The 57671-nt window shown below is 31.4% G+C and carries 32 protein-coding genes (2 of these 32 only partly in view); 18 read left to right on the top strand and 14 right to left on the bottom strand.

What is annotated here, in order from left to right; genetic code table 11:
* Both GYM72_RS00895 and GYM72_RS00890 read right to left on the bottom strand, forming a co-directional pair.
* On the bottom strand, positions 1-4323 hold the 5' portion of the coding sequence (locus GYM72_RS00895) for a T9SS type B sorting domain-containing protein (RefSeq protein ID WP_220264382.1). The gene continues 3978 nt to the left of window position 1, outside the view; only the first 4323 of its 8301 coding nucleotides appear in the window; it begins with the start codon at positions 4321-4323; its stop codon lies beyond the left edge, outside the window.
* A 279-nt stretch (positions 4324-4602) separates the two neighbouring features.
* The gene (locus GYM72_RS00890) at positions 4603-6732 is read right to left on the bottom strand and encodes a Tex family protein (protein WP_220264921.1); all 2130 of its coding nucleotides are present in this window, start codon (positions 6730-6732) and stop codon (positions 4603-4605) included.
* A gap of 298 nt (positions 6733-7030) precedes the next feature.
* On the opposite strand from GYM72_RS00890, the gene rsmG reads away from it, so the two are divergent.
* The 4 genes from rsmG (at position 7031) to GYM72_RS00870 (ending at position 12694) form a co-directional block, all read left to right on the top strand.
* Entirely contained in the window at positions 7031-7657 is a 627-nt protein-coding gene (gene rsmG, locus GYM72_RS00885; protein WP_160557541.1) for a 16S rRNA (guanine(527)-N(7))-methyltransferase RsmG, read from the top strand.
* 4 nt (positions 7658-7661) lie between these two features.
* On the top strand, positions 7662-10631 hold the full coding sequence (locus GYM72_RS00880) for a tetratricopeptide repeat protein (RefSeq protein WP_220264381.1): 2970 nt from the start codon (positions 7662-7664) through the stop codon (positions 10629-10631).
* 21 nt (positions 10632-10652) lie between these two features.
* Positions 10653-12401 carry a hypothetical protein gene (locus tag GYM72_RS00875; RefSeq protein WP_220264380.1) on the top strand — a complete coding sequence of 583 codons (1749 nt, stop codon included), beginning with the start codon at positions 10653-10655 and terminating at the stop codon, positions 12399-12401.
* A gap of 71 nt (positions 12402-12472) precedes the next feature.
* A complete protein-coding gene (locus tag GYM72_RS00870) occupies positions 12473-12694 on the top strand; it encodes a PspC family transcriptional regulator (RefSeq protein WP_105296274.1) in 222 nt (73 codons plus the stop codon).
* Here the strand turns inward: GYM72_RS00870 and GYM72_RS00865 are convergent.
* The 3 genes from GYM72_RS00865 to GYM72_RS00855 form a co-directional block, all read right to left on the bottom strand.
* Positions 12689-13489, bottom strand: coding sequence for a rhomboid family intramembrane serine protease (locus GYM72_RS00865; protein WP_220264379.1), 801 nt, complete (start codon positions 13487-13489; stop codon positions 12689-12691). The two genes, GYM72_RS00870 and GYM72_RS00865, sit on opposite strands and share 6 nt — an antisense overlap.
* A gap of 129 nt (positions 13490-13618) precedes the next feature.
* Complete coding sequence (locus GYM72_RS00860; protein WP_220264378.1) at positions 13619-14479, bottom strand: DUF2911 domain-containing protein; 861 nt, start codon at positions 14477-14479, stop codon at positions 13619-13621.
* A gap of 11 nt (positions 14480-14490) precedes the next feature.
* Positions 14491-16173, bottom strand: coding sequence for a glutamine--tRNA ligase/YqeY domain fusion protein (locus GYM72_RS00855; RefSeq protein ID WP_220264377.1), 1683 nt, complete (start codon positions 16171-16173; stop codon positions 14491-14493).
* Positions 16174-16352: 179 nt separating this feature from the next.
* Between GYM72_RS00855 and GYM72_RS00850 the strand changes: the two genes are divergently transcribed.
* From GYM72_RS00850 to GYM72_RS00810, 10 genes are all read left to right on the top strand, one after another.
* Entirely contained in the window at positions 16353-17909 is a 1557-nt protein-coding gene (locus tag GYM72_RS00850) for a sensor histidine kinase KdpD (RefSeq protein WP_160565859.1), read from the top strand.
* A gap of 7 nt (positions 17910-17916) precedes the next feature.
* Entirely contained in the window at positions 17917-18621 is a 705-nt protein-coding gene (locus GYM72_RS00845; RefSeq protein WP_105296279.1) for a response regulator transcription factor, read from the top strand.
* A 119-nt stretch (positions 18622-18740) separates the two neighbouring features.
* Positions 18741-20105 (top strand): MATE family efflux transporter, encoded by a 1365-nt coding sequence (locus tag GYM72_RS00840; protein WP_220264376.1) that lies wholly within the window; start codon positions 18741-18743, stop codon positions 20103-20105.
* A 174-nt stretch (positions 20106-20279) separates the two neighbouring features.
* Positions 20280-27422 carry a type I polyketide synthase gene (locus GYM72_RS00835; protein WP_220264375.1) on the top strand — a complete coding sequence of 2381 codons (7143 nt, stop codon included), beginning with the start codon at positions 20280-20282 and terminating at the stop codon, positions 27420-27422.
* 8 nt (positions 27423-27430) lie between these two features.
* The gene (locus tag GYM72_RS00830; RefSeq protein WP_220264374.1) at positions 27431-31756 is read left to right on the top strand and encodes a type I polyketide synthase; all 4326 of its coding nucleotides are present in this window, start codon (positions 27431-27433) and stop codon (positions 31754-31756) included.
* Positions 31744-32043, top strand: coding sequence for an acyl carrier protein (locus GYM72_RS00825; RefSeq protein ID WP_105296282.1), 300 nt, complete (start codon positions 31744-31746; stop codon positions 32041-32043). The genes GYM72_RS00830 and GYM72_RS00825 overlap by 13 nt, the downstream gene beginning before the upstream one ends.
* Positions 32021-32782, top strand: a complete 762-nt coding sequence (locus GYM72_RS00820; RefSeq protein WP_220264373.1) for an alpha/beta fold hydrolase — start codon at positions 32021-32023, stop codon at positions 32780-32782. Before GYM72_RS00825 ends, GYM72_RS00820 begins: the two co-directional genes overlap by 23 nt.
* Positions 32783-32797: 15 nt before the next feature.
* On the top strand, positions 32798-33985 hold the full coding sequence (locus GYM72_RS09855) for a glycosyltransferase (protein WP_255571520.1): 1188 nt from the start codon (positions 32798-32800) through the stop codon (positions 33983-33985).
* 5 nt (positions 33986-33990) lie between these two features.
* Positions 33991-35184: a glycosyltransferase gene (locus GYM72_RS09850; RefSeq protein ID WP_255571519.1), complete on the top strand. Its 1194-nt coding sequence runs from the start codon at positions 33991-33993 to the stop codon at positions 35182-35184.
* A gap of 23 nt (positions 35185-35207) precedes the next feature.
* Positions 35208-36776, top strand: coding sequence for a hypothetical protein (locus tag GYM72_RS00810; RefSeq protein WP_160557554.1), 1569 nt, complete (start codon positions 35208-35210; stop codon positions 36774-36776).
* 77 nt (positions 36777-36853) lie between these two features.
* On the opposite strand, the gene pyk is transcribed toward GYM72_RS00810, so the two are convergent.
* The 6 genes from pyk to GYM72_RS00780 all read right to left on the bottom strand — a co-directional run bounded on the left by pyk (position 36854) and on the right by GYM72_RS00780 (position 42057).
* Positions 36854-38281 carry a pyruvate kinase gene (pyk, locus tag GYM72_RS00805; protein WP_220264372.1) on the bottom strand — a complete coding sequence of 476 codons (1428 nt, stop codon included), beginning with the start codon at positions 38279-38281 and terminating at the stop codon, positions 36854-36856.
* Positions 38281-38763 carry an IPExxxVDY family protein gene (locus GYM72_RS00800; RefSeq protein WP_220264371.1) on the bottom strand — a complete coding sequence of 161 codons (483 nt, stop codon included), beginning with the start codon at positions 38761-38763 and terminating at the stop codon, positions 38281-38283. Before GYM72_RS00800 ends, pyk begins: the two co-directional genes overlap by 1 nt.
* The gene (rnc, locus tag GYM72_RS00795; RefSeq protein WP_160542465.1) at positions 38760-39512 is read right to left on the bottom strand and encodes a ribonuclease III; all 753 of its coding nucleotides are present in this window, start codon (positions 39510-39512) and stop codon (positions 38760-38762) included. The genes GYM72_RS00800 and rnc overlap by 4 nt, the downstream gene beginning before the upstream one ends.
* Positions 39513-39531: 19 nt before the next feature.
* Positions 39532-40782, bottom strand: coding sequence for a beta-ketoacyl-ACP synthase II (fabF, locus tag GYM72_RS00790; protein ID WP_160542466.1), 1251 nt, complete (start codon positions 40780-40782; stop codon positions 39532-39534).
* A 23-nt stretch (positions 40783-40805) separates the two neighbouring features.
* The gene (locus GYM72_RS00785) at positions 40806-41045 is read right to left on the bottom strand and encodes an acyl carrier protein (RefSeq protein WP_055424989.1); all 240 of its coding nucleotides are present in this window, start codon (positions 41043-41045) and stop codon (positions 40806-40808) included.
* Positions 41046-41280: 235 nt separating this feature from the next.
* Entirely contained in the window at positions 41281-42057 is a 777-nt protein-coding gene (locus GYM72_RS00780) for an HAD-IIB family hydrolase (RefSeq protein ID WP_220264370.1), read from the bottom strand.
* A gap of 81 nt (positions 42058-42138) precedes the next feature.
* Between GYM72_RS00780 and GYM72_RS00775 the strand changes: the two genes are divergently transcribed.
* Complete coding sequence (locus GYM72_RS00775; RefSeq protein ID WP_220264369.1) at positions 42139-42834, top strand: 3'-5' exonuclease; 696 nt, start codon at positions 42139-42141, stop codon at positions 42832-42834.
* A gap of 6 nt (positions 42835-42840) precedes the next feature.
* Here the strand turns inward: GYM72_RS00775 and GYM72_RS00770 are convergent, their stop codons facing one another.
* The 3 genes from GYM72_RS00770 to GYM72_RS00760 form a co-directional block, all read right to left on the bottom strand.
* A complete protein-coding gene (locus tag GYM72_RS00770) occupies positions 42841-44625 on the bottom strand; it encodes an LTA synthase family protein (RefSeq protein WP_255571518.1) in 1785 nt (594 codons plus the stop codon).
* 820 nt (positions 44626-45445) lie between these two features.
* Complete coding sequence (locus GYM72_RS00765; protein ID WP_220264367.1) at positions 45446-45946, bottom strand: hypothetical protein; 501 nt, start codon at positions 45944-45946, stop codon at positions 45446-45448.
* Between the two features lie 47 nt (positions 45947-45993).
* A complete protein-coding gene (locus GYM72_RS00760) occupies positions 45994-51777 on the bottom strand; it encodes a hypothetical protein (protein ID WP_220264366.1) in 5784 nt (1927 codons plus the stop codon).
* Positions 51778-52530: 753 nt separating this feature from the next.
* Between GYM72_RS00760 and GYM72_RS00755 the strand changes: the two genes are divergently transcribed.
* From GYM72_RS00755 to carB, 3 genes are all read left to right on the top strand, one after another.
* Positions 52531-53406, top strand: a complete 876-nt coding sequence (locus GYM72_RS00755; RefSeq protein WP_220264365.1) for an aspartate carbamoyltransferase catalytic subunit — start codon at positions 52531-52533, stop codon at positions 53404-53406.
* Positions 53407-53440: 34 nt separating this feature from the next.
* Positions 53441-54514: a carbamoyl phosphate synthase small subunit gene (locus tag GYM72_RS00750; RefSeq protein ID WP_160557562.1), complete on the top strand. Its 1074-nt coding sequence runs from the start codon at positions 53441-53443 to the stop codon at positions 54512-54514.
* A 131-nt stretch (positions 54515-54645) separates the two neighbouring features.
* Positions 54646-57671 carry the 5' portion of a carbamoyl-phosphate synthase large subunit gene (gene carB, locus GYM72_RS00745; protein WP_220264364.1) on the top strand. 151 nt of this gene lie beyond the right edge of the window, so the window shows 3026 of its 3177 coding nt (coding positions 1-3026); it begins with the start codon at positions 54646-54648; its stop codon lies beyond the right edge, outside the window.

Here is a 57671-nt window from a genome sequence, read left to right as displayed (position 1 = left end):
ATCTTTTTTATCTATTCTGACATAGATTGTATAAAACGGATTGTCCGGAGGAATATTGGTAAATTCATTATGTTTGATGGTAAAGTTTACAGGCGATACCTCATTCTTATGTTCTTCTGCATCTTGTTTTGTTCTATAGTAAGTAAAATCATATTCCGAATTGATAAAGGATAGAGATTCTCCGGTAATAATATTAGTTTTGTAATCATCTAAATTGCTGATTACATACTTGCCGTCTATGGTTCCATCGGTTTCATCACAAATATCTATAAAGTGGACATTGGCTTTAGGAACTAAAGAAATTAAAAATTCTACTTTACGGATAATTAAACACCCTGTTTTATGGTAAATAAACTTAACCCAAACTTCATCTCCTCCTGAAACTTCATATTCTTCTAAATTTGCCTCAGGTAAATCTATCCCATAAATTGCGTTGTACTTACTTGCATGATAGGAAACAGTAAAATCACTCAGTGTATATGAACTTCCAATCATTTGAGATGGATATTCCTTTAAGTTAACTTTTACCTTTTTTTCTTCATTACATAATAAGGTAGCAAAATGATTTACCTCTAATTCAGGATATGCTTTAACTTCTATAGGGGCAATTGAAAAACAGTTACTTTTTATATTTCTTACTCTAACCCAAAAAGTGGTTGGAAATCGGGTAACCGAAGCACTCCCCCAAATACGATTTTGATTTTTTAGTGCATCATCCTCTCTAGTAAAATAAATAAATTCAAAATCCTTATTATCTATATTGGAATCAAGAAAAAGGCTATTATAATATCCCAAATTAATAGTTTCATAAATGCTGTCTTGATCATTTTTCGTGTTATTATTGCATATGGTAACAGTTACATTTTGCTTTAAAATGGGAGATTCAATTAATGAAAAATTTAACATAAAATAATCCGAACAATCTTTGGTTTTAATCTTAACCCAAATTTTTGTGGAGTTGGTTACATCAAATTCACTTACCGGATTAGTTCCATTTTTTGCATCATTTTCTGTTACATAATATTCATAACCCATTTGATTCGTCAACTTTGAATTATTTGATATAAGTGGGGTCGTTACCAGTTGATATAAATTTGATGAATTGATTTTTTCTGTTCCGTTATTTCCAAAATCACATATATAGATGTTTGGATTACTGACTGTCGGTACAGGAATTAAGTTTATTGTAACTCGAATAATCTTAAAACACTTAGTTACCGGATCCTCCACTCTCATGCATATCTCATTATTGGTAATATTTGTTGTCGTATTTACCAGATACTTAATTGGAGTATTGCTATCCGTATATGTTCCTAACAATTCACCGGGAGCATCTATTTCATATTCTGCATCGTATATCAACCGATAAAATTGAATGGTTGTCCCTTTTGAATCAAGTATGATTTTAGACAAATCTACTTCTTCTTTATAGTCATCCCCTATGTCACAAACCTCTAAGTCTGTATATTCCGGTAATTGTACGGATGGCACTAAATTAAATTTAATCTCTACAATAATGGGACATTGGTTTTTAAATTCTAATTTGACAAATGCCGATAAAGTACCTAGACCAATTTGAAATTTAGTAGGATCTGTAATCGTTGCTTTACCCCCTTCGTGTGCTTCATTTTTGGTTTTATAATACCTTAAATTTTTTATATCTTTTATAGGATTTTTTAAACTTGATAACTGATCTTGAGTTAGAAGTTCTTCCAGCTTGTTTGGATCAGTCTTTTTAGAACCTTTTATAAATTCTAATATATTAACAACCTCAATTCCATCATCATTAAAATCACAAATAGTATGGGGACCCAATACTTTTTCTTCAATTGTTATCAAATTGAATTTCAAATCATAAGCATAGCTGCATCGGTTATATCGGACCGCAGGATATATTATTTTTGGATTTTCATCCGAAGTTAGATCAAAACTCTTTTTAATCATTCCTTTTTCATGTTTAGGATCTGCCAAATACATATCCCGATCACGTTGATTGTCAAAAAATACAATTTTATCACCTGAATCATTTCCAAAGGATGGATGAGAATATGAATAAGTATAAAGATCTTTAAGTAAATCTTCGTAATCTTTTAAGAATATTTTCTCGATGCCATCATTGTATGTGTCGCATATATCAAATTCCCTCTTATATAATGTTTGATTTTTAGATACGAAGATAGTTATTGAGCTTACTGCTATAATTCCGCTTTTTTTAATCTTATATTTTAAATAAACAGTAGATTTAGCCGGTGCCTCTACACTGTAGATATAGCCGGGTGATGATTCCTTTAATTTAAGTTTTTCCGTACATGCCAAATCTTTATAAAAACCTTCAATCTCAATATCTTGAGGAGTTAATGAAGTACCGGACAAAAAGTTAGGAAGATACGATTCTAAATCCACTTCTTCTGTATCATTGGCATCACATATTGTTGGAAATAGCAATCCATCTCCGATGCCGCCACCACCGCCTCCGCCACCATCGCTACAATCTCCGATGGCTTTTAAAATTAATTTTGTTTTTACTTCTCCACAAAAATTCGGATGAGTCGCTTTGATGTAAATAGTGTTATTTAATCTCAACATACAATTATCCGGATTTAAAATTTCGTTGCTGTAATAGGAATCTTTATAGTATTTCCATTTTACTGTAGTATGGGAAGGATTGATCGGAGAATTTGTTAGTAAGTTAGAGTTATATTTGGTTAAATCCATCATTACGGATTGACCTTCTCTAACATCGCAGATTTCAGCTAAATACTCTTCTAACTCTAATTTTTTCACCAATTTTACAGTAAATGCGATTAAGGTATAACACGACTTATCCCTTATGGATTTATTCCATGCTTTAAGGTAAAACTTTACGTTATCATCGCTAGTTCCTGATAAATCAATCGGATAATTACGTATAACCACATCGGGCAATTCTCTCATCTGATCATCCAGTATTATATACTCTGTAGTCCGTTTATTTATTCCATAATTAAAATTATTCAGGTTTACATTCTCCTTATCGTCATTGCCTTCATCGCAAACAATGAATTGCTGGTTATCTTTTAAATCAGGCCTCTTATTTAATTTAAGATTTATCTCTGTAGAAACAAAGCAAACTCCGCTTTTCAATACTTTTACATAGACCGTCATATCATTAGAAAAAGTAAAGGATTTTGCTTCTTCATCTGAAATCTGATTGGTTAAATTTTTATACCGGTAATAGGTAAATTTTAAAGTTGTATCCGGGTTTATCAGTTGTTGATATGAGGTTAAATCAACTGTATAACTTTCTCCATTATTGATACAAAAAGGTGCAGGTGATTGTTTTACTGCCGTAGGAAATTCTTTGCTAAACTTCACCTGTAGGGTATCAGTAAGTGAAAAACTATTACATCCATTATAAGTAACCTTTGCTCTAAAGTAAGTGTTAGAAGTGGGAGTGACTACCCAAGTATTCCCCCAATTACTTGGACTTGAAGAATTTCCTTCATACCAAGTAACAGAAATATCCGTATTTCCATTCGGAGTAAATCTCCATGCTTCTTTTTTTGCTTCCCAATCTCCCCTATTTCTTCCCGGGGGAGAAATTCCTATGTATCCATTGGAATTGATGATCCCTATTAAAGCGTTTTTATCTTTAGTGGTGTTGGGGTTTTTACTTTTATTTCCAACATATATATCTATGATATTAAAAGTTTCATACAAAACAATTTGAGAAGATGAATAAATTCGATCTGGTCCGTATTGTTTTAAATTATCAAAATTAATTATGAATTTTCTATAGGGAGCTTTCCCTTCATAAGCAACTTTTACCTTGCTCGGCGTGGTATTATTCATGTCATGATAAACACCAAATATTGAATTTTTAGGTAATCCGGAATTTGGATTATTACCTGAAATAATATACGGGCATTCTTTATTTTTTTGTGACAGGTCAAAGCTGACTACTCCATTATCACTGACAATAATTTGATTATAACTTTTTCCATAAAAGCAAAAATTAAAACCTATATCGATGATATCGTTACCAAAAACATCATCGTTTTTACCATTGGAGTTACTGGTTGATACCGGATTACCTTTGGTAAAATCTATATTTGAAGGATATTGAATGGAAGAAACTTCATATTTATCTGTTTGTTTGATTATAGGATAATCTACACTTAGTTTAATATTTTTATTTCTAAAAAACTTATAATCACAGTCAACATACACAGTATCAGAATTTCCATTATGATCTTTGATCAAGATCTTGGGTTCTTTAAAATTCTGTGAAAAAATTTTACCAATAAAAAATATTAAAATAACGAACGAATAAAAGTTTTTCATTTTTTAATTTTATTTATATTATTTAACTAAATAATACCCTATTAAATCAGATTTTATGATAAATACGGATAATGAATGGATAAAGATATTAATTCTTATTTTTTTTTACTACTATTAGAGGAATAATTATATAATTTAAAAGTTTTTAGGTCTTTTATATTTTTATATATTTTTTATTTTATGAAATAAAAAATAAAGTATTTGTATTCTAAATATTTAAAATAATTATACATTCTGTAATAGAACACTTATTTTTTTAAATATTATTTTATTAATTTTTTAATCAATCATAGATAATTGAATTCTCTTTCGTTCCTTATCTATATCGATTATTTTTACTTCAACATGCTGATGAAGATGCACGACTGTGCTAATGTCTGTTATGAATTCATTACATACTTTAGAAAGATGTACTAATCCATTCTCTTTAATTCCTATATCAACAAAACAACCGAAATTGGTGATGTTATTGATTATTCCGGGAACTTTCATTCCTGGTTTTAAATCATCTATGGTTTTTAAAGAAGGATCGAAAGTAAACATTTTTACCTGTGTTCTTGGATCTAAACCGGGTTTTTCCAATTCTTTACAAATATCTTCCAAAGTTAAAATCCCTACATCCTCGTTTACGTAATTGTTTAAATTTATTTTTTGAATTAATTCTTTATTTCGGATTAAATCTCCCAATTTTACTCCTAAATCTTTCGCCATTTTCATAACTAGAGAATAGCTTTCGGGATGAACAGCGGAATTGTCCAAAGGATTTTCAGACGTTGGAATTCTTAAGAATCCGGATGCTTGTTGAAATACTTTTTCACCAAGTCTGGGAACTTTTTTCAGGTCTTGCCTGGTTGAAAATGCTCCCATTTCCGAACGGTACTGAACAATATTTTCAGCCATCTTTTCTCCTATACCCGAAACATAAGACAATAAGGATTTACTGGCTGTATTAAGGTTAACCCCTACACTGTTTACGCAAGAAATAACAACTGCATCCAGTTCTTTTTTCAATAATGTTTGATCTACATCGTGTTGATATTGTCCCACTCCTATGGCTTTAGGTTCTATTTTCACCAATTCTGCAAGTGGATCAGACAACCGTCTTCCTATGGAAACTGCTCCTCTTACCGTAACATCATAGGATGGAAATTCTTCCCGAGCCAATTTAGATGCAGAATATACGGACGCCCCGGCTTCATTTACAACAAAAACTTTTAGAGGACAATCAAAAGCTATGGATTGTATTAATCGTTCTGTTTCTCGGGAGGCTGTACCATTACCTATGGATATGGCTTCAATTTTATAGGCATTAATTAAAGATTTAATTTTTTTAATTGATTCTTTAGTTTCTTTTTGGGGAGGATGAGGATATAGGGTATCATTATGTAATAAATTACCATTTTCATCTAAACAAACCAACTTACAACCTGATTTATATCCGGGATCAATTGCCAGAATTCTTTTTTCCCCCAAAGGAGATTGCAGTAACAATTGTTTTAAATTGGATGAAAACACTTGAATGGCTATTTGGTCGGCAGACTCTTTGGCTTTCTGGAAAATTTCATTACTTAGCGCCGGTTCTAATAAGCGTGAAAAAGAATCTTTTATAGCTAAAAGTAGTTGATCTTTAATTAATTTTTCATGGGTTTTAATTATATGTTTGCTTATTATATGTAAGGCTTCCTCTGAGTCGACTTTAACTTTAACGCGTAGAATTCCTTCCTTTTCCCCTCGTAAAATTGCTAAAAACCGATGAGATGGCGAATGTTTTAAATTTTCAGAAAATTCGAAATAATTTGAAAATTTTTGTGCTTCTTTTTCCTCCTCTTTTCCTTTAATCAGCTTAGATTCCAATACGGCAGTTTGTTGAAAAAAACGTCTTAAATTTGAACGTACATAATTATTTTCGTTAATCCATTCCGCAATAATATATCTGGCACCTTGAAGAGCATCATCTACTGACAATACCCCATCTGTGGTGTATTTTGAGGCTAATAGAGTTAAATCTGAAATCGGTTTTTGAGCCATTAAGATTTTTGCTAAAGGTTCTAAACCGTTTTCAATTGCAACAGACGCCTTTGTTTTTCTTCTCTTTTTATAGGGTAAGTAATAATCTTCTAAAAGAGTTAGTTCGAAACAATTTTCTATTTTTTGCTTAAATTCTTCGGTTAATGCTCCTTGTTCGTCAATACTTTTTATAATAAACTCCTTACGTTTTTGAATTTCTTCAAAATCTGTTTTTAACTTAGATATATTGAATAATTGAACTTCATCCAGATTTCCGGTCATTTCCTTTCTATAACGGGCAATAAAGGGTATGGTATGATCTTCGTTTAATAATTTCACCGTATTTTCTATGCTTTTTTGAGAGATATCAATTCGTTTCTGAATGAAGGAAATCATATTTATAGTAATTATTTTATATCTAAGTAGTGTAGGTTTGTTTTTAATTTTATAAAAATAGGTAATATTAATTAATTGTCGAATCAAAAATAATTTGTTTTAAAAGTAAATTATAATTTATATTAATACTATTCCAATTAAATTTAATCTTTAGTGTCTGATCTTTATAAATTTTGTTAAATGACTTTAAAAGTCTTCTTCTTTTCCTTAAACCCTTATTTTTGTTGTAATAAAAGCAAATGTCTATTATAAAATAGAGTCTTATATTATTAAAACTTATATTTTTGTATATCTATTAATACCCATGACAAACTTAATACAAAAGTATTTTCCGGAGATAACTGAAAAACAATTGCATAGTTTCGAAAAACTCCCTGATTTGTATTCAAATTGGAATGAAAAAATCAATGTTATATCAAGGAAAGATATAGATTCTTTACTTGAAAAACATGTGCTTCATTCTTTGGGAATAGCAAAAGTAATGCAGTTCGCTCCTTCGACCAAAGTTTTGGATATTGGTACAGGTGGCGGATTTCCGGGTATACCATTAGCTATACTTTTTCCGGAATCTCAATTTACTTTGGCCGACTCCATTGGAAAAAAAATTAGGGTTGTTAATGAAATTGCACAAGAATTACAGTTAGATAATGTCATTGGTATTCATACTCGCGCCGAAAAAATTAAAGAGAAGTTTGACTTCGTAGTAAGCCGGGCGGTAACCCAAATGCCTGTTTTTATGTCTTGGGTTAAAGAAAAATTTACATCTAAGAATATCAATAGTTTACAAAATGGCGTTTTATATTTAAAAGGAGGAGATCTAACTGAAGAATTGAAAAATTTTCCCGAGGCTACTCTCTATGAATTAAAAGATTATTTTGACGAGGAATTTTTTAAAACTAAAAAAGTCGTTTATATTAAAAATATGCACTAAAGTTATGCGAAAAAAAATCCAATGGCTTATCCCATTATTAGGAGCAAATTTATTTGTGAATGCTCAATTATCTGAAATTTATTATAACAATTACCAGATAAGCAACGCAAAGGAATTATATGAAAATGAAGCCTATAGAGGAACTCAATATATAATTAATGATTTAATTAACTTTTCTAATCTAAGATCTTATCAATTGGAAATTGCCAATTTTTACGATGCTCTGATAAGCCTTATCTTACAAGATGAAGAAGCTGAAAAGAAATTTGATGCTTTTACCAATAAATATCCGCAAAGCGTATTAACTGAAAGAGCTCACCTCCAATTGGGAAATTACTATTTAATACATCAGGATTATTTTCGTGCAGCAGAAGAACTCTCTAAAGTAGCTATAGACAAACTTCCTCCTAATAAAAGAGCCAATCAATACATCAAACTCGGGTATGCTCAATTTATGAATCAGGATTTTGAAAATGCTGAAAAAAACTTGGAAAAAGGATCCTATAGCAACCAATACAAAAATCAAATAGACTTTTTGTTAGGTCATATAGCTTATGCTAACGGTGAGCATATTGAAGCTAAGAAAAAATTCACATCCTTATTAAATCAACCGGAATTTACCGAAAAAATCAAGCCTTATATGGTTCAGATTTATTTTAATGATGGTGAATATGATTCTGCCATATCTACCGGTAAAACTTTATTAGCCTCTAATCAATATCCTGAGTTAAAAAATGAGATAATAAAAATTATAGGGGAAAGTTATTTCAAATTAAAAAAGTATGCCGAAGCCGAACCCTATCTTTCATCTTATATAAAAAACAGTGCTTCTCCAACTTTGAGCGATTATTATCAAATGGGATATGTTTTGTATCAAGCCAAGAAATATGAAGAAGCAGTTACTTATTTCAATAAAATAACTGTTGGAGATATTTCTCCCATTTCACAAAATGCATATTACCAATTAGGGAATTCCTATCTGAAAACAAATAAAAAGAAAGAAGCTTTAACTGCTTTCAAAGCTGCTTCTGAAATGGATTTTGACAAAAAAATTCAAGAAAACGCCTATTTAAATTATGCGAAATTGAGCTATGAAGTAGGTAATCCTTATGAGCCTGCTTCCAAAGTTTTAAATACCTATTTAAAAAGATATCCTGCTTCCAAGCATCAATCGGAAATCAATGAATTGCTGGTTAAATCATATATTAATTCCGGAAATTTCTCAGAAGCCTCTCAACTTCTATCTTCCATACCCAATAAATCTTCGGAGTTGAAACTTAAAGAGCAAGAAGTTGCTTATGCCTACGGTGTACAATTATACAATCAGGGAAAAATAGAATCGGCTTCTCAAGAATTTGAAAAAGCCATACTTTTTAAAAATAATTCCCAATTTTATGCTCGTTCACTCTATTGGTATAGCGACTGTCAATACCAATTAGGAAATTATCAAAATGCTATTGATAAATTACAACTTCTGCAAAATTCCGGAATTACCATACCGGAAAGTTCGCAAGTGATGTATCAAAAAGGATATTCTTATTTAAAATTGAAAAATTTCGATTTGGCAGCAATTTCATTTCAAGAATATCTTAAAAATCCAAAGCAAGAATTTAAAGCAGATGCAGAGTTACGTCTTGCCGATGCATTATTAGGCAGTAATCAGCTTAACCAAGCAATTCAAATGTATGATCAAGCGTATACCTCTTCTATCGAAGACAGAGAATATTCTCAATATCAAAAAGCTATTGTATATGGTCTGCAAAAAGATTATAAAAATAAAATTGTTGAACTTGAAAAGTTTATAAAAGCATATCCAAAATCGGAAAAAATTAGCGATGCTTATTTTGAATTAGGTACAGCGTACGCTGAAACTGAAAATTATCAGAATTCAAATAACTATTATCAGAAAGTTATCAGCTCTTCCAAAAATAATGACTTAGTGGTTATGTCATATCTTGGTATTGCTGATAATTTGACCAGTTTAAAAGAATATCAAAAAGCTATTGTAAATTATGGAACTATTGCCGATAATTATCCTAAAACCGATTATGCTCTACAAGCTATAACCGGAGCTAAAACTGCATTTATTGAAAGCGGTAAAGAAAATGAATATATTGACTGGGCAAATAGAAAAGGCTATAATATGGACCGTGCGGAAGCTGAGGAATTGTCTTTTATGTCTGCTCAAAAGAAATTTTTATCTAAAGATTACTCTGCGGCCTCTCAAGAATTTGCGACTTTTTTAACTAAGTTTCCAACTACAAATCGTAAAATAACCTCTCTCTATTATTTAGGAGAAAGTTATTTTCAACTAACTAATTATAATCAAGCGTTAGAGGCATTAAAAGAAGTTTCAGAATCATCCAATGAATTTCAGGAAGATGCTTTGGTTAGACTTTCTCAAATTTATATAAAACAAGAAAAAGACGAAGCTGCTCAAAATTCGCTAGAATCTTTGTATAAAATTACTTCCAATCAGAATTATAAATCTTTCGCCGAATTAGAATTGATGTATATCTATTCCGATCATAAAGAATATACTAAGGCTAATGAAATGGCTGTTAAAGTACTTAATAATTCAAAAAATCCTTCTACTGTAAAAGAACAAGCCACTTTGATAAAAGCGCGCAGTTTATACAATTCGGGAAAAACCAATGAAGCAAAATCAGTATTTACAACTCTTGAACAATCTAAAAACAATGCAGTAAAAGCTGAGGCTTTATACTATAATGCATTATTAAAAAATAAAGATAAAAAATACGATGCCAGTAATTCCGTAATATTTAATTTAACATCTAAATATTCTGATCAGCAGTATTGGGGAGCTAAAGCTCTTCTTATAATGAGCAACAATTATCTAAACCTTAAAGATAATTATCAGGCTACTTATATATTGGAGCAAATTATAGAAAATTATAAAGAGTTTCCGGATGTTGTTCAAGATGCCCAAACTCAACTTAACCATATTAAATAATTATATCTCGTTTTGAAGTTTATGAATACTCAATATAAAATACTGATTTTAATTTTAATAGCAACTATTTCAACCACATCAGGATATTCTCAAATTAAAGAAGAAATATTAACCATTGGAAAAAAGAAAAATCCGAATGTTAATGTAAAAAATATTGAGAAAAAGAAAACAGATCCGGATAAATATCCGCCGTCTAACGAAAGCAACTCAGTAAAAAAAGATTCACTGAATTATACTATTATTGATGTTCCTGCTGTTTCTGAATTTCAAACGTCTCAACTGCCTCCTCAATCCTTAAACACTGATTTTACTAATTCATATTATGACAATCATGCTAAGTTAGGTTATGGAACCAGAAATACGGTACTGGGGGATTTGTATTTTAATTATCCGATAAATAATAATTTGACCGGTATTAAATTGTCTGCACTTTCTACCGATGGTCCTAAAAACAAATACGATTGGAAAACTTCTTCTTCAACAATTGATGCAGAAGCTTTTTACATTTTTAAATTAAAAACTGGAAAATTACATTTTGCGGGAAATTATACCTATAACGGTACTAATTATTACGGTCTTAACACACCGGAAGTACATGCAACTCCCCACATGAACTTAAGGCAAAATACCAATCAACTTACCTTTAAATCCGATTATGACATGTATAGTAATAATTATTTGGATAAAGCTTCTTTAAAAGCCGGATATATGTGGGACAAATTTGATTCAAAAGAAACTTTTATAGACTTAAAAGCAAAGCTGGCTAAGAGTTCTGAAAATGCAAATCTTATGCTACCCGGTTTAAATTTTGGCGTGGAAGCAGATGTTTTGTTTAATTATACTTATACGCATTTCGGATTGGACACAAAAGATAAATATTCATTTTTAACTGCCGGATTTTCTCCTGTGTTACGAATTTCCAGTCAAGGTTCTTATTTAAAAGTGGGTGCTAATATTGCCTATAATGGCGAATTGGAAGGTAATAATACAAAAATTTTCTTCCATCCTAAGGCTGAATTTTTATTCAATGCTGCCAGAGAAATTAATGTATATGCCGGTATTGATGGCGGTTTAAAACTTAATAATATGTCCGATTTATTTTCTGAAAATCCGTATTTATATTCCAATCAATTGTTAAGACCTACCAATATATTATATAAAGTTTATGGAGGGGTTAAAGGGGATATAGATGAAAGCATTAAGTACGAAGCGGAAGGGTCATTCAGTAAAGCCGAAAACCTTTATTTTTTCATGAGAAATCCTTATGACCTTACCTTGCCTTCTGTATTAAAGGCCTATAACCGATTAAATACCTTTAATGCTGTGTACGATGATGGTAATATTATTACTGTTAAAGGTGCTTTACAATATTTTTGGACCGGAGACTTGTCTATTGGATTGGAAGGAGAATATCATAATTACAATCTGGATGAGCTTAAACATGCTTATAATTTACCAAATTTTAAAGTAGGTTTAGATAGTAATTATAAAACTTTAGAAGATAAATTAAAATTAGAAGCAAAATTATTTTTTACCGGTGAGCGTAAGAGTAATTATTTTTATTACGATCCTGCTTCTTCATCTGTTAGGGAGGGAATAACTACTTTAGATAGTTATGTAGATCTTAATCTTTCGGCTTCATATAAATTATATAAGAATTTTTCACTATTTGTTAACGGAACTAATTTATTCAGTAAAAATTACGAACGCTTTCAAGGTTATAAAGTCTTAGGAGCTCAAGTATTGGGAGGTATTTTGGTTCAATTTTAGCGAATTGATAATTGTAAATAAAAAATTGTAATTTTTTACCTTATATGTATTAACTTAACATATACTTTTTTATGATAGAAAAATTACGCACCCTATTTGAAGCAAACGGATTTGAAGTAATTTCACGTGTATCGGAAAAATTCGGAGTACGGGCGTCTAAATTAAGACTTTTATTTATCTATTTGTCATTTATTACTTTAGGTGGAATTTTTGCTTTATATCTTACCGGAGCATTTTTTCTTTGGATTAAAGACAGCATTATCACTAAACGACCTTCGGTTTTTGACCTATAGTTTCTCTTGATTTTTCAAAGAATCTTTTTCATCTTCGTAATGGACGTTGTCTGTTTTATTAATCTCTGAAGTCGAATCAGATTTCGAAGGATCTTCTTCATGAAAATATTCAGGATATTCCAATTGGTATTTTTCCCAAAGTTTTTCATCATCAGAATGATCATATTCATCCTTATCCCATTGAGGTTTTTCTCTTTTTTTCCCTATTCTTCTCAACATATAAGCTAATATAAACCCGGTTACTGCTCCCGACAGATGACTTTCCCAGGAAACAGGCCGATCATCGTATATGCCAAAAAGTTCTCTGGGAAATATTCCCCAAACTAAGCTCCCATATAAAAAAACTACAATTAATGATACTGCCAGTAAGGTTTTTTCATGCCTGAAAATTCCACTAAAAAAAAGAAATGAAGCCAAAACATAGATAATACCGCTTGCTCCTATATGACAAGATAAAACGGAAGAATTTAGTAAAGAAAAATTGGGTAGTAACCAAACCACAAAACCGGATATAATCCATCCATTTAGTAAAACGAAATATGCCAATTTTTCATAAAACTGAAAAGTAAAAAATGTTAATACAAATAAAGGAATTGTATTACTGAGTATATGGGTAAGATTTCCATGAAATAGCGGTGATAGTAGTACTCCTCTCAACCCTTTTAGGTTAAGAGGTATGATTCCATAACATTCTTTGAAAACCAATAAATTTTGCAATAGAAATACCAACCATATGGCACCGACTAATACGATCGGAATAATAATAGCTTCTTTATGGATCGGAAATTTATGCATTTACCTTATTTATAAATACAAATTTGAACAGATTGTAAAATCCAAAAATTTATCTTCTATAAACTACATACTACTAAAAACGGTAAGAAATCTCTTACCGTTCTGTTTTTTTATTTAAACATTAATATTTTATAATATTTTTTTCCACTCTTTAATAGATTCGGTGTTTAATCTAATGTAATCTTTATTACCTTCTTTTTGAGCTCCATCTAAAGATTTCTCAGCTGAATCTATTGCCCCTTTTATATCTCCTAACTTAGCTTGAATTTGCGATTTAACTCTGTAATACCAATAAGGGGATTCTCCTTGCTTTAAATCAATAGCTCTATTGATCCAATTTAAAGCTTTCTTCATATCTCCATTAGATTGTAAATAATAATTGGCGGAAGCATAATAGGCATTAGCATCTGCTCTTGGGTTAGATAATATACCGTCAATACTTGCATTTGCTATTTTTTGTGTCGGTACATGGAAAGTTACATCTACCAAAACCTGATCCCACATAAATTGTAAATGTGCGGAATTATCTGAAAGATTATTTATTCCTATAGTAAATGATTCCACTGATTCTGCCAATTTTTTAACCGGTGCCGTTGTTTTTAAAACCACTTTTTTATCGTCCCATTTTTCAGGTGTTCCCCAATTTTCTGAATCGGAATAAAAAATTACATCCCACGTATCTTCATGGGGGATTGTATATATAGCATATTTACCTTTAGGAATAGTTTTTCCATCAATTTCAACATCATCCCCAAACTTAATGGTTGTATTTTCATTAGCCCCTGTCCTCCAAACTTGGCCGTAAGGTACCAGTCCGCCAAAAATTACCCTTCCTTTTTTATTAGGTCGAGAATATTCATATTCAACATCTGTTAAACCTACCATTTGTTCAACCTCCGCTTTTAAACTTGCTGCCGGAGTTTTTACTTGTTGAGCTCCACTGAAAAGTGAAAAAGAAGAAAGAGCAATTAAAAAAATTATTTTTTTCATAATTTAAAACTTTATTTATTAGCGATTTTCGCCCAGGTATCTTTTAATGTTACAGTTCTGTTAAAAATTAGATGATTTTCTGTTGAATCGTCATCGACTGCAAAATACCCAAGTCTTTGGAATTGATATTTTGTTCCAATTTTTGTACCATTTAAGCTGGGTTCTGCAAAACCATGAATAGTTTTTAAAGAATCCGGATTTAAAAAATTTAAAAAGTCACCTTCTTGCGTATCCGGAGATTCTTCTTTAAATAATCGATCATAGATTCTCACTTCTATAGGTAATGCGTGTTTAACGGATACCCAATGCAAAGTACCTTTCACTTTTCGCATGCTTTCTTCTGTCCCGCTTCCGCTTTTACTTTTATCGTCATACGTGCAATAAATGGTTTGAATTACACCGTTTTCGTCTTTTTCTACAGATTCTGCTTTAATTATATAAGCTCCTTTTAATCGGACTTCTCCTCCTAAGGTCAATCGGAAAAATTTCTTAGGAGCTTCTTCCATAAAATCTTCTCTTTCTATATATATTTCTCTTGAGAAAGGAACTTCTCTTTCTCCTGCATCCTTATTTTCCGGATTGTTTTCAATAGTAACATTTTCTTCAAAATTTTCCGGGTAATTAGTAATTACAACTTTCACCGGATTGACCACAGCCATGACTCTTGGCGCAATCTTATTAAGGTGATCTCGTACCGTGAATTCTAATAAAGCAAAATCAATAATGTTGTCTCTTTTAGCCACTCCTACTCGTTCCATAAAATCTTTAATAGCTTCAGGAGTATATCCTCTTCTTCTCATACCCGATACGGTAGGCATTCGCGGGTCATCCCAACCGGATACATAATTTCCTTCTACTAAACGCAATAATTTTCGTTTGCTGGTAATCGTATAACTTAAATTTAATCTGGCAAATTCACGTTGCTTACTTTTAACTTTTGCCGGATCGTATACTTGATCCAAAAACCATTCATATAAAGGTCGGTGATTTTCAAATTCCAGAGAACATAAAGAATGAGAAACCTGCTCTATGTAATCTGATTCTCCATGTGTCCAATCGTATAAAGGATATATACACCAATCGTTACCGGTTCTTTGATGATGTTTTTTTAAAATACGATACATTACCGGGTCCCTCATATTCATATTAGGAGATTTCATGTCTATTTTTGCGCGAAGTACACAACTTCCTTCCTCAAATTCTCCTTCTTTCATTCTTTGGAAAAGATCAAGGTTTTCCTCTATGCTCCTGTTTCTATAAGGACTTTCGATACCTTCTTCAAAAGGATTTTTTTTCTGCTCATTCATCTCTTCTGAAGTCTGATTATCAACATATGCTTTTCCTTCTTTAATTAATTGTATAGCCCACTCATATAACTGTTGAAAATAATCAGAAGCATAACATTCCTTATCCCAAGTATATCCCAGCCATTCTACATCCTTTCTAATCGCGTCAACATATTCTTGATCTTCTTTAACCGGATTAGTATCATCAAATCGTAAATTAACGGGTACATTATATTTCTGCCCCAATCCGAAATTTATCCAAATGGCCTTAATATGGCCTACATGAAGATAGCCGTTAGGCTCAGGTGGAAATCTAAACCTTAATTTCTCTTTAGGAAAACCATTTTCTAAATCTTCTTCAATTATCTGCTCTAAAAAATTTAAAGATTTTTTTTCTTCTTGGTGCATAATATAATATAGTTATAAGACGTACAAATTTAAATCATTTTTAAAATTATTCTCCATATAATATTTTAAACGTAATAAATACTTCTTTAGCTTTATTTTTAATCAGATAAGATTTTAAAAATATTGAAAATTTTCGATATGTCGTAAATTTCATCGGTTAAAATGATTAATTTTGTACTATGAAGGAACGTTTCATCCCTATTTTATCGGGATTAATGACCATTTCCCTTATAGTTTTTGTGGGATTGCAGATTTTTTGGCTGAAACAAGCTATAGATGCAGGTGAACAGGATTTTTCATCTCGTGTATACAAAGCACTAAATAATTCTTCCAAAAAAATTAATACTATAGAGATTAATAAATTTTACAAACCATTTACTAATTTCTATCAAGACATCAATAATCAAAAAGATTCCAGCACCATCCAAACAGCCATGAGTGTTATTGACTCTCAGTCTGTTAAATACATCATTTATAAAAAAACAATCGTTAATAAAAAGCCTCTCATCATTCCTTTTTCAAAAAAAGATACTTTAAAAATCACCAATTTACTAACGGATGAAGGCGTATTAAAAATTAAAAAAGATTCACTTCAAACCAATATTAAACCGATTGAAAAAAATATTGAAAATAGTTTTGTAAGCCCTAAATTTACCTTAGACGAATTTGCAAGATTGAGTGTAAACCAGATGAGTTTGGAATCCAGGATTAACATGCAGCTAATAGATTCAGTGGTTAGCTTAGAACTTAAAAAGCACAATATTAATACTGAATTTAAATGCGGAGTGCTCAACAATAAACTTAAATTAACTAAAATCCATAGTGATGATTTTATCTTAAGTAATAAGTTTACTCAAAATTACAATGTAGTTTTATTTTCTGACGGAAAAGATAATACCCAATATTATTTATCCGTTTATTTTCCTTCTAAACAATATTCCGTACTAAATCCTATTTTGGGAGCTATTGGAGTAACCATAGCTTCTACTTTGGTTATTATTGCTATATATATTGCTTCCATATATTATATGTCCCAGCAAAAAAAGATTTCTGAAATAAAAACTGATTTCATAAATAATATGTCTCATGAATTTAAAACTCCTATAGCGACCATTAATATTGCTACGGATGCGCTAAATTCGGAGAAAGTTCAATCAGAACCGGAAAAGATGAAATTCTATACCTCTTTAATCAAGCAGGAAAATGATAGAATGAAAAAACAGGTGGAAATGGTTTTGAGAATGTCGAAACTTGAACGAAATGCACTTCAATTGATCCGAAAAGAAACAGATATTCGACAAATCCTGAAAAATAGCATTAAAACTGTTCGGGTACAAGTGGAACAACGAGGGGGAACAATCAAAGAAGAGTATTTAGCAGATAAATATATTGGAAATGTAGATGGATTTCATCTCACCAATGCTTTTGTTAACATATTAGACAACGCGAACAAATATTCATTAGAAAAACCTGAAATCTCGGTAAAAACTTACAACGATAAAAATGATTACGTAGTTGAAATTTCAGATAAAGGAAAAGGTATGTCTGAAAACGTTATAAAAAAAATATTTGAAAAATTTTATCGGGAAGAAACCGGAAACATACATAATGTAAAAGGTCACGGATTAGGCTTGACCTACGTAAAAAATATTATTAAGTTACATAATGGTGGTATTAAAGTTGTTAGTAAATTACATAAAGGAACCACTTTTATTGTACGTATTCCTCTAAATTAAAAATATCATGGATAAAAAAGTAAAGCTATTATTAGTAGAAGATGATCCAAGTTTTGGTGCTGTTTTAAAAGATTACCTCTCTATTCACGATTACGATGTAACCCTATCTGTTGATGGTGAGGATGGGTTAGAAAAATTTAAAGCAGACAATTTTGATATTTGTCTCTCCGATGTAATGATGCCGAAAAAAGACGGCTTTACATTAGCTAAAGAAATTATTGACATTAATCCGGATGTTCCGATTATCTTTTTAACAGCTAAAAATATGCGTGAGGATATTCTTACCGGATATAAACTTGGCGCTAATGATTATATAACTAAACCATTTGATTCTGAAGTTTTATTGTATAAAATTAATGCCGTTCTTCAAAGGAATTCCAATTCTTCCGTTAATTCTGAAAATGAAGACAAAGAAATTTATGAAATTTCCAATTTTAAATTTAACACCAAATTACGTCAATTAGAGGTTAACGGTAAAATGCATAAATTATCTCCTAAAGAGAATGAGCTGTTAAAACTTCTTTGCAAGTATAAAAATGATCTTATGCCAAGAGAAGAAGCCTTAACTAAAATTTGGCATAATGATAATTATTTCACTTCTCGCAGCATGGATGTTTACATTGCTAAAATCAGAAAATTACTTAAAGATGACGACAATGTAGAAATCGTAAATATTCATGGAGAAGGTTTTCGCTTATTAGTGAAAGATTAATCTTTCTCAAAAACTATATGGAATAGATTATTAATCTTCATAAAAAGGATTAATAACCTATTCTTTTCCTTTACTTAACTAACTATTTATTAAAAAACAGACGATCTTAATTATTACGAATGGAGGCTATAGATAAATCTCAAAACATCTCAGAGCTGGAGAATGAAAAACCCGGCAAACTTATTTGGAAATATGCCGTTCCGGCTATTATAGGAACTATAGTAATTGCTTTATACAATATCATTGACAGTATTTATATAGGTCATGGAGAAAATTTGGGAGATCATGCTATAGGAGGACTGGGAGTTCTTCTTCCCATAATGAACCTTATCTCAGGAATAGGTATGCTGGTTGGAGCCGGAGCGTCTACACGTACCTCAATTTTTCTAGGCCAAAAAGATATGAAATCTGCCAATATCGTATTGGGAAATTCCATCTTATTAGCTACCGCATTAACTTTCTTGTTAATCGTAGGTATGTATGCCTACATGGATCCGATACTTATTGGTATTGGAGCTACTCCTCAAACATTCCCATTTGCAAAAGAATTTTTACACTATTATCTTCCGGGAAATATATTTTTAACCGTTAATTATGCTCTCAACAGTATCATGCGAGCATCAGGATATCCTAAAAAAGCCATGTATATGATGCTTATAGGTGTTGTAGCCAATATTATTTTAGCTCCCATCTTTATATTTGTATTGAAATGGGGAATGAAAGGTGCTGCCATAGCAACCAATATTTCCATGGCGATAGGTTTGTGCGTTGTATTAAAACATTTTTTTAATTCTAATTCCATTGTATATTTTCACTGGAAAAGTTTAAAACCCAATTATAAGATCATATGGTCCATAATTAATGTGGGGTTTGCTCCTTTTTTCATGTTACTTGCTGCATCTGTTGTCGTTTTTTTCATAAATAACAGGCTGAATATTTACGGAGGCAGCACGGCCATAGAAGCTTATACCATAGCCAATCGCCTGATCATGGTATTTATAATGGTATTAGTAGGTTTAACTCAAGGGATGCAACCTATTATAGGTTATAATTTCGGAGCTAAAAATATGAATAGGGTTAAGGACACGTTAACTTACAGCCTTAAAACCGGATTTTTTATTGGATTTCTAGGTTTTTTATTCGGTTTTTTATTCCCTGAACTTGTTGTTAAACCTTTTAATCCTTCCCCAAAATTAGCTAAAGAAGCATCTTTAGCTTTACAAATAATGACCATTACTTTACCATTAAGCGGTATACAAATGGTTATTTCCAATTTTTTTCAATGTATTGGAAAAGCTGTTATTGCTTTTATATTAAGTATGAGCAGACAATTCTTACTACTTGTTCCCTCATTATTTATTCTACCTAACTACTTAAATTTAAACGGAGTGTGGTACTCTATCCCTTTATCCGATACAATCTCTACTATTTTAGCTATAATTATCTTTATTTGGCAGGTTCGCAAGATCAAAAACTTAATATAAATTAATATTAACAAAATGTTAAAATTATTTTTTTTTTGATTATATTTGCGATTCGATTTCTCCTTTTAATAATACGGGGAATATGTTTAGTTAATACTATATGATCCTAGATTATCTTAAGTAGTAAAAAACATTGATAAGTTAAATATTTACTAAATACAATTTTTTTAAGCCATGCAAGAAAAAAAAGAGTTATTTGTTCTTTCTCCTTTTGAATTACCTGACGTTGATCTAGCCTTAAAAACTATTAAAACCGGGGCTTTTCCAATCCTACATTTAGGAAGAGATAAAAACAAAGCTATTCAAAGTTTAAATGAACTTTCTGAAAAAACAAGAGAATCATTTGGTGTATGTTTTGTGTCGGAATCAATGACTGACCTTACACTTCCTGAAAATGTAACAAAAATATTTATTCCTTTTAATTTCAAAATTTCTGTTAAAAAAAATATAGAAATTTTTCATCAAGTTCACTCCCTGGATGAAGCAGAAGAAGCCATCAAAAAAGGGGTAGAATCTATTATATTAAAAGGAAATGAAGGAGCAGGGAAAGTGGCTTATGAATCCTCATACGTTCTTTTTCAAGGAATTAAAAACAAGCACAAAAAATTAAAAGCTAAAATTTACATACAAGGTGGAATGGGTATTCATACCTCTGCTGCTGCCTTAGCAATGGGGGCACAAGGTATCATATTGGATAGTCAAATCGCTCTTTTTCCAGAATGTAGTATATCTAAAGATTTAAAAAATATTTTTAACAAGCTGAGTGGAAGCGAAACTGTTATTATCGACAATTTCAGAATCTTACTTAGAAAAAATTCACCGGAATTACCAATACAAGCAAAATATGAAGATATTTTACCTTTTCTAGGCGGACTGGATCTTTCTCAAAATATAATTCCTATGGGGCAAGATATTTGCTTATCCGTGGATTTTGTAGAACGATACAAAAAGCTTGAAAATTTAATTATAGCTTTTCAAGAAGCCGCCTATGGGCATTTATTGCAAGCTAAAAATTTAAATATAATCGGAGAGAATAGCCCTCTTGCGAAAGAATTAGGAACCAGATTTCCAATAGCTCAAGGTCCTATGGCCCGAGTTAGTGACGTACCTGAATTTGCTGAAAAAATTGCCAATGAAGGTGGGGTTCCATTTATAGCAATGAGCTTGATGATTGGACAAGCAGCTAAAGATGCTGTTGAAAAAACACATGCTCTATTAAAAGATAAAGCTTGGGGAGTAGGTATCTTAGGTTTTGCTCCGGCACCATTGCGCGAAGAGCAAATGAAATACATCCTCGAAAATAAACCTCCTTTTATTATCATTGCAGGTGGAAGACCTTCATTAGCTAAACCCTATGAAAAAGAAGGTATCAAAGCATTTTTACATGTACCATCTGTATCATTACTGGACATGTTCTTAAAAGAAGGTGCCAGAAATTTCATTTTTGAAGGAAGAGAAAGCGGTGGACATGTTGGTCCTTTACCAAGTATGGTTCTTTGGGAAAAACAAATCTATCGTTTATTAAAAGACGACCAACCAAGTACATTAAATATATTCTTTGCAGGAGGAATTCACGATGCATTTTCTTCCGCATTTATCTCTATTATGTCTGCATCCCTAGCAGCTAAAGGAGCTAAAATTGGTATATTAATGGGAACTTCTTACTTATTTACAAAAGAAGCTGTGGAAACGGGTGCTATTTCAGATGAATATCAAAAACAATCCGTAGCACATGATAAAACTGTTTTACTAGAAGCGGCTCCAGGTCAAGAAACCAGAGCTCTACCAACCCCTTTTACCAAATTATTCGATCAAGAAAAACAACGATTATTTGCGGAAGGTTTAGATTCTAAAGAAGTTTGGTTGAAACTTGAAGAAATGAACTTGGGACGTCAAAGAATTGCTGCAAAAGGAATTGAAAGACAGGGTAAAGAACTTATCAAACTATCCAATGAGGATCAGTTAAATAAAGGGGTATTTATGATTGGACAGGTTGGTGCTTTAAGAGGCAATTCAACTACCATAAAAGAACTCCACAAAGACGTAGCAATAGAAAACAATAAAGTTCTTTCAAAATTAGAAAACCTTACAGAACCAACTAAAGAACCTAGTGGTTCTAAATTGGCAATTGTAGGTATGGCAGGTATTTTTCCTCAAGCCCAAACGTTAGAGGAATACTGGAAAAATATTTTATCCGGCAAAGATTGTGTTACCGAAGTTCCTGATGACCGATGGAATAAAGAACTTTTCTATAATCCCGACACCAGAGATACTGATTTCGTTTCCTCTAAGTGGGGTGGTTTTATACCAACCATTGATTTTGATCCGTTAGAATTTGGTATCCCTCCTCAATCATTAGCTTCTATAGAACCGGTGCAGTTATTAAGCCTTTTAGTAGCTAAAAGAGCATTGGAAGATGCCGGTTATGACATGAAAACTTTCGATGGAGAAAATACATCTGTTATTATCGGTGCAGAAGGAGCAACCGAATTAGCTTCAAGTTATGGATTTAGAGGATATGCTAAACAAGTTTTCGGAGATCTTCCTGAGGAACTTAAAAATATGCTTCCTAAACTTAATGAAGATTCCTTCCCGGGGGTTTTATCCAATGTGGTGGCCGGTAGAATTACCAACAGGTTAAATTTAGGGGGTACCAACTATACTGTTGATGCTGCCTGTGGTGCATCTCTTGCAGCAGTAGATATTGGATGCCAAGAATTACAAAATTATAGAACAGACATTGCCATCATAGGAGGAGCAGATTTACATAATGGTTTAAATGACTTTTTAATGTTCTCTGCAACACATGCCTTATCAAGAAAAGGAAAATGTGCTTCCTTCGATGCTAATTCCGATGGAATTGCTTTAGGAGAAGGAATTGGAATGATTGTGGTTAAAAGATTGGAAGATGCAGAACGCGATGGGGACAGAATCTATGCCGTAATAAGAGGAACAGGTGCCAGCAGTGACGGTAAAAGCTTAGGTATGACCGCTCCAAACAAAAGAGGTCAGATGAAAGCTCTACAAAGAGCCTATAAACATGCAGGTGTTTTACCTTCAGAAGTTGAATTAATTGAAGCTCATGGAACAGGAACTGTTGTAGGTGATAAAACGGAATTAAGCGCATTGACTGAAATGTTTTTAGAGTCCGGAGCTTTAGTGGGACAAACACATTTAGGGTCTGTAAAAACTCAAATCGGACATACTAAATGTGCTGCCGGTATGGCCGGATTGATTAAAACGGCTTTAGCAACCTATTACGGTATTCAACCGCCGACCATCAATTTAACAAATCCGAATGCTTTTTATAACAAAGAAAGCAGTCCGTTTAAATTCAATACTAAAGCGGGAATCTGGAGCAGTGAAAGAAGAATATCCGGTGTAAGTGCGTTTGGTTTTGGTGGAACCAATTTCCATGTTGTTATGGAAAATTATAAATCAGAAATTCCTACGACAAGCAGCTTAACTTCTTGGCCTTCCGAATTATTTGTTTTCAAAGGAGATAACTTACAAGAAGCCAAACAAATTGCTCAAAAAGTTAAAAATTTAATTGAAATAAATAGTTCTCTAAACTTAAAAGATATAGCTTATAGTTTAGCAACTGATGACAATAAAGATATTCAAGCTTCTATAGTAGCTTCCAATACTATTGAATTAAAAGATAAAATTGAATCTCTTCTTTCCAATAAAGAAGAAGCGGGAATTTATCTAAGGGATCCTAAGGAAGGTAAAGTTGCCTTTTTATTTTCAGGACAAGGAAGTCAAAGAATTAATATGGCTCGTGATCTTTTTGTGGCTTTTCCTGCTATGAGATCCTTATTAATTCAAAATAAAGAGGTTGAAAAAATATTATTCCCTCATGCAGTTTTTGATGATGAAAGTAAGAAATTACAGCAAACTACGATCACAAAAACTCAAAATGCACAACCATCGTTAGGTATCGTTGATTATGCGATCGCTAGTTTTTTACAATCTTTAGAAATTGAACCGGATATGGTTGCAGGACACAGCTATGGAGAACTTCCTGCGCTTTGTTTTGCAGGAGTATTCAAACCTGAAGAATTAGTTTCTTTAAGTAGAAAAAGAGCCCATGCAATTTTAGATGCTGTTGGACAAGATAAGGGTAAAATGATTGCATTAAATTTACCGGAAGTAGAAATAAAATCATTACTTGAAGGAGAAAAAGAAGTTTGGGCCGTAAACTTCAATTCTAACAAACAAACCATTCTTGCCGGTTCTACTGCTGCAATGACTGAGTTTATGAAGAAACTTACGGATAAGAAAATCACTTACAGAGAATTGGCCGTAGATTGTGCTTTCCACAGTCCACTATTGAATAAATCTAAAGATTTATATTTGAAAGAGCTTTCTTCTGTTGATTTTACTTCTCCGACGTTGTCCATATGGTCTAATACAACTGCAGAATTATACCCTTCCAAACCTGAAGAAATTAAAAATCGTTTAGCTGAGCATTTAATTAATCCAGTATACTTTACCAAAGAGGTTACGAATATGTATGCAGAGGGTGCGCGAGTATTCATTGAAACCGGTCCGGGTAAAGTTCTTATAAATCTTGTTCAATCTACTTTAGGTGCTCAAGAAATTACTACAATTCAAACCGAAGAAAAAGAAAAAGAAGGAATTACCTTTTTACTTAATGCATTAGCTAAATATATAGCTACCGGAAGAAATATAAATCTTGAGAAATTATTTGAAGGTAGAAAAGTTACTACAATAAATTTTGATGATCCGGAAAAATATAAAAAGAAAGCTACAAACTGGCTTATTAATGGCCATTATGCTATTCCTTCCGTAGGAAGTCTTCCTCCCAACGGAGCACTTCCAATTAGCAAACCGATAAATTTAAATTTTGGAGCTATTTCCGATACTTATACCATGAATAACAATCTTACTCAAGCGGATCATGTTATCCTTGAATATTTAGGTAACATGAGATCTATGATACAAAACCAAAGAGACGTCATGTTAGGATACTTTGGTCAAAATCCAACAACTATTGCTGCTCCTCAAGCAACAACAACTATTCAAGTGCCTACTCAAAGCAATCAAATTGCTACTCCTCAACCAACGGTAGTTGTTCCGGCTCAAGTCGCCGTACCGGTACATACGGTTGCTCAAAGTTCAGCTCCTGCTTTATCAATTCAAGTAATCAAAGACACTTTGCTTGATACAGTAAGTGAAAAAACCGGATATCCTATTGATATGCTAGGTTTAGACATGGATCTGGAAGCTGACTTAAGTATAGATTCCATTAAAAGAATGGAAATAATTGGAGCTTTAAAAGAAAAATTAAAAATCAATGCTGATTTTGAAGAATCTGAAGATGCTATCGAAAAAATGGCTTCTATTAAAACACTTAGCGGAGTTATCGGATGGGTTGAAGAATTAGTAAAATCAGATCAACCCGTATCTCAAGAAGTTACTGTAGCTACAAATATATTACCTGCAGCAACTCCAAGTGCTAAGAAAGAAGCCCTTTCTTTGGAAGTGATTAAAGATGCTCTCCTTAATACCGTAAGTGAAAAAACCGGATATCCAATTGATATGTTGGGTTTGGATTTAGATTTAGAAGCTGATTTGAGTATCGATTCCATTAAAAGAATGGAAATAATTGGAGCATTACGAGAAAGATTAAATATTACTTCTGATTTTGAAGAATCCGAAGATGCTATCGAAAAAATGGCCTCTATAAAAACATTAAACGGGGTTATCGGATGGATCGAAGATTTAGCAAATGGGGATTCTTCAGAAAAAACAGACAAGCTAATTGCAGCTGCACCGGCTGTAAATGAAATATCTTTTGATGCAGAATCAATTTCAGAATTAGAAAAAAATCTTGATTCAGCTAAAGACGAACCACTTTTAAGAACTCGTTTTGAACTTGAGAAATATCCAATTAACGCATCAGATAAAATAGAAATAGAGGGTAAAAAATTTGCAGTTACTGATGATGGAAAATCTATGGCTAAAGATCTTAAAAAAGCTTTAGAAGCAAAAGGAGCTACAGTAGATATCATTTCAGACAGTAATACAAATCTTTCAAACTACGACGGTCTTCTTATTCTAGATGTTTCAGAATCATCTAAGCATTATACTATTAAAGATGCTTTTACTCTTATAAAAAGTGCTGATATGGATCGTATTCAATGGATCTATAGCTTCAGCGACCTGATGGGTGATTTAGAAGGTAAAAAAGATATCAAAGAATTAAAGAAAATTCAAGGTTTTCCGGGATTAATCAAAAGTTTAGCTCGTGAATATTCTAAAATAAATTGTAGAGCTATTATATCTAATACTGTATTTACTTCTAAAAATTTAACGGAAATTGTTTTAAATGAAATACAAGCAAAAGACATTTCTGCTGAAGTCATTTATAAAGATACCGAACGTTTTCGTCTTAATTTAGTACCTGAAGCTCTTGCTGTAAATGGAAACTCTAAATTAGACCTGGATCAAGAATCTGTAGTACTTGTTTTAGGAGGTGCTCAAGGAATTACCGCTGAATTAACTAATCAACTTTCTTCTGAATATCCTTGTCATTATATTTTGGTAGGACGTTCCGCTAAACCTACTGAGGAAGATAAAAAATACATTTCATTAAAAGATAAAAATGAAATCCGTAAATATCTTATCAATGAAGAGCAAATGAAAACTCCTACTGAAATAGAGAAGAAAGCTCAAAAAATTGATAAAACCAATCAAATTATACAAACCATAGCCCAAATTGAAAAGTCAGGTTCTAAAGTAACATATGTTTCTTTAGATGTAACAGATGAAAAAGGACTAAGGAAATTTATAAAAGATACGTACAAACAATACGGTAAAATTGACGGATGCATTCATGCAGCAGGACTTTTAGTTGATAAGTTATTTACACATAAAACCCTAGAAGCATTCGAACAAGTTTATTCTACTAAAATAAATCCTTTACACGTACTGTTAGACGAACTTCATAGTGATATTAAATTCATTATTTTCTTCAGCAGCATCGCTTCTGTATACGGTAACAGAGGACAAACTGATTATGCTGCAGCCAACAGCGTGTTTGACATGACTTCGTGGGCTATCCAGGGAAAAACCAACGCCAGAGTTTTAGCTATTAATTGGGGACCTTGGAAAGGAGCAGGAATGGTATCCAGCTCTTTGGAAAATGAATTTAATAAAAGAGGTGTTGCTATGATTCCTTTAAAACAAGGAGCTCGTGAATTCGTTAACGAATTAAAATATGGTAATGATAACCAAGTTTTAATTATGGGAGGAAGTGATCAAGGAGTTAAACAATTTTTCGGAATCTGAGTATAACTATGAAAGATACAGATATTGCAATTGTAGGAATGTCTTGTTTCCTTCCAGGAGCAAATAATATCAATGATTTTTGGAACAATTTATTGAAAGGAACTTCTTCCATAACCGATGTTCCTGAAGAAAAAATTGATTCAATCTACTTTAAAAATAATTTAAATAAATTAGATCATATTTATTGTAATAAAGGAGGATTTATTCCTCCTATTACAATTGATCCATCTAAGATAGGAATAACACCGGAACAGGTACAGCATTTAGACCCTATACAACTTTTAGTAATAAAATTAGTCTATCAAGCATTAGAGGATGCTTCTGTATTTGAAAAAAATATTTCTTTAAAGAAATCTTCGATTATAATCGGAAAAGAAAATTACATTAGTTCCAATGACTTAAAATGGATCGATATTGTTCGTACCAGTGAGCAACTTGCTTTAGCCGTTAAAAATATACTTCCGTCCATTTCCGATCAAGACATTGAAAAAGTTAAAGAGGCTTTTCAAAAGGATAAAGGGGCTCAAGAAAACAAATTACAACTTGAACATACGACAAAGTCAATTGCGGGAATAGTTTCCTCTCATTTTAATACTGAAGGTACTGCCTATACCATCGATGCATCCGAAGTAAGTTCATTACTTGCCGTAGAACAATCAATACAGGAATTACTTGCTAATAAGGTCGAAATTGCAATCGCCGGAGGTATGCAATTTAGCCAAAACTCTCCTTATTGGAGTATGTTTTCAAAATCGGGTTTATTATCTCATAAACAAGAAATTAAACCTTTTAATGAAGATGCTGACGGTATTTTGTTAAGCGAAGGAGCCGGATTTGTTGTACTAAAAAAATTAAGTAAAGCTCTTTCCGATAATGATCGTATCTATGCTGTAATTAAAGGTGTGGGAATTGCTTCCAATAGAAATAATTTTACAAACGGACAAAAAACTGCTATTCAGGAGGCTTGGAAAAATGCAAAAATTAAGGCTGAAAATATCGGATATATAGAGGCTAACGGCACAGCTATTAAAAGCGATGATAAAATTGAGATTGATGTGCTTTCTGAACTATTCAAAGATGGAAAAGTTTTCATTGGATCGGTAAAATCCAATATCGGACATACTCTTTCTGCGTCAGGTATGGCCGGTTTAATTAAAACTGCACTTTCTTTATATAATAAGAAAATTCCTGTAACTCTGAATTGTGAAAATCCTAATAATTCACTAAAAAATACACAAATTTCACCTGTTACTGAAATAATCGATTGGAATGAAAAAGAAATTCCGTTGCATGCAGGGGTTAGCGCATTTGGTATTGACGGTATGAGTGCACACGTTGTTTTACAGGCACATAGTCATGCCGAGGAAAACAACTCTTCAATTCCGGTTTTTGACAACGAAGCGATTGCTATTTCCGCTTCATCTAAAGAGGCGTTAATTGAAGCTTTAGATAAAAGAGATTTTTCCTTATCTGATCCAAACGGTACTTATCGATTAGTTCTTTTTAATCCGACATCGGATCGTATTGAAAAAGCTAAAAAATTAATTTCAAAAGATAAGCCTTGGAAAGGAAGACAAGATATTTGGTTCTCAAACAAACCTCTTTTAAGAAATAATGAAAAAATAGCTTTCTTATTTCCGGGATTCGATCCTTCATCTAATCCGGAAGTAGAAAGTATAGCAAAATATTTTGGGTATAAAATACCTAAAGAAAGAATTACAGGTAATTTATTACTTGACCAGTCTTTTAAACAATTTCACGGAGGTGAAATTATAGACGGAGCGTTAAAAAAAATGGGTATAATACCCGATTTAACTGCAGGGCATAGTTTAGGAGAATGGTTCGCAGCAAAATCAGGTGGTCTGGTTTCTGATGAATCCGTTGAAAATTTATTAAATTCAATGGATCCGGAAAAATACAATATGGACGATGTGTATTTTATCGCCGTAGGCGCCGGTACAGAAACAGTAAATCCCATTTTAGATGGAATCCAGGATCTTTACTTGTCCAATGATAATTGTCCCAACCAAGTTCTTTTGTGTGGAACAGAAACAGCAAAAGATCAATTAATACAAATCTTAAAATCTAAAAGTATATTTTATCAAGTTTTAGATTTTAAATCGGGCTTTCATTCACCATTCCTAAAAAAGAAGCTTTATTTACTGGACGATCTTAATTATATTAAGATTGAAAAAAATGACATTCCGGTTTGGTCGGCCACTACCCTAGATGTTTACCCGCATGATTTTGAATCTTTCAAAGAATTAACCATGCAACATCTAACTCAAGCCGTTCTTTTTCGTGAATTAATTGAAAAATTATATGAAAAAGAAAATGTTAGATTTTTTATACAAATAGGAAGTGGAAGTTTAATTGGTTTTGTGGATGATATTCTTAAAAATAAAGAATATGCTGCAATATCGGCTACAGTTCCTAAACTTTCAACTCTGGAACAATTGAGAAGGGTACTTTCTTTATTATTCATTGAAGGTAAAGAAATTAATACTTCTTTCATAGGTCTTAAAAATAAGGAAACTTCTTCTATCGAAGAAATTCAAATTTTTGAAAACCAATCTTTGGTAAAAAACTTTCCTTTATTACAGGAATTATCCAATAAATATAAAATTCAAACTATCGAATCAGATTCTATAAATTCACTTTTCATTAAATCTAATCATCCGGTTATTCAAGCAATGAATGAGTATACTCAAGAACTTATTCTCATGCAGAAGGAATTTACTGAAATGGTTGAAACAAGAAAAGCATTTGCATCAAATTCTGATTATTTAGTTACTAATTTTGTACCCTTAAAAGAATATGCTCCTCAACCAATTATTCCATATACGGTTACTCAAGAGATAAAAGTTGGAAGTTCTTTTGAAGAAAAATTAGATATCGACTTAAAGAATTATCCTTATATAATAGATCATTCTTTATTCAGACAACCTAAAAATTGGAAAGTTGTTGAAGATATGTGTCCGGTTATACCTATGACCATGACTTTTGAGTTGTTAATAGAAGCGGCTCATAAACAAAACTTAAATAAAAAAGTTCTTCGTTTGGGACCTGTAAGTGTTTTCCAATGGATGAAAGTATATAAACCTTTCCAACATACCATTGAAGGAACTTGGAAAACTGAAAATGTAGTTTCTTTGAAAATCAAAAATTTCGCAAATGGAGATGTAACTTTAGGCGATGCATATCCAAGTGTAGACCCTGCTTATCTTGAAAATATTGATTTTGGAGAAAATGCGGTAGCTCTCCCTACTCCGGAAATTATTTATAAAGATCATATGTTCCATGGTCCCGGATATCAAGGTATTTTAGAAGTTACAAACATTTCTAAAAAAGGATTAAGAGCCATTGTTAAGAAATCTTTTGGTAAAGGTTCTTTAATGGATACTATTGGTCAACTTTATGGCTTATATCTTCAATTGATGTTAGAGGGAGAATCTAAAGTTAGTTTTCCGGTAAAAATTGAAGAAATTAATTTCTATCAAGATGTAGAAGATCAAGAAGGAATTTTTGAATGTATTTGTCTTCCTACCTCCTATGTAGATAAATTGGCAACTGCCGATATTATCATGAAACGCGACGGAAAAATTTGGTGTATAATTAAAAATTGGAAAAATCAAATATTTGAAGGTTTTGACACCAGACTATGGAATACGAATATGAGTCCGGCGGATCATATTTTGGCAAATGAAATAGCACCGAATGTTTATTTCTTCGATGACCGATATAAAAAAGCTGTTAATCAAGATTTCTTGATGCATATATATTTAAACACTGAAGAAAAACGTCGATATGATTCTTTAATGTTAAATAAGAAAAAAGATTTCTTAATCAGTCGTGTATGTGTTAAGGATAGTGTTAGAGATTACATCAATAACCAAAATGGTATAAAATATTTCCCTATTGAATTTTCTATTCAGCACGATGAAAAAAATAAGCCATCCATACACGGGGTTCCGGAAACTGAGTCATTAGAAATTTCAATTGCTCATAAAGGAAGCAATACGGTAAGTATGGTATCTAATAAGCCGGTAGGGATTGATATAGAAACCATCGAGGAACGTGACAAAGGCTTTTTAGATATTGCATTCACAGATAAAGAACTTACTCTTATTAAATCAAAAGAAAATATTGCAGAATGGAGCACTCGTTTTTGGGTAGCTAAAGAAGCCTATGGAAAAATGCTTGGTGTTGGATTAAACGGAAATCCTAAGCAATATGAAGTAACATCTATTGATGGTGAAAATTTAACTATCAATGAAACTATAATAAAAACAATTAAACATAATAATAAATTCATAATCGGATGGACTCTATAGAAAAACAAAAAGAAACTATTTTTGAATCACTTAAAAAATTTATTACTGAAGTAATTGGCGAAGACGTAGCGGAAGAATTAACTATTGAACCGGAAAGTGTTTTTACCAGAGATTTGGAAATGGACAGTATTGAAATTGTTTCATTTGCGGAGAAAGTAAAAGCTACCTATGGTGACAATATAGATTTTAATGGATGGTTATCAGGTATGGATATGGATCAATTAATCAATTTATCAATCAACGATGTTGTTAATTATATTGTAGATGCCAATAATTCAGATAAATAACAGAAAAACTCACATCTTAGAACTCAATCCGGAAGCTTCCGAAACAATTGTAATGGTTCATGGTATGTTTACCAATTTATCCATATTTTATTTTAATATAGCTCCGGAACTTGCTAAAAAATATCACGTGGTTATGTATGATTTACGTAGCCACGGCCTTAGCGGCAAAATTGATAATGGATATGATTTAGGAACTCTTTCTAATGATTTGTTGGATCTTTTGAATCATTTAAATTTATCAAAAGTTGATCTTGTAGGCTATAGTTTTGGTGGTTTAATAGCTTTATATACTGCAATTCATCATCAGGATAAAATAAAAAAACTTGCTATTATCGATTCTCCTATTACAGATAAAAATGGAGATACAGAGCAAATTCTTGAAAAATATGGTAATGAGTATATCGAACACTATATGAAAAATTATAGTATTTCAACAAATATTACTCCTAATAATAAACAGCTTGAAAAAAGTAAAAAATTATTTGATTTTCTACTTCATGAAACTTCGATGCCTCAAGATTTAATAAAGGATAAGAATTTTTCAACAGAAAAAAATATGAGTCTCATAAAAAATAAAACGTTATTACTTTATGGGAATGAATCGGATTGCTTACCGGATGGGAAGTTATTAAATACCTATATTCCTGATTCAACCTTATTTTCAGGAACAGGAGATCATAACATTCCAATTCAAAATCCTGAATGGATTAACGAAAAACTGAGTGAATTTTTTACTTAATAAATTAATTACTAGATGGCAAAATTTACTTTCATAGTTCCTCCCCTTACTGGTCATATTAATCCAACATTAAGCCTTGGCAATGAACTTTTAAAAAGAAACCATGAAGTTACCTGGTATAGTTTAGATGCTAATTTAGAAGCTCAATTGCCTGAAAAAGGCCAATTAGTTGTTCTTCCTTTAGAAATGGATGAAATGGCAAAAAAAAAGCTTTTTGAACATGCTCAAGAGCTTCAAAAAAAGAAAGTATACGGAATAGACAGTCTTAAATTTTTATATGAAGAAGTTCTCACTCCCATGAATTCATTAATGATGAATGGGATTGAAAATGCATTAGATGAATATAAACCGGATGTGGTGATTTCCGATCATCAAATTTTTGCCGGGGCTGTTGCTTCATTCAAAAAAAATATTCCTTATGCTACTTCCGTTACTGCACCGGCATCAATTAAAGTTAATCCTTCGTTTCCAAAAATTCATGAATGGGAAGGTGAACAGGTTATAGCTTTTCAAAATAAATACGGTGTTTCCGGATATGATCGCCTTGATTGTTCTCAATTATTAACTTTGGTATACACCTCAAGAGAATTTTTCGGTGAAACCGATTTGCCATCCAATTACAAATTTATAGGACCTGTATTATCACCACGCGCTCAAAAAATTGATTTTGATTGGGAAAAACTAGAAAAAATGGGTCAAGATCGTCCCAAAATTTTAGTAAGTATAGGAACCACATTTGATCATACACAAAAGAAACAATTTTTCAGTAAAGTTGTTGAGGCTTTTGAGGGAGAAAATATTACTGTTATTGTAGTATCCGATCCTGACTTATTTGAAAATATTCCAGATAATTTTATTATTCAAAAGAACATACCCCAACTTGAAATAATTCAACAGATGCAAGCAGTGGTATGTCATGGAGGAAATAATACGGTCTGTGAATCTCTGTCTTACGGTATTCCTTTAGTAGTTATTCCCATTGCTTATGACCAATCTTTTGTATCCAGTTGCGTTACAGATAGTGGTTCAGGTATACGTTTAAATTTTAATCGTTTTAAAACTTCTCATCTAAAAGAAGCTGTTGAATCACTATTAAATCAGAAATCATTTAGTGAAAATGCAAAAATGATTCAAAGTTCATTTGAAAAAGCAGGAGGAGTAAGTAAAGGAGCAGACTATTTACAAACATTAGTAAAAAATTAAACATTATGTCAAAATTCTTATTTGTTGTCCCTCCTTTTTTTGGGCATATCAATCCCAGTCTGAGTATAGGCAGAACTTTATTAGAAAACGGTCATGAAGTCGCATGGGCCGGATTAACCGAAATAAAACCAGAAACTATACCGGCAGGCGGTACTTTTTTTATATTAAAAGAATCATATCAAGAAAATAAAGAAGAAATACAAGATATTATTAAACTACAAGACAGAGGGGCTAAATTACCTGCTTTAGAAGCATTAAAATTGGGTCTTCAGGGTACTTATATTCCTTTTGCCAGAATAATGTATGCCGAGCTTTCTAAGTTAGTAGATACTTATAAACCGGAAGTTATTATCAATGACTGTATTACATTTGCGGGAGCATTTGTAGCTCATGTTAAAAAAATTCCATTGGCTACGATCACTCCTGTTACTCCAAATACACTTCATGATCCGGGAACAGCGCCAAAAGTAACTCAATGGGTGCATGATTCCATCATAAATTTGCAAAAATCTTTAGGTATATCGGGTGATGAAGAATTAATTTCTTCTAAAGAAGTTAATATGTTTTATACCTCTCAAAAATTTGCAGGATATAATGATGGAGAATATCCTTCTTATATGAAATTTATCGGAGCTTTAACCGGTCGCCCGGATAATACTCCTTTTGATTGGGACAGATTAAATAAAGATAATAATCCTAAAATATATATATCTTTAGGTACTGTCTTAGTAGATATCAGAAAAGAGTTTTTCACTAAAATGATTGAGGCTCTTAAAGATAAAAACGTAACTGTTGTTGCGGCAACAGACCCTTCTATTATAGAAAAATGGCCGGATAATTTTATTGTACAAAGTTATGTGCCACAGCTTGAGCTTTTAAAGCATATTGATGTAGTAATTGGTCATGGAGGATTGAATACCGTTTGTGATACTTATATGAATGGTATTCCAATGCTCATAATACCTATAGCTTTTGACCAATCTCATACCGCCACTTTAATTGAACAATACGGATGCGGTATACGGTTAAAATACAAACGCATGAGAATTATGGATATAGATCATGCGGTTGACGAATTATTATATAATGATAAATATAAAAAAGCAGCAAAAGAAATTCAAGAATCTTTCATTGAAGCCGGAGGAAATAAAAAAGCTGCAGAGCTCATTGAAAATCTAGTTATTAAGAATAAGGTTTAAATAAAATATTTAATTTTTATAAAATGGAAAAAACTTCTGAAAGAAATATTTACTTTTTACTATTTATATATGTATTAAGTGTTTTATTCATTTGCTCAAAGATGTCCCCTCTTTATATTACTAATGAATGGGCAGATCCTAACATATATTTTAATGTTGCAAAGGGAATGGTAAATGGTAGGGCATTATATACAGAAATTTTTGATCATAAGGGACCTTTTATATTTTTTATTTATGCAGCCGGATATATAATTTCCAATGAAAATTTCTTCGGAATGTTTTTAATTGAATTAGTCTCCTGGTTTATTTTAGCATTATCTTTATATTCAAGTGCTAGATTATTTTTAGGTAAATTCATTTCTTTTGTTATTACCACCGCATTCTTTATTTTTTTAATTAAGATTATGAAAGCGGGAGGGTCTGCTGAAGAATTTATTTTATGTATGGAAGGGGTTACCTTATATTTATTTTTAAAATATTTTAAATCAGGCAATCCTATTCATAAACCCTTATATATGTTTATTAATGGTCTGTTAATAACAGCTGTTTTATTTACAAAATTAAATCTTATAGCATTTTGGATTTTTCCTCTTTCAGCGATATTTATTAATATTTTATATCATAAGGAATACAAAAACCTTTTACATAATATTTTAGCTTTTATTTTAGGGTCTTTATTCATTAGTATACCAATTATAGGATATCTTTATACACATAATTGCTTAGAAGAAGCATATAAAATATACATTGAGTTAAATGGTGCTTATGCAAAATTAGGAACTCCAAAGGATATTGTTTTAAGGTTATTGGCAAGAATACTTTATTTATTTTTAGAACCAACGTGTTTATTTTTACTTGCTTTTATGGGAATATTTTTATTTCCATTTAAATATCTTAAAAATATATTTGCTAAAGTAGGTATAGTATTTTCCGGAATTATTTTATATACAGCTATATTTATGGGAAAATTTCAATATTATTATCCTATACCTTTTTTAATTTTCGGATTTATAGGATTTATATATGTTGGAACTATATTCCAAAGATATTTTGGCTCATTTTATTTAAATTCAAGTAAAACATTATTTTTTACTATGTTGATATTCGTATTTACCTGTGCGGGGATTTCAGGACTTGATAATACGCGCGTAGAAGAATGGATATTAACGGATCAAAATTATGACCGAAAAGCTTTAATGACCATGAGGTTAAAAAAGGAAATTATGAAAGAAAATAATCCTACTTTATTAAACTTAGGATTTGGTCTGGCTAATAATCTTTTTACTACGTGTAATATAGTGCCTAATATTAAGTATTTTGTTACTCCTAATCTTTCTCATAAATTTTATCCTCAATTAAGAGACGAACAATTACAATATTTAAAAGATAAAAAAACGGATTTTGTTATCATACAGCAATACATACCTAGTAATGGGTATTATGATAAAATGGATCCTATTGATACGCCGTATAGTTTAAAAAGAAATCCTTTTTTATTGGAAAATTATAAATTAATTCTTACTGATACGATCATTAATACAATTGATGAAAGATCAGTTGATATTTATTTTCTATATAAGAAAAAACCATAAATAAATATTTATGGTATCATAAAAAAAGAGTTCAGTTATAAACTGAACTCTTTTTTTATGGTAAAAATTTAAATATCTTAAATTTGGGTAAGGCGTAATGTGTTTGTTAAACTATTCGCAAAAGAAGGCATAGCATTTAGATTGATTACAAAATCCCCTGATTTAATATACCCTTTTTGCTTAATATTATTGTTAACCTCAACAACTGTTTCATCAGTACTATTCGCTCCTTCATATAAATATGCTTTAACGCCCCATAGTAAGCTTAGCATATTGATTATTCGTTTATTGGATGTATAAACAATAATATTAGCTAGTGGACGATGGGATGATATTTGAAATGCTGTATATCCTGATTGAGTTAAAGTAATAATAGCTTTCGCTCCTACTTGTCCAACCATAACTGCAGCATTGTAGCAAATCATATCAGTTATATAACGCTCACTGCCTTTTTTTGGATAGTGTAAAGGTATTTGAATACGGTGATCATCTTCTACGCTTAAAATAATTTTAGACATGTTCTCAATTACTTCAACCGGATGCTTACCTACTGAGGTTTCTCCACTTAACATAACCGCGTCAGCGCCGTCTAATACAGAATTAGCCACGTCATTAACTTCCGCTCTGGTAGGGGTTAACCCGTCAATCATGCTTTCCATCATTTGAGTTGCTATGATCACAGGCTTACAGTGAGTTTTACATATGCTAACCAAATTTTTTTGAATTAAAGGAACTTTTTCCATTGGAATTTCAATTCCTAAATCTCCTCTGGCCACCATAATTCCATCTACAACATGAACGATTTCTTCAATGTTAGTTATTGCTTCCGGTTTTTCAATTTTTGCTATAATTGGGATTTTAAGATCACAGTGTTTCTTAATTAAATTTTGTAAATCTATAACATCCTCTTTATGTCTAACAAAAGAAAGCGCAATCCAATCAAATTCGTATTTTATTGCAGTTATCGCATCTTTAATATCTTTTTCCGTTAAAGCCGGTAAAGAAATTTGAGTATTTGGTAAGTTAACTCCTTTTTTAGATTTTAACGGACCTCCTTGAATAACTTTTGCTACTACTTTATCTGTTAAATTAGTTTCTAAAACTTCAAAAATTAATTTTCCGTCATCCAATAGTATTCTTTCTCCCACTTTGACATCTTTAGCAAATTGGGGGTAACTCATATAGACCTGTTTTTCGTCTCCTTCTATATTTTCATTGGTAAACGTAATTGTATCTCCAGCATTAACCATTGTTCCTTCTTTAACAATACCTACTCTAAGTTTAGGCCCTTGTAAATCGGCTAATAAGGCTACGCTAAAGCCATGTTCTTCATTAAGGTCTCTAACTGTACGTACCCATTTTTCAACAACTTCTTCTTCTGCATGAGAGAAATTCACTCTAATTACATTTACACCTGCTTTGAACATCTTTAATAATGTATTCTTATCTTCAGATGCAGGACCAATAGTAGCTACTATCTTCGTTTTTTTTCTAAATCCACTCATTATGTAGGTAATATCAAATTTTCTAAATTTTTTATTTTAATTTTATCTATATTTATTTCACTAAATTTATAAATATTTTTAAGATTTCCCAAATTTATATAGAATTCTTCATCTAATATGACATCTGATTTTAAGAAATAATTGTAATATTTATATTCAGGGATTAAAATTTTAACTTTTTCGATCTGGTCAAAAAAACTATCATTTTCATGTATGCTTTGAGGAAAGGAGAAGTTACTTATTAAGTCTAATTTTTGTTTAGTCTTTTGGTGGAAAAACCTATAAATTGAGAAAATATAAGTAATCCCATCTTCTATTATTTGCTGGTCGTTGACTCGCTTAAAATTAAACTTACAATTCTTATTTAAATAGAATACAAAATCATAATCTTTATTAATACAGGTTTTAAATCCTAATAAATTAAAATCAAATATTGGATCATTTACTTCCCAATCTAAAGAATATGTTTTTAATATACTCATTTATTTTGCAGAGAATTATAATACTTGCTAAGACTATGATAGGCTCTCCTGGAAGCGCTTTCTTCGGCTTTTTTCTTAGAAGTAGCTCTTCCTTTAGCAATAATCTTATTATCCAGTTGAATTATAGAATTGAAGATTAATGATTCTTCTGCATTTTCTTCTTGAAAAGTATTAAAAATAATTTCGAGTTTATTTTTTTGAGCCCATTCAATAATCAGACTTTTGTAACTTGCAATTCTTTTTTCAAGCTGTTCAAAGTTTTCTTGCTTAATGAGTGTTTCTTTAATAAAATTTCGACAAAATTCAAATCCACTATCTATATAAATTGCACCAACCAGCGCTTCATATAAATTTCCATTTATATTTTCGCCCAAACTTGTATTTTGCCTCTTTTGAAGAAAAGAGGTTAATTTTAAATCTGCTCCTAAAACATTTAAGGATTTTCGACTTACCAGTTTGGATCGCATCTGAGTAAGATAACCTTCTTTTTTATCAGGTGCTTGATGGTATAAATAGTCAGATACTATACTTGATAATATGGAATCTCCTAGAAATTCTAATCTTTCGAAATTCTTATTATCATTTGTATTAATTGAGGAATGAGTAAAGCACTCATAGAAAATCGACAGGTTGGATGGTTTATATCCAATAAGATTTTCAATTTTCTTATTAAAAGTTGTTTCCTCTTTTTTTTTAGAATTTTGTTTAAATAAATATGAACATAAAAGTATTTTTTTCCAAATACTCATTTGTTAGTAATCTCTTATTTTAAAATTTCTTTAAAATAACACATGCATTATGACCACCAAAACCAAAAGTATTACTCATTGCATAATTTACTTGTTTTTCTTTTGCTACATTAAAAGTAAAATCTAATCTTTTATCAAACTCTTCATCGTCAGTAAAGTGATTGATTGTAGGCGGAACTTTATTTTCTCTGATAGCCACAATACAAGCCAAGGCTTCAATAGCACCTGCAGCACCCAATAAATGTCCGGTCATTGATTTGGTTGAATTGATCTGGATGTTGTATGCATGTTCACCAAATAATTTTAGGATAGCTTTTGATTCAGCTAAATCTCCTAATGGTGTTGAAGTCCCATGGACATTAATATGGTTGATATCTGTTAATTCTATTCCGGCATCCTCAATAGCATTTTTCATAACATTATATGCTCCTAATCCTTCAGGATGCGGGGCTGTCATATGATAGGCGTCGGAACTTAATCCTCCCCCAACTACTTCGGCATAAATAGTAGCTCCTCTTTTTACTGCATGTTCATATTCTTCTAGAATAAGGGTTCCTGCTCCTTCTCCAAGAACAAATCCATCTCTATCCTTATCAAAAGGTCTAGAGGCAGTTTTAGGATCATCATTACGAGTAGACATAGCGTGTAAAGCGTTAAAACCACCAACACCACTCGCTACTATCCCGGCTTCAGAACCTCCTGTTATAATTACATCTGCTTTACCTAATCTTAATAGCATTAAAGCATCAATTATAGAATTGGAAGAAGAAGCACAAGCTGAAACAGTTGCATAATTTGGCCCTCTAAATCCATATTCAATTGAAATAAGACCTGCGGTCATATCTGCAATCATTTTTGGAATGAAGAATGGATTAAATCTAGGGATTCCATTTCCTAAAGCATAAGCGGTAATTTCTTGCTCAAAAGTATTTAAACCACCTATTCCGGATCCCCATACAACTCCTACTCTATCTTTATTTAAATCAGAATATTCTAATATTTTACTATCGATTACTGCTTCTTTGGTAGAAATTAATCCAAATTGAGCACATCGATCATATTTGCGAATATCTTTTTTTTCAAAATAATCCTCTGGATTATAATTTTTTACTTCGCAAGCGAATTTTGTTTTAAAATTTGTTGCGTCAAATAGAGTAATTGGACTAGCCCCACTAACTCCGCTTAATAAAGCTTTACAGTATTCTTTAAAATTATTCCCGATTGGAGTTATTGCACCCAGTCCAGTTACTACTACTCGTTTTAAAGCCATACTTGAATGTGTCTTTGTGTAAATTATTGTTTGTTTACTTCTTCAATATAAGAAATGGCTTGACCAACTGTTGAAATCTTTTCTGCTTGATCATCAGGTATTTGAATATCAAATTCCTTTTCAAATTCCATGATTAATTCTACTGTGTCTAATGAATCTGCCCCCAAGTCATTTGTAAAACTTGCTTCTGGTGTAACTTCGCTTTCATCTACTCCTAGTTTATCTACGATGATAGCTTTTACTCTTGATGTAATGTCAGACATAACCTTTTATTTTTTTATTATAGTTCAGTCGGCAAATATAAAAATTTTTTTACTATAATAATATTTTTTAATACTTTTTGATTGAAATGCTCATTCTTCAAAGAATTTATTGCAATTTTATTAACCTTAAAATCAACGCATTAAAATGCTTTTAAATAGGACTATAAATTATTAATAATTTTTATGTTTTTCTGTCATATTTTATTAAATTATAGTTAACAATTACAATAAAGTATCATTTAAAAAATTTTCTTTCAATGTAATTTAGCGAATCATAAACTCCTTTTCCATACTTATATGAAGAAATATAATGTGCTTTTTCTTGTAAAGATTTTACCGCATTGTTTACTGCACATCCAAAAAAAGAATTTGTAATCATTTCCAAATCATTATAAGAATCGCCAAATGAAAAAATTCTACTTTTTGTATTTTTTACTACCTCTTCTACAGCTAAATATTTATTTATATTTGAAGAAAATATTTCTATGTAAGAATTTGATGAAGTAGTTATGTGAACCTCTTTAAGATTGTTTTTTAAATCTTCGGTTACTTCTTTTAATTTTTTTTCTTCAACAATTAATATTTTTAATACCTCTTGAAAATTATAATCTTTTAAAGGCAATGCCTGATGATTAACTCCTTTTACTTCTTTGCAGTAAACTTCTGTTTCTAAAGATGAAGCATACCAAGCTTCTTCTGTGTAAAACCATAAGTTTAAATATTGCTGCTTGACTTGCAAAAAATATTTTATGATATCAAGAGATATGGGATAGGTTTTAAATGTCTTGTTTTTATATAAAATATGTGCTCCGTTTAATGCAATTATATAATCAATGATAAGGTCTTCCTGTGAATACATGCTTATAATTCCTTGAAAAGGGCGGCCGGATGCTAATATAACTTCACCTAATTTTAAAGCTTTTTGTAAAGCTTTAATTCCGTAAGCATCTAAGCTAGGTTTGCATGGATCAGTTAATGTTCCGTCAATATCTGTAACAAATATATTTTTCATAATATTTTACTATTTCTTAAAATTAATCAATATTATCTGAATTATAAGTTTTGATTACCTTTGAGATATTAAATATTTAGTATGTTATCTTCTATACCCTTAAAACAAATTTTATTTCTTGATTTGGAAACTGTTCCTCAACATGAAAATTGGAACGAATTATCTGAAAGAACTAAAGTTTTATGGGAGAAAAAAACTCAATTTCAAAGGAAAGAAAATGTATCCCCGGAAGAATATTATTATGAAAGAGCAGGAATACTTTCTGAATTTGGTAAAATTATATGTTTATCTTGTGGATTAATTATCGAGGATAAAAAAATTCGTATTAAAAGTTTGTACGGTGATCACGAAGAAAAGATATTAATTGAATTTAATGAATTATTAAAATCAAATTATTTTAAATCCAATTTGATTTTATGTGCTCATAACGGTAAAGAATTTGATTTTCCTTATCTCGCCCGTCGAATGATGATACATCAAATAGAGCTGCCTAAAATTTTAAGATTTCACGGTAAAAAACCATGGGAAATTCAACATCTTGATACTATGGATTTATGGAAATTCGGAGATTATAAACACTATACATCACTGGATTTATTATCTCATGTTTTTGGATTGCCTTCTCCTAAAGATGACATGAATGGCAGTGAGGTATCTGATGTATATTATAAAGATAAAAATCTAGAACGTATAAAAACATATTGTGAAAATGATGTGATAACGCTTATAAATGTATTTCGTAAAATGAGATATGAATCCGTTCTTGAAAGAGAATAAATTTATTTATTTATTTTCAACCCGTAATTTATTGTTTTCCAAAAAATAGAAACATGTCTGATAATTAGCTATTGCTTCATCAGCTATAGAAGTATCAATGGATTTTGATTTTTTCATTTGAGTTCCTTCTATCACATTATATTGTTCAATTTTTTGGTTGGGTGATAAAACAATTAATTTATTATCTTTTAAATATCCTAATTTCTGATAGGTTGCAATTAATGCCCGTGGTTGATAAGTAGATTCAAATACATCTTGCCCATAAAAACGTGATGAATAGGAAAAATGTAATTTACCAAAAAGTGTAGGCATAAGATCAATTTGGGAAACCAGTTTTGAAAACTTTTCCGGTTTTATAAATCCCGGAGAATATATAATTGCAGGTATTTTGTATTTATCCAAAGGAATATCTTCTTTACCGGCACTTGAGGCACAGTGATCTGCTACAAACACGAATACTGTATTAGGGAACCAAGGACGTTTTTTTGCTTCTTCGATAAATCTACCAATAGCATAATCCGTATATTTTACTCCTCCTTCTCTGGATTTACTGGTATTAGATATATCTATTTTCCCTGAGGGATAGGTAAATGGTCTATGATTACTTACTGTCATAATATGTCCGAAAAAGGGAGACTTATGTTTACTATTTTCATCAAACACATGGATAGCTTTCATAAACATATCTTCGTCACAAACTCCCCAAATATTTGCAAAAGTTATTTCATCTTTTTTAAAAGAACTTCTATCTATAATATTATACCCATTTCCTTCAAAAAAAGTATTCATATTATCAAAATATCCATATCCACCATAAAAATATTGAACGGTATATCCTCTGCGTTTGAATAAATACCCCGTAGAAAACATATGATCATTGTTATTTCTTTTTATTAAACTTTCACCGGGTGATGGCGGGATACATAGGGTAACAGATTCTAAACCTCTAACAGTTCTATTACCGGTAGCATACATATCAGTAAAAAAAAGTCCTTCTTTTGCCAACTTATCTAAGTTAGGTGTCAAATTTTGAGTATTTCCAAATTCCTTTAGAAAAGCGGCACTCATACTTTCTATGGTTACAAGAATAACATTTTTATGAAGTTCCGGAAGAGTATCCTTTATGATTTTGGTATTTTTATTTGCAGACCATTGATTATCATAAATTTTATTAATTAGTGAAAATGCTTTTTGTAAGGGCAATTTTGCATAAAATTTATCATAATTTAAAGAACTGTCGCTATATGCATTACAAAATCGAACTAATCCATTTGCTTGTAATTCATTTACAAAGGCATTATCTGAATTTTCATACTTTTCATTAACTCTTAAAAGAAAAATCGCACCGATAAATAGTATTATATAAACTATACTGTTTATTAATTTTGTTTTAAAATTAGGTAAATCTTCAAAGTAATTTTTGGATTTTTTGAGATAAAATATGGTAATCAATACTGAGATTACTATTAATGCAGAAAACATGGGAATAATAGGATAGGATTCTAGAATATTCCCGATTACCTCATTGGTATATATTAAATAGTCAACAGCTATAAAATTATATCTTACCCCGAATTCATTCCAGAATAAAAATTCACTGATTACATTGAAATTAATTAAAAAAATGTATAAAAAGAAAATAAAAAAGTATATGCAATAACGCCATGTTTGCCTTATTTTAGGGATCAATAGCAATATTATATATGATGAAGCTTTTATTAGTACAAATGTTTTTATTATTTTAGGAACAGCACTTCCATAATCATCAAAAACCGTTTTAAAAAGAAACAAATAACCAATTAAAATCAAAAAAAGACATAATATAATGTATTTTAAAGGTGATTTAAATTTTGAATCGGTAATAAAGATTAAGTGTATCCAAAAAAACGCAAATATTATAATTGATACACAAAAATCATTAAGTATACCAACAGAAAATATTTTTAAATAATCAATAAATGAAAAATTAGAATCGGTAACAGGTGAAAAGAGAAGAACAATTCTTAAAATTAAACCAACTATTATGTAAAAACTTGAAATCTTTATAAATGGCGCTAATAATTTTCTCATTAATTATTTATTATATTTTCAATTAATTTTTTGTTATTTATAAAATGAAAAATATTATTTTTTTTTATACTAATTAAAACAATTAATTTAATTTATCAATATTATAATCATTATTCTACTAATATAATTCTTTTCAGTTATAATATATGATCAAACATAAAAAATATTTTAATTCACATTTTGTATAAATAAATTTAGCAATATTTTCATTTTTTATTCCTGTTACGTAAATAAATATTAACTTAAATTAATATTTACATTTATAAATTTTTAATTTGAAATAATTTAAATTATTTACAATTTAACATCTTGTTGAATTAATTTATACTTTTAGCATTATATAATAAAATCTACAATTTTTTATCAATTATATGATATAAAAAAGGGTAAATTAATTTACCCTTTTTTATCTATTAAATTTACCCATTCTAAAGATTAGTAAATGATTTATTCATCTATTCAAATAAGAAATCTAGAGAATGAAAAAAATTTAATTATAATCATATTTAAATTTATTTAGCATATCCACTAAAATTTTCTTTTACTTCCAATAATTCCATTGTAAACCATCAAAAATCGCTATACATTGACTTGCTGTATCATAACAAATCATTCCCGGATGTGGACTTTTTACATTTAAATGAGGATCGGAAATTTTTGGTAAAATTAAAGCTTTATCGGCCGCCTCTAAGACTAATACTCCTTCGGGTGTTGAACTAGTATAATCTCCGATAACAACCCCATTTCCTTTTTCAACAGAATTATTAAACTCTACATTGGAAACACTGCCCGTTCCGGATAAATCCATCCAACTTTCATTTACTTTCACTTTTACTATCGCATCTTCTTTATCCATTAGAAAAGTTCCATCAACCGCATTCTCCGGTAACATTTCAACGATTGGCAATAGTATACCTTTAGTAGTCCCTTGACTAAAATCTAAAATTCCACCTTTATCCACCTTCTTTTTACCAATAGCAACTTGCGCATTTGAAGCTACTGTCAGGAGCAATATAAATAAGATCAATATTTTATTTTTCATATCATTTTTCATTTTGTGAGTTATTTTCAATTTTGCTCGTCAAAAAATTATTGAGGACAAGTTCTTTCTATACAATGCCACTCCTCACCATTATACAATTTAATACATTTATCCGTAGTATCATATATAACCATTCCTTCAACTAGTTTTTCCTGAGGTATTAAATCAGAACTTGTTCTTGTAATTACAAAACCTTTATTTTTTGATTCCAAAACTATAAATCCATTGTAGATATTAAAAGGCCATCCTTTCAACTCTTTTTCAAGAGTGGTAATTCCTATTTTAGAAACTTCAGTTGAAGGTTCCAGGTTAGGATCTAATGTACAAAATGGAACAGGTGTACAGAATGAAACCAAAACAAAGTTATTACCGTCTATATCTATGGAGGCACAATCAATTTCGGAAGATGTCGTCATATCTATATTTATTTCCATTTCCGTAAAATTATTAGGCAGAATTTCAGGCGCTTTAATTTTAAAGCTTAACGTATGATTTCCATTCGGTAAACTAAAATCTTCTATTTCAAACTCATTATCTTCAATATCTTCTGTGTTAATTGTACCATCCGTCATTTTAAAAGAAGTTTTTAAACTTCCTTTTACATATTTAAATCCTTCACTAAATGATGCATTTAGGGTTACATTATCCAATAAAGAATTAGGATTGTTTATATCCATTGTAACTAAAATGGTTTCGTCTTCTGCAATACAAGTTTTATCCACTCTAAGATCGCTAATTATAACCGGACTTGGTAAACCTGCTGCAACAGCATTTACAGTGGTATTACCACAACCATCTATAACATCACAACTTTCATAGGTTACATTTTCATCATTACGATTTAAATATTGTATAGAAGCCCTTGTAAAATAGGATGCTGTTTTATCTTCTGTAAATTTTGCTCTAGCCGTAATAATAGTTGTAGTTCCACCGGGAACTTTTATTCCTTTTATAGAAAGCAAATCACTGTCTCCATATTCTTTAGTTTCAGTAGTAAAATCTCCGTCTTCAACATTTAAAGATTCTTTCACCCATTGCATACCTTGCGGTAGTTGGTCTGTCAAATCTATTAATTTGGATTCGCAATTGGTATTCATGATTTTAAATATAAAAGGCACTTCTTCACAGGTAAGGGTGGATTCAGCAACTTTAAGTGTAAAAGCAAGACCATCCTCATTAACTTCCACCGGTTTTGGACAATATAGCTTTATAGCCCCAATACCTATCATTTGTGATCCCGTCGCAGGACGTCTATTATAATGAACTTTATATTCAATAACTATCTTCTCGACAGCTACGGAAAAATCTACTAAAACTTTTCCTCTGGCAGCGGTATATCCTGAAGATCTATAACCACCCGTAGCTTTTGCTGTTGCTATATTCTTATCAATAGTATAAGAACTTTTCTTTTTAGGTGCTACGTGTATAAGCTTTGGTTTAACAATTCCTCCTCCGCAAATTCCGTAAACATTAATTTCATCTGATCTGTACGCCTGGGTATCAATATCAAATATTTCAAACATTGCAGCAGCAGCTCCTCCAGTAAATGAAATGGTAGTAGTGATAGGTTCTTTATCTTTATCAAAATTTCCATATCGGTAAAATTGCAAGGTTTTACCACTTCTTCTCGGGTATTTATATCGTAGAACTTTGCCCGGATCTGAAATATTAATATTGGCAGAGAAATCATCTCCTAAATCAACCGTTTTATCTAGCTGACCATTATTTGCTGCTCCTTTCCAAATTTGGGGTAGATCAATGGTTTTATATCCGCTGAAACTGCAATTTGTACAAACTCCATCTGACTTAACAGCCCCAAAGGTAAAATAGGTAGTATCTTCTGTAAATTTATAATTAAATTGAACTTTGTTATCTACCCATTCGCCGGGTATAGTATAAGCCCAATTTTCATTTTTAATATCATCATCTGAATTGGCTATTAATAAATAAACTCTATAATTTTGATTAAAAACGAATTCATCTGCAGATTCATCAGCTGAAATAATAACCGATTGTTCATCTAAATTGGTTTTATTTACTAACCATATTCGATTCATTCTTCTGTCTAATCCTCCACAAATAGATTGTGAAAGCTCACTTAAATCTGTAGTTCCCGTATCTCCGTTATTTCCCCAAAATAATCCACTTAGATCATTTTTTAAAACAGACTTTTTACCTTGTCCACATTCGGTACTTTCACCGGCTTGAATAGTCACAATTGATTGTACGTCAGTAGATCGAGCTTTGTTTACAAATATATTTGAATTATCATCACGTACTAACCCGGCAATATTTCTATGATAGTCAGAATAAGGCTGTGTTGATCCTTTCCAAACTTTAGTTTTAATGTCTGATAATATGTAATCAGTCGGTTGTTTTTGTAATTTTACTATTTCCGTATCCGTATTTATATACTTAGTTGTATACAAAGTAATAGCATATTTCATTGCTAAATAGGTTTGTATACGAACTTTTTCATTCTTACTTAACTTTCTTTCATAAAAAAACAATTCGGAAATTAATCCATCAAAAAGCCCGGAATTTAAACTCGCTGCACCTATAGTTCCTCCACTAGCCATTAAGAAATCCGAACCAAAGTTAGTTTCCGGCCTGGATAATGTATCAACAATACCTCCAAAATCATGTTCGATTAAAGGAAATTTCGGATCTATACCTTTATAAGCTTTACTAAGCCTGGTCATATGCAAGGCTGTAGCTCCAAATTCAAATCCTTTTACTGTACCTTGAGTTATAGCTATGGAAGTTGCTATTCTTCCTGTTCCATAATTAGGATTGAAACCTACCGCCGGGTGTCTGGTTTTCACCGTAACTGGATCCACTCCACCAAAGCCGTGGGTATAGGTTCTAACTGTTGATGGAGACGCGAAGCTATTATAAATGATGAAAGAAGTGGTATGTTCCGGCGCATTAGTACTCATAGGCCCCTTCTTTATAGCAAGTGCGGAATTTTGACTAAAATATATACTTGGAAAGAAATTCATTTTACTATTACATGAATCATACACCGGCTCCATTTTAAAGTTATTATCCACTAATGAAAAATAATAATCGTTTTCATTAACGGTTTGGTCTTTCCAAATCAATAATTTAGAACTTTCACCATCAAACACTAAACTATTCTTGTCATCTGCTTTTAACCACAATCTTAATCCATTCAATACTCCCCCCGGAGCAAATCCGTATAAAGCATAACTTATATAATCTCCATCATTAATTTCAACATTTCTGGCAACTTTATTTTCTACTAGATAAAATCTGGTGTTTTTGGGCTCAAATTTTCCATCAGGTGAAACTAACAAAATCTTTGCCGTCAAACTTGGTTGTATATTTACTACATAGGAACTGGATCCTGATGTCTGTGCTTTTAAGGTCACCTGATTTCTATAATCGATTCTAAATGGCAATTTACCGTTTGCATAAGCAGTGCCTTCAAGATAATTATAATCTAATAAATAATCTTCTAATCCATTAGAACCTAACATCAAATAATCTTTGTTTTTTAAGGTTCCGTTAGCTAACTTATTCATATCTGCGACTTCATTACCAACAAAAATGGTCATAAGGTCTCTATCATAACTTACAGATTGCTTTTGATATAAATCAGAACTATCATCTCTGGCTATACCAAAAATATCATGATTAAATCCTGCATTTATTTTACCATCCCAAACTTTGTTCCCATAAGAGTCATAATAATCCGGTTCAGATTCACTATGTAATGTAATTCCATATTTAATCGCTAAATAAGAATTAATTCTATTAAAGTCTTTGGAATCTATGGGTGTTCCTTTATTTCCAGAAAGAACAATTATTTCCTGAACATTACCTACAAAAGGATTGAAATAATTTAAAGTTTTAGTATAGAGTTGTCGAGCTCCGATAAGACTTAACGCCGGAATTTTATTGTCCATTGCAAATCCGTTAAACGAATTGGAAATACCATTGAATATGATTCTTTGTTCAACATATTTATCATTGGTTCGTTCAACTGCTACCACTCCATACGTTTTATTTATACTATTGGAATGCATTTGAACAGTATTAGACGGATTATACCCATTGGTTAATGCGGGATTTCCAAAATACCATCCTTGGTTATTATCATTATTGGTATTACTATAATTACTGTTTAAAGCATATAATACCGATAATCCGCTTGTATTTATTTCAGATACATAGAATATGTAGTAAGATTTATCTGAACTAAAAAAACTTGGTGCAGTTAATACCGGAATTGTAGAATTTGATTGACCGGTATTAGTAAATTGCAAATGTGAATGATAATTCATTAATCCATTTTGATTACGAATAATTGGTCCTTTAAACTCTTTAGCATCAGCAATGACCGAGTGGTCCCGTTTGTATACTGAAATATCTTGCCAAGTACTAATTTCAGTACTATCTCTTTCAGTGCTTGGTATATCATCAGCTCGTAACCAAAGTTCTGTTAGTAAATTTACACCTCCCGGATTAGGTCGTTCACTGGTAAATGAAAGGTAATCATCATTCTCTATTTCAACTCCTTTAACGATTCCTTCATTAACAGGATAAATACGAGTTTTTGACGGATCAAACGTTTCTACAGAACTAACTATAACATATTTAGCATCAACATTTAATTTCATGTTGACAGTTAGACTTTTAGTTCCTGTTACCTTAGTTTTTAAGGTTCTTTTTAATTTAAAAAATATATCTTCACTCAATATGCTATTAGCATATTTTTCTCCTTGCAAATGTTCATACCGTTCTACACCAATCTCATCATTAGATCCAAACATTAAAAAAGTGTTATTGTCTAGAATTCCATTATTGTTATCATTTAATTCTGTCAATTCATCTCCAACATAAGCGGTTAAAGTTGATAAATCATAGTTAGTAGATTGTTTTTGATATAAACCGTATTGATCATCTCTTCCTAAACCAAACACATGGTTTTGATAGGACATGAAATTTTCTCCGTCCCAAATTTTTTCACCTTTTGAATTAACATAATTTGGAAATGATATCTCGTCAGCTGATTCTAAAGAAATACCATATTTAACGGATAAGTAAGAATGAATTTTTTGTAAATCCATATCTGTTAAATAGGTATTTTGAGGGGCAGATAATACAATTATCTCTTGTATATCACCCTCAAATGAATTGGCAGATGTTGTAGCAGAAGCTCCAACCAAACTCTGTCCGTCTCCCAGCCTTATAGAATAAGATCTTAAAGTGTTTTCGGGAATAGAGTTAAAATAAAGCATCTGGGTTAAAGTTGTACTATTTGGACGAATTATCCCGACTATACCATAATTTTTGCCTTGACTGATTTTACTTCTATAAGTTCCGCCCGCTGTAGTAAAATATGGGATTCCCGTATACCATCCCGAATAATTATTTCTCGTGGCATTTAATGTATAAACGTAAGATATCCCTGTTGTTTTTTCTAATTTTGATACATAAAATACATAATACGCTTTATTTGCAGATATTTTCAAATCCGGCCCTGCTAGAAAGGCTCTTGATCTTGGCGCAAAATACATAGACGGTTGAAAATTCATTAAATCCCCTGTTTTTTTATAGACCGGCAATAAATTATTAAATTTCTTATGATCTCTTCCATTACCGGATACATCCTTCCATAAATCCACCGTTTGATTATCCTCCAATGAGCCGACTCCCCCTTCTTGAGGCTGGTCTGCTTTTAACCATAACTCTACATTGCTATCAAACCCACCGGGACTTTGTCCCAACAAAAGTATGGGTATTACAAAATAAAATAAAAATGAATAATAAGTAATTGATCCATAATTAGCTTTTCTTTTCATATAAATTAGTTTTTTATACAGTTACAATTCTATTGAATTAAATAGAATTTTAGCCATACATCAATTCATCATAGTAATATATTTTAAAAAATTATTTAGGGTTTAATTTATCTTCTATAATAAACAATGATCTATTATTTATCTGCAAAGAATAAAAATGATATTAACAATATATTATCTAATCAATTATAATGTATGTTTTTTAACCTGCAAATGTAACAAAGTATTAACAAAGAAAGTAAGCATTATACACATTAAATGTACATTATATCTCATTTAAAATTATAAGTAGTTAATTTTAAATGTCTTAGTTTTTAACGCTTATTTAATATTTTTTTAAACTAATTTTAAAATATGAGGTATATAAATTTTTATTTTGCTTTTGAAACATATATATTTTGAATAAATAAAAATTTAAATTGCACAATCAAAAAAAACAACTTATCTTTGTAGGATTTTAAAAAATCGATTTAATAAAAAACAGTTTGTATAATCACACTAATTAAATCTTTTGAATAATTCTGAATCATTACCTAAAACAATAAACAAAAAAGGAAGAATTACTTTTAACAAAAAGTTTATCCCTCTACTATTCCAGATTCAGGGCAAGAAATCATCTTTAGAAGATATCGGAAATATTTTTTTAAAATATTCATTTAAAACATCTTATTATTTAAGATGTTTTTTTTTATTTTTAAAAAGCAATAATAAAAATTATACTATAATAACACCAATTAAACTAATATATAAATAATGAATCATTTTATCACTTTAGAAAATCTTGATCTAAGTTTGATTGAGGAATTAGTGGATGATGCGATAAGCTTTAAAAAGAAAAAAGCTTTTCCAAATCTATCTAATCATTATATATCCAACCTTTTTTTCGAGAACAGTACTCGAACCAAACTCAGCTTTGAAATGGCTGAGAAAAAAACAGGAATGGAAATTATATATTTTGATGCAGAAAGTTCAAGTGTTAAAAAAGGTGAAACTCTTTATGATACAGTTAAAACTTTAAATTCCATAGGGGTTGAATGTTTTGTTATAAGACATATGCAAGATAGATTTTATGATGATTTAATTACAAAAATCGATGTGCCCATCATTAATGCCGGAGATGGTTGCGGAGACCACCCTACCCAATCTTTATTGGATTTAGTAACCATATATGAGGAATTCGGCACTTTTAGAGATCTGAATATAGTAATTGTTGGCGATGTGATACATAGCAGAGTAGCTCATTCAGATGCTAAAATTTTAAAAAGACTGGGATCTTCTATAACATTTGCGACTCCGGAATTTTGGAGAGATTCCAGCATGACTATGGGAACCTATGCTTCTCTTGATTCAGTAATACAAGAAGCAGACGTTGTGATGTTATTAAGGAATCAAAACGAAAGACATGCGAAACAATATGACGAAAAAAATTTTTTAGAATTATATGGATTAACAAAACAGAGAGCCGATAAAATGAAATCCTCGGCAATCATTATGCATCCGGCACCTATTAACCGTAATGTTGAGATTGATGAGGATCTTATCGAATCTTCAAAATCAAGAATATTTACGCAGATGACGAATGGAGTTTTTGCCAGAATTGCTGTGCTTAACTATGTTTTTAATTCATAATCATATTCAAACCACTATAATAAATTAACAACCCTTGAAAAGAAAATTAGTATTAGAAAACGGATTAGTATTTAATGGCGAAGGCTTTGGTAGCGACCAATTCACAATCGGTGAAGTTGTTTTTACCACAGGAATGACCGGTTACCAAGAAACCTTATCAGATCCTTCCTTTCACAAACAAATTATTGTTTTCACCTATCCATTAATAGGGAATTATGGAATTAATTCCAGCGATTTTGAATCCCTTAATTCTTTTGTAGGTGGAATTATCGTTCATGAATACGCTGAAACAGAATCTCACTGGAAAAGCCAAATGAACATCGATTCTTTTTTGAAAAAACAAAATATTCCCGGTTTAAGCGGTATTGATACCCGCGCCTTGGTAAAAACCATACGAACCAAAGGCAGCATGAAAGGTAAATTCTGTGATGAAAATGAAAACATTGATGAAGTAATTAAATCTCTACAAGAGACCAAGTTAGGACATCACGTTCCCGAAGTTTCTACACCAAGAGCCTATAGTGCTCCAGCAGAAGGACACAGAATTGTATTGATAGATTATGGAATGAAAAAAAGCATTTTAAAAGAATTATGCTTACGAAATTGTGATGTAGTGGTAGTACCTTATAATACAGATTCAAGCTCTATATTAGAATTAAACCCCGATGGAATTATGCTCTCCAATGGTCCCGGTAATCCGGAAGAATTAACCGAATCTATAAACACTATAAAAGAATTGAGCGGAAAAGCCCCGATATTCGGAATATGCTTAGGTCACCAATTATATGCCCTTGCACATGGAGCTAAAACTTTTAAGATGTTATTCGGACACAGAGGAGCCAACCATCCGGTAAAAGAACTTGCCACTAACAGAGTGTATATAACTTCTCAAAATCACGGATATGTAGTTGATGAAGAATCTTTACAAAACACAACTTTAGAAGTAACGCATCGAGCTTTAAATGACGGAACTATAGAAGGATTACAGGATAAAAAGAATTGGGCATTTACTGTCCAATACCATCCCGAATCCAGTCCGGGCCCTCATGATAACGAATATTTATTTAACCGCTTTATGTCTATGGTAGAAGAATTTAAAAATAAATAATAAAATTCTTTATATCCGAATAGTTAAGCACTATCGAATTATTACTAGGTTAAAAAGGATTAATGTAAAAGAATTAGTAAAAATTCATATAAACTGAAGTCATTACTTCAAACTAAAAATTAAAAAACAACATGCCAAAACGCACAGATATAAATAAAATTCTTGTAATAGGTTCAGGACCTATCATTATCGGACAAGCTGCCGAATTCGATTATGCGGGAACCCAGGCTTGCCTTGCTCTTAAGGAAGAAGGATACAAAGTCGTTCTTGTTAATTCGAATCCTGCAACGATCATGACCGATAAAGAAATTGCCGATAAGGTATACATGGAACCGTTAACATTAGATTTTCTTCAACAAATTATTGCATTAGAGCGTCCCGATGCGTTGTTACCATCTTTGGGAGGACAGACCGGACTCAATCTTGCCGTTGAATTAGCTAAAGCAGGTACACTAGCCCAATATGATGTTGAAATTATCGGAACCAAATTATCTTCCATTGAGCAGGCCGAAGACAGAGATTTGTTCAAACAATTAATGGAAAACATTAATGAACCTATTGCAGAAAGTATAATTGTTAATGACGTGGAGTCATCGGTGGAATTCGCTAATCAAATTGGTTATCCGATAATTGTTAGACCTGCTTTTACTCTGGGAGGCACCGGAGGTGGAATAGCAGAAAATGAAACCGAACTAAGGGAAATTACTGATTCCGGATTAAAATACAGTCCGGTTCATCAATGTCTTATAGAGAAAAGTATTGCCGGATATAAGGAAATTGAGTATGAAGTAATGAGGGATGCCAATGACAATGCCATAGTAGTTTGTAATATGGAAAATTTTGATCCGGTTGGAATACATACCGGAGATTCCATTGTTTTCGCTCCTAGTCAAACATTAGCAGATCAAGAATATCAATTACTTAGAAATTCTGCATTAAAAATAATCCGCGCTTTAAAAATTGAAGGAGGTTGTAATGTTCAATTTGCTTTAGATCCTTCAAGTAGAGATTATATAGTCATCGAAGTAAACCCAAGAGTTAGCCGTTCATCAGCATTGGCCTCTAAAGCTACCGGATATCCGATTGCAAAATTGGCGGCTAAAATTGCGGTAGGATTAACTCTGGACGAAATGAAAAATCCGGTAACTAATACTACTTATGCTTGTTTTGAACCTTCGCTGGATTATGTTGTTGCCAAAATCCCCCGATGGCCTTTTGATAAATTTCAAAGTGCCAACAGGCATCTGGGAACCCAAATGAAAGCAACCGGTGAAGTTATGGCTATAGGAACTTCAATTGAAGAATCTTTGTTAAAGGCTGTACAATCTTTGGAAATAGGTTGTTTGCATTTAACTAAAAAAGATATGACGCCTTATGATCCTTCGACTTTGGAAAAGAAACTTAAAAATGCCGATGATGAACGTCTGTTTTTAATTGCCGAAGCCTTACGAAACGGTGTAAGTATTCAAAAAATACATGAAATAACCAAGATAGACCTATTCTTCCTGGCTAAAATATTACACATCATCAATATTGAAAAAGAAGTAAAAGAAAAACCAAAAAATATTGAGGTTTTAGCAAAAGCCAAAAAATACGGATTTTCTGATTGGGAAATTGCCCAATTATGGAACAAGGAAGAAAAGCAAGTGTATTCTTTGAGAAAGGAAAATTCTATTATTCCGGTGTATAAAATGGTCGATACGTGTGCTGCTGAATTTATATCCACAACCCCATATTTTTACAGTACTTACGGTATTGAAAATGAATCGGTACGTTCTGATAAGAAAAAAGTAATCGTATTAGGTTCCGGACCTATACGAATCGGACAAGGGGTGGAATTTGATTATGCTACCGTACACAGTGTTTTAGCCCTTAAAGAGTCAGGATATGAAGCTATTATCATCAACAGCAATCCGGAAACCGTTTCTACAGATTTCAGCATTTCTGATAAACTTTATTTTGAACCTCTAACCAGAGAATCCATCACTTCTATTATAGATTTAGAAAAACCGGACGGTGTTTTAGTTCAATTTGGTGGTCAAACAGCCATTAACTTGGCTCAAGCTGCCATAGATGCCGGAGCAAAAATATTGGGTACTACGCTGGAAGATATAGATCGAGCTGAAGATCGTAAAAAATTCGAAGAACAATTAAACGAATTAAATATCGCTCGTCCTAAAGGCGATACGGTATTTACGTTAGAAGAGGCCTTACATGTAGCTAATTCCATTGGTTATCCGGTTGTTATTCGTCCTTCTTATGTTTTAGGAGGAAGAGCCATGCAAATTGTATATCAAGATTCTGAATTGGAAAGATATATGAAAGAAGCGATCAATGTTCATGAGAAACAACCTATTCTAATTGATAAATATTTAATTGGAAAAGAAATTGAAGTAGATGCAATTTCCGATGGCCAAAATGTTTTTGTTCCCGGAATTATGGAACACATTGAAAAAGCCGGAGTTCATTCCGGAGATTCTATTGCTGTATATCCTTCCCAAACATTAACAAAAGAAGAAAAAGAAGAAATTATCAGACAAACCCAAGCATTAGCCAGAGGATTTAAAATCATTGGATTAATGAATATACAGTTTGTTTTAATGAGCGGAAAAATATACGTTCTGGAAGTTAATCCGCGTTCCAGCCGAACCATTCCATTCATGAGCAAAGTAACCGGTATTCCTTTAGCAAAAATAGCAACAAAAGCTGTTTTAGGCCAATCTTTGAAAGAGCAAGGTTATGCTATGGATTGTTATTCGGAACCTCGCAATATATACATTAAAGCTCCTGTTTTTTCATTTGCTAAATTACGTTCTGTAGATATTACGTTAGGCCCTGAAATGAAATCGACCGGTGAGGTTATTGGAAAAGATACTACTTATGAAAGAGCTCTTTATAAAGCTTTAAGAGCGGGTCAAATCAATATACCTATTTTAGGAAATGCCATATTCACAGTAGCAGACAAGGATAAAGCCGAGGCTCTCCCATTAGCGAAGAGATTCTATGATATAGGTTATACAATTATGGCTACCGAAGGAACTGCCAAGTATTTCCGAGATTATAACATTCCTGTTGTTGAAATTAACAAGATTGAAAGTGAAGACAACAATATTGTTAAAATTATGCAACAAGGAAAAGCTCAATTTGTTATTAATAC

Source organism: Apibacter sp. ESL0404, assembly GCF_019469245.1.
In the GTDB taxonomy this organism is placed as follows: Bacteria; Bacteroidota; Bacteroidia; order Flavobacteriales; family Weeksellaceae; genus Apibacter.
The sequence above is the reverse complement of the archived record's forward strand: the minus strand, read 5'-3'. Positions and strand labels throughout refer to the sequence as shown.

Bases quoted from the DNA above. Each gene is read 5' to 3' on its own strand.
- rsmG (WP_160557541.1), top strand. From the start codon at position 7,031: ATGACAAACTTAATACAAAAGTATTTTCCGGAGATAACTGAAAAACAA.
- GYM72_RS00880 (WP_220264381.1), top strand. From the start codon at position 7,662: ATGCGAAAAAAAATCCAATGGCTTATCCCATTATTAGGAGCAAATTTA.
- GYM72_RS00875 (WP_220264380.1), top strand. From the start codon at position 10,653: ATGAATACTCAATATAAAATACTGATTTTAATTTTAATAGCAACTATT.
- GYM72_RS00870 (WP_105296274.1), top strand. From the start codon at position 12,473: ATGATAGAAAAATTACGCACCCTATTTGAAGCAAACGGATTTGAAGTA.
- GYM72_RS00865 (WP_220264379.1), bottom strand. From the start codon at position 13,489: ATGCATAAATTTCCGATCCATAAAGAAGCTATTATTATTCCGATCGTA.
- GYM72_RS00860 (WP_220264378.1), bottom strand. From the start codon at position 14,479: ATGAAAAAAATAATTTTTTTAATTGCTCTTTCTTCTTTTTCACTTTTC.
- GYM72_RS00855 (WP_220264377.1), bottom strand. From the start codon at position 16,173: ATGCACCAAGAAGAAAAAAAATCTTTAAATTTTTTAGAGCAGATAATT.
- GYM72_RS00850 (WP_160565859.1), top strand. From the start codon at position 16,353: ATGAAGGAACGTTTCATCCCTATTTTATCGGGATTAATGACCATTTCC.
- GYM72_RS00845 (WP_105296279.1), top strand. From the start codon at position 17,917: ATGGATAAAAAAGTAAAGCTATTATTAGTAGAAGATGATCCAAGTTTT.
- GYM72_RS00840 (WP_220264376.1), top strand. From the start codon at position 18,741: ATGGAGGCTATAGATAAATCTCAAAACATCTCAGAGCTGGAGAATGAA.
- GYM72_RS00835 (WP_220264375.1), top strand. From the start codon at position 20,280: ATGCAAGAAAAAAAAGAGTTATTTGTTCTTTCTCCTTTTGAATTACCT.
- GYM72_RS00830 (WP_220264374.1), top strand. From the start codon at position 27,431: ATGAAAGATACAGATATTGCAATTGTAGGAATGTCTTGTTTCCTTCCA.
- GYM72_RS00825 (WP_105296282.1), top strand. From the start codon at position 31,744: ATGGACTCTATAGAAAAACAAAAAGAAACTATTTTTGAATCACTTAAA.
- GYM72_RS00820 (WP_220264373.1), top strand. From the start codon at position 32,021: ATGCCAATAATTCAGATAAATAACAGAAAAACTCACATCTTAGAACTC.
- GYM72_RS09855 (WP_255571520.1), top strand. From the start codon at position 32,798: ATGGCAAAATTTACTTTCATAGTTCCTCCCCTTACTGGTCATATTAAT.
- GYM72_RS09850 (WP_255571519.1), top strand. From the start codon at position 33,991: ATGTCAAAATTCTTATTTGTTGTCCCTCCTTTTTTTGGGCATATCAAT.
- GYM72_RS00810 (WP_160557554.1), top strand. From the start codon at position 35,208: ATGGAAAAAACTTCTGAAAGAAATATTTACTTTTTACTATTTATATAT.
- pyk (WP_220264372.1), bottom strand. From the start codon at position 38,281: ATGAGTGGATTTAGAAAAAAAACGAAGATAGTAGCTACTATTGGTCCT.
- GYM72_RS00800 (WP_220264371.1), bottom strand. From the start codon at position 38,763: ATGAGTATATTAAAAACATATTCTTTAGATTGGGAAGTAAATGATCCA.
- rnc (WP_160542465.1), bottom strand. From the start codon at position 39,512: ATGAGTATTTGGAAAAAAATACTTTTATGTTCATATTTATTTAAACAA.
- fabF (WP_160542466.1), bottom strand. From the start codon at position 40,782: ATGGCTTTAAAACGAGTAGTAGTAACTGGACTGGGTGCAATAACTCCA.
- GYM72_RS00785 (WP_055424989.1), bottom strand. From the start codon at position 41,045: ATGTCTGACATTACATCAAGAGTAAAAGCTATCATCGTAGATAAACTA.
- GYM72_RS00780 (WP_220264370.1), bottom strand. From the start codon at position 42,057: ATGAAAAATATATTTGTTACAGATATTGACGGAACATTAACTGATCCA.
- GYM72_RS00775 (WP_220264369.1), top strand. From the start codon at position 42,139: ATGTTATCTTCTATACCCTTAAAACAAATTTTATTTCTTGATTTGGAA.
- GYM72_RS00765 (WP_220264367.1), bottom strand. From the start codon at position 45,946: ATGAAAAATAAAATATTGATCTTATTTATATTGCTCCTGACAGTAGCT.
- GYM72_RS00760 (WP_220264366.1), bottom strand. From the start codon at position 51,777: ATGAAAAGAAAAGCTAATTATGGATCAATTACTTATTATTCATTTTTA.
- GYM72_RS00755 (WP_220264365.1), top strand. From the start codon at position 52,531: ATGAATCATTTTATCACTTTAGAAAATCTTGATCTAAGTTTGATTGAG.